Genomic DNA, 55,525 nt, shown 5'->3' with positions numbered 1-55,525 from the left:
TCGACGTCTTCGTCACTGACGAATGCCGGCACGAGGAGATCCGTGTGCTCTGCGCCGAGAACGGCGTCGAACTGGTCGAGGCGGGGAGCGCCCGCGCCCCGGCTCCATCCCTCGAAAGCTGACCGCGAGCGCATCCCTTTCTGAAAAGTGATCCGATTTCTGCTTTCGCGCCGCTTGCGTTATGCGCGCGGTTGAAGATAGAAATGAAGCCGAAGCGAAAGAGGTGGATCAACCGCCCGTCGCGCCGCAGGGGAGACGCAGGGATGCCCAGGTGAGGAGGGACTACGACATTCTCGTGGTCGGCGGCGGTATCAACGGCTGCGGCATCGCGCGTGACGCGGCGGGGCGCGGCTGGTCCGTCCTCCTGTGCGAGATGAACGACCTCGCGAGCGGCACGTCCTCCTGGTCCACCAAGCTCATTCACGGCGGTCTGCGCTACCTGGAATATTACGAGTTCCGGCTGGTGCGCGAGGCGCTGATGGAGCGCGAGCTCCTCTGGTCGCTGGCGCCGCACATCATCCGCCCGCTGCGCTTTGTCTTGCCGCATCACAAGGGCCTCAGGCCCGCCTGGCTGCTGCGCCTCGGCCTCTTCCTTTACGATCATCTGGGCGGCCGCAAGCGCCTGCCGCCGACGAAGACGCTGGACCTGCGCACCGATCCGGCGGGCAGGCCGCTCGCCGGCGACGACCGCCGCGGCTTCGAATATTCCGACTGCTGGGTCGACGATGCGCGCCTCGTCGTCCTCAACGCCCGCGATGCCCAGGCACGCGGCGCCGATATCCGCACGCGCACCAAGGTCGTCGGGCTGCAGCGGCAGGACAAGGGCTGGGTCGCGACCCTGCTCTCTGCCGACGGCACCCGAGAGGAGGTGCATGCCCGCCTCGTCGTCAACGCCGCCGGCCCCTGGGTCGACAAGGTGCTGGACGTCGCGCCCCATGCCGAGGACCAGCCGATCCGCCTCGTCCAGGGCAGCCATATCGTCGTGCCGAAGCTCTACGACCACGAGCGCTGCTACATTTTCCAGAATGCCGACGGGCGCATCGTCTTCGCCATTCCCTACGAGAAGGACTTCACCCTGATCGGCACCACCGACCGGGACTATGAGGGCGATCCGGCGGATGTGCGCATCACCCAGGGCGAGATCGACTATCTGTGCGAGGCGATCAGCGCCTATTTTGTTCGCCCGGTCACGCCTGCCGACATCGTCTGGACCTTTTCCGGCGTGCGACCGCTCTTCGACGACGGGGCCGGCTCGGCGCAGGAGGCGACCCGCGACTATGTGCTGAAGGTCGACGGGGACGCCAGGACGGCGCCCATCGTCAATGTCCTCGGCGGCAAGATCACCACCTATCGCCGCCTTGCCGAGGCCGTGATGGAGAAGATCGAAGACGCCCTCGGCGAGACCCACGGCCATCCCTGGACGGCGGAGGAGGCGCTGCCCGGCGGCGCCTTCCCGGTCGATGGCTTCGACACGCTTCTGGGCGAGATCGCCGGCGCCTTTCCCGGCCTGCCGCGCGAACTCCTCGAGCGGCTCGTCCATGCCTACGGCACGGAGACGCGCGCCCTTCTCGGCGATGCCGAGACCCCCGCCGCTCTCGGGCGCCATTTCGGCGCGGGCCTCTACCAGAGGGAGGTCGACTGGCTGAGAACCAACGAATGGGCCGAGAGCGCCGAGGACATCGTCTGGCGGCGCTCCAAGCTCGGCCTTCGCCTCGGCGAGGCGGAGGTGGGCGCACTCGAAGCGTATTTGAAGGGCTGCCGCGCCGGGCACGGCGTGGCTTCCGCGGCGGCCGAATAGGATTTTCCGCCGGGCACCGCCCGGCGGCACAAAGATGCGGCCGCAAAGAGCCGCGCAACGGGAAACGGGCGCCAGGCGCGTCCGAGGGAGGAACGGCAGTCGATGCTCGAACTGCGCGACGTCATCAAGGAAGTCGGTCAGGAGACGCATATCCGCGGCGTCTCGCTCGCTCTGGAGCGCGGCGGCCTCAACGTGCTGCTCGGGCCGACGCGTTCCGGCAAGACCTCGCTCATGCGCCTGATGGCCGGCCTCGACAGGCCCACCAGCGGCGACGTCCTCATGGACGGCAAGAGCATCGTCGGCGTGCCGGTCCAGAAGCGCAACGTCGCCATGGTCTATCAGCAGTTCATCAACTACCCGACGCTGACGGTCTTCGAGAACATCGCCTCGCCGCTGCGCGTCGCCGGGCATGACAGGAAGACGATCAGGAGCGAGGTCGAAAAGGCTGCCGCGCTCCTCCAGCTGGAGCCCTATCTGGACCGCACGCCGCTGGAGCTTTCCGGCGGCCAGCAGCAGCGCACCGCGCTCGCCCGCGCGCTCGTCAAGAACGCCGAGCTCGTCCTCCTCGACGAGCCGCTCGCCAATCTCGACTACAAGCTCCGCGAGGAGCTGCGGGCCGAGCTGCCGAAAGTCTTCGCCGAAAGCGGCACCATCTTCGTCTACGCCACGACGGAGCCGACCGAGGCGCTGCTTCTGGGCGGCAACACGGCGACGCTGGCCGAGGGCAAGGTCACCCAGTTCGGTCCGACCATCGAGGTCTTCAACCGGCCGGACGATCTCGTCACCGCCAGGACCTTTTCCGACCCGCCCCTCAATACGCTCCCGGTCAGCAAGAAGCCGGAAGGTTTCGTCACCACCGACGGCACGGTGATCGCGCCGGACCGGGAGGCGGCGGGCCTGCCGCAGGGCGAATACGTCCTCGCCTTCAGGCCGCACCACCTCTTTCTGGAGGCGCCGGGCCCCGCGGCGGTGGCGCTGAGGGCAAGCGTCGCCATCAGCGAGATCACCGGCTCGGAGAGCTTCATCCATGTCGACCATGCCGGCGAGCGCTGGGTGGCTCTTGCCCACGGCGTGCGCGGCATAGAGGTCGACAGCGAGATCACCGTCTTTCTCGATCCGGAGCGCCTCTTCGTCTTCGACCGGAACGGCGACATCGCCGCTTCTCCGGCGCTCAGGCACGCGGCGTAGGGGAGGGGAACATGGCCCGCATCGTCCTCGACGGCATCGCCCATTCCTACCTCTCCGAGCCGCGCCGGCCGGCCGACTGGGCGCTGAAGGAGATCAACCACACCTGGGAGGACGGCCACGCCTATGCGCTGCTCGGCCCATCGGGCTGTGGCAAGACCACGCTTCTCAATCTCATTTCGGGGCTTCTGACGCCGACGAAGGGGCGCATCCTCTTCGGCGAGGAGGACATGACCGGCCTGCCGCCGGAGGCGCGCAACATCGCCCAGGTCTTTCAGTTCCCGGTCGTCTACGACACCATGTCGGTCTTCGACAATCTGGCCTTCCCGTTGCGCAACCGGCGCGTTCCGGAAGCGGAGGTGAAGACGCGCGTCGCCGAGATGCTGGACATCATCGGCCTCAAGGACAAGGCGCGGCGCAAGGCCGCCGGACTTTCGGCCGACGAGAAGCAGAAGATCTCGCTCGGCCGCGGGCTCGTGCGCTCCGACGTCGCCGCCATCCTCTTCGACGAGCCGCTCACCGTCATCGACCCGCATCTCAAATGGGTGCTGCGCTCGCAGCTGAAGCATCTGCACCGGCGCTTCGGTTTCACCATGATCTACGTGACCCACGACCAGACGGAGGCGCTCACCTTCGCCGACAAGGTCGTGGTCATGTACGAGGGCGAGGTCGTGCAGTTCGGCACGCCGGCCGAGCTCTTCGAGCGCCCGCGCCATACCTTCGTCGGCTATTTCATCGGCTCGCCCGGCATGAACGTCCTTCCGGCGAAGGTGGACGGCGCCGAGGCGATGGTCGGCAGCCACCGCATCGCGCTTGAGGGCAGCTACGGCCGGCCCGGCAACGGCGCCGAGATCGGCGTCAGGCCCGAATTCGTCAGGATCGCGCCGGCGGGCGAGGGCGTGCCCGTCCAGATCCGCGGCGTGGAGGATGTCGGGCGCTACCGCATCGTACGCACGCTCCTCGCCGGCCATGAGCTCAACGCCATCGCCGGCGAGGACGAGGCGCTGCCGGCGGAGGCTTCCGCGCTCTTCGATCCCGGCCACGTCAACGTCTACGTCAATTCCCATCTCGTCGAGCCGGAGGCCCGCTGATGGACAAGCCATGGAACAACAAGGCCTGGTTCCTGGTCCTGCCGGTGGTGGTGCTCGTCGCCTTCTCCGCCGTCATCCCGTTGATGACGGTGGTCAACTACTCCGTCCAGGACACTTTCGGGCAGAACGTCTTCTTCTGGGCCGGCACCGACTGGTACGAGCAGACGCTGGCCTCCGAGCGCTTCCGCGACGCGCTCGTCCGCAATCTCGTCTTCTCCTTCCTGATCCTCGCCATCGAGGTGCCGCTGGGCATCGCCGTGGCGCTGGCGATGCCGCGCAAGGGCTGGGGCGTCTCCGTCTGCCTCGTCCTGATGGCGCTGCCGCTCCTCATTCCCTGGAACGTCGTCGGCACCATCTGGCAGGTCTTCGGGCGCATCGATATCGGCCTTCTCGGTCGCGTGCTGGCCGATATCGGCATCGACTACAACTACACGCAGGAGCCGATCGCCGCCTGGGCCACCGTCATCGTCATGGACGTCTGGCACTGGACGAGCCTCGTCGTCCTTCTCTGCTATGCCGGCCTCGTCTCCATCCCCGACGCCTACTACCAGGCCGCGCGCATCGACGGCGCCTCGCGCTGGGCGGTCTTCCGCTACATCCAGCTGCCGAAGCTGAAGCACGTCCTTTTGATCGCCATCCTGCTCCGCTTCATGGATTCCTTCATGATCTACACCGAGCCCTTCGTGGTCACGGGCGGTGGCCCGGGCAATTCCACCACGTTCCTGTCGATCGATCTCGTGAAGATGGCGATCGGCCAGTTCGATCTCGGCCCCGCCGCGGCGATGTCGATCGTCTACTTCCTGATCGTCCTGGCGCTCTCCTACGTCTTCTACACGGTGATGACGAAGACCGGCGCCGACCGGCCGGGAGGGCGCTGATGGCTGCGACCGACGTCAATCCGGCAACGGCGACACGGACCGAGGGCAGGGTGCGGGCGAGAAGCGCCGGCGGGCGCGGCTCCGGCCTCACCTGGCTGGTGCCGACCCTCTACATCTTCTTCCTGCTCCTGCCGATCTACTGGCTAGCCAATATGAGCTTCAAGACCAACCAGGAGATCCTCTCCACCTTCTCGCTCTGGCCGGTGCGCCCGACGCTGGACAATTACCGGGTCATCTTCACCGACCCGTCCTGGTACTGGGGCTATATCAACTCCATCATCTATGTCGTTATGAACACGGTGATTTCCGTGGCGGCAGCCTTGCCCGCGGCCTATGCCTTCTCGCGCTTCACCTTCCTCGGCGACAAGCACCTCTTCTTCTGGCTCCTGACCAACCGCATGGCCCCGCCGGCGGTCTTCGTCCTGCCCTTCTTCCAGCTCTATTCGTCCTTCGGCCTCATCGACACACATATCGCCGTCGCCATCGCGCACTGCCTCTTCAACGTGCCGCTGGCGGTGTGGATTCTGGAAGGCTTCATGTCGGGCGTGCCGAAGGAGATCGACGAGACCGCCTATATCGACGGCTATTCCTTCCCGCGCTTCTTCGTGAAGATCTTCATGCCGCTGATCGCCTCCGGCATCGGCGTCGCCTGCTTCTTCTGCTTCATGTTCTCCTGGGTGGAGCTTTTGATCGCGCGCACGCTGACGACGACGGACGCCAAGCCCATCGCCGCCACCATGACGCGCACGGTCTCCGCCTCCGGCCTCGACTGGGGCGTGCTGGCCGCCGCCGGGGTGCTGACCATCATCCCGGGCGCGCTCGTCATCTATTTCGTGCGCAACTACATCGCCAAGGGCTTCGCCCTGGGGAGGGTGTGATGGACCTTTCCTGGATGGCCTGGACCTGGCCGACGGCGATCTTCTTCCTGTCGATCCTGGCCCTGCTCGTCGCCATGGCGGTGTGGGAATATTTCAGCCCGGGCGGGGGCCCGCGCATCGGCATTTTCGGTTTCGAGACGACACGCGGCGACCGGCTGTTCATCGCGCTTCTCGGCGCCGCCTTCATCTCTCTCGGCTGGCTTGGCTTAACGGAGCTGAGCCTTTGGTGGGCTCTGGCCCTTTCGCTCGTCTACGCCGTCGGCGTCTTCCGGCTTGTGTAGGGGCTTTTGAGAAGCCGGTCCGCCAGGCGGGCCGGCAGGACGACAACAATCGGAGGAAAACCAATGAGACGAACATTGATGGGAGCGGTGGCGCTTGGCGCCATGATGCTCTCTTCCAGTGCCTTCGCCGACATGGATGCGGCGAAGAAGTTCCTCGACGATGAGATCGGCGATCTCTCCGCCCTGTCCCGCGCGGATCAGGAAAAGGAGATGCAGTGGTTCATCGACGCGGCCAAGCCTTTCCAGGGCATGGAGATCAAGGTCGTCTCCGAGACGATCACCACGCATGAATACGAATCCAAGGTCCTCGCCCCGGCCTTCACCGCCATCACCGGCATCAAGATCACGCATGACCTCATCGGCGAGGGCGACGTGGTGGAGAAGCTGCAGACGCAGATGCAGTCCGGCGAGAACATCTACGACGCCTACATCAACGACAGCGATCTGATCGGCACGCACTGGCGCTACCAGCAGGCGCGCAGCCTCACCGACTGGATGGCGGGCGAGGGCGCCGACGTCACCAATCCGATGCTCGACGTCGACGATTTCATCGGCAAGTCCTTCACCACCGCGCCGGACGGCGATCTCTACCAGCTGCCCGACCAGCAGTTCGCCAACCTCTACTGGTTCCGCTACGACTGGTTCAACGATGAGAAGAACCAGGCCGACTTCAAGGAAAAGTACGGTTACGACCTCGGCGTGCCGGTCAACTGGTCGGCCTACGAGGATATCGCCGAGTTCTTCACCGGCCGCGAGATCGACGGCCAGAAGGTCTACGGCCACATGGATTACGGCAAGAAGGATCCGTCCCTCGGCTGGCGCTTCACCGATGCCTGGCTCTCCATGGCCGGCAACGGAGACAAGGGCATTCCGAACGGCGTGCCGGTCGACGAATGGGGCATCCGCGTCGACGAGAACTCCCGTCCGACCGGCTCCTGCGTCGCGCGCGGTGGCGATACCAACGGCCCGGCCGCGGTCTATTCGATCCAGAAGTATCTCGACTGGATGAAGGCCTACGCTCCGCCGGAAGCCCAGGGCATGACCTTCTCCGAATCCGGGCCTGTCCCGGCGCAGGGCCAGGTCGCCCAGCAGATCTTCTGGTACACCGCCTTCACCGCCGACATGGTCAAGGACGGCCTGCCGGTGGTCGACGAGGAGGGCAATCCGAAGTGGCGCATGGCTCCCTCGCCGCACGGCGTCTACTGGGTCGACGGCATGAAGCTCGGCTATCAGGACGCCGGTTCCTGGACGCTGATGAAGTCGACGCCGGACGATCGCGCCAAGGCGGCCTGGCTCTATGCCCAGTTCGTTACCTCGAAGACGGTCGATGTGAAAAAGAGCCATGTCGGGCTCACCTTCATCCGTGAATCGACCATCCAGCACGACAGCTTCACTGAGCGTGCGCCCAAGCTCGGCGGCCTCGTGGAGTTCTACCGCTCGCCGGCCCGCGTCCAGTGGACCCCGACGGGGACCAACGTGCCGGATTATCCCAAGCTCGCACAGCTCTGGTGGCAGGCGATCGGCGATGCGTCGTCGGGTGCCAAGAGCGCCCAGGAGGCGATGGACTCCCTCTGCGCGGCGCAGGAACAGGTGCTTTCGCGCCTGGAGCGTGCCGGCGTGCAGGGCGATATCGGCCCCAAGCTGAACGAGGAGCACGACATGCAGTACTGGGTCGACCTCGCCAAAAAGGAGGGCAACCTGGCGCCGCAGCCGAAGAAGGATCCCGAGAAGGAGAAGCCCCAGACGGTCTCCTACGACGAGCTCGTGAAGAGCTGGCAGGAGGCGAAGCCGATGTCGGGCGACAAGGCAAGCTCCAACTAGGCAAGGGACTTCCCCCGAAGATGCCAAGTCGGGCGGCCAGGGCGAAAGCGCCCCGGCCGCCCTTTTCTGCGCCCTGTGCCGCCTTGCCTGTCGCCGCCCGGGCGACAAGCATGGGCTCCAGCTAAGAATCGTCCGGGAGGATCGGAAAATGTCGGGTTTCGTTCTCGCCATCGACCAGGGCACGACATCGACCCGCGCCATCGTCTTTGATGCCGGCCAGCGCGTGGTTGGCGTCGGCCAGCTGGAGTTTCCGCAGCATTTCCCCCATTCCGGCTGGGTGGAGCACGATCCGGACGATCTCTGGCGCACCACTGTTGCCGTCGTCCGCCGGGCTCTGGCCGAGGCGAAGATCTCCGCCCGCGACCTTGCCGGCCTCGGCATCACCAACCAGCGCGAGACGGCCCTCGTCTGGGACAGGAACACCGGCGAGGCGATCCACAACGCCATCGTCTGGCAGGACCGGCGCACGGCGCGCCTCTGCGAGCGGCTGATCGCGGAGGGCAACGCCCCGATGGTGGCCGAGAAGACGGGCCTGCTCATCGACAGCTATTTTTCCGGCACCAAGGTCGCCTGGATGCTTGAGAACGTTGACGGCGCGAAGGCCCGGGCCGAGGCGGGCGATCTCGTCTTCGGCACGGTCGACACCTGGCTGATCTGGAAGCTCACCGGCGGCCGGCGCCACGTCACCGACGCCACCAACGCCTCGCGCACCCTGATGTTCGACATCCGCGCCCATGACTGGGACGATGAGCTGCTGAAGATGCTCGGCGTGCCGCGCTCCATGCTGCCGGAGGTGCTCGACAGCGCCGCCGATTTCGGCACCACCGACGCGGAGATCTTCGGCTCGCCGGTGCCGATCCTCGGCGTTGCGGGCGACCAGCAGGCCGCCACCGTCGGACAGGCCTGCTTTACGCCGGGCATGGTGAAGTCGACCTACGGCACCGGCTGTTTCGCCGTCCTCAACACGGGCGAGGAATTCGTCGCCTCGGGCAACCGGCTCCTCACCACTATCGCCTACCGCCTCGACGGCAAGACCACCTATGCGCTGGAAGGCTCCATCTTCGTCGCCGGCGCGGCCGTGCAATGGCTGCGCGACGAGCTGAAGCTGATCGAGCGGGCCGAGGAATCCGGCCAGCTCGCCTCCCATGCCGATGAGGAGCAGGAGGTCTATCTCGTGCCGGCCTTCACCGGCCTCGGCGCGCCCTGGTGGGATGCCGATGCGCGCGGCGCGATCTTCGGCCTGTCGCGCGCCACAGGTCGCGAGGAAATCGCCATGGCGGCGTTGGAATCGGTCTGCTTGCAGACGCTCGATCTCGTGGAGGCGATGCAGCGCGACTGGACCTCCTCGGAGGAGACGGTGCTGCGCGTCGACGGCGGCATGGTGGCGAGCGACTGGACGATGCAGCGCCTGGCCGATCTCCTCGACGCGCCGGTCGACCGGCCGGTGGTGCTGGAGACGACGGCGCTCGGTGCCGCCTGGCTCGCCGGTAGGCAGGCGGGCGTCTGGCCGGGCGAGGCGGAATTTGCCGAAAGCTGGCGCCGCGACCGCCGTTTCGAGCCCTCCTTCGACGAGAAGCGCCGCGAGAGGAAGATCGCCGGCTGGCGCGACGCCGTGGGCCGCACGCTGAGCCGGCAAGCCTGAGTCTTCAGGCGTCGGCGCGGCCGATCCAGCCGGCGATCGCCGCGGCCGTCTCCTCCGGGAACTCCTCGTAGAAGGAGAGCTTGCCGCGCGGCAGTTCCACCGCGCTGACATTGGCAAGCTCGCCGAGCGCCAGAATGTCGGCCTTCGTCTTGGGTGGGCAGCGGCCGCCGTAAACGACGAGGATTTCGCCGCCCGCCTGCCTCGCCGCATCCAGAAACGCCGCGCGGTCGCGAAACAGGTCGAGTTCGCCGGAAACGAAGCGGAAGGCGGCGTGCCGTGCCCCCGGCGCCTCGGTGACGGCGCGCTTTTCGGCCAGCTTCTCCCCCCGCAGGAAATCGCCGTCCTCGTAGACATGGCCTTTCGCCATCATGCCGATCACCGGCTCGTTGACGTTGAGCCGGTAGAGGAGGGCGCCGGCGACCGGCAGGTCGACAGCCCGGGCGAGGGCGGGAAAAAGGGCCATGCGCTTTCCCGTCATCGTCGGCAGAGGCCCTCGCCAGGTCGGCGACAGGAGGCAGAGACGCCCGGCCGACGCCGGATCGCCGGCGGCATGCGCCAGCAGATAGCCGGCGCCATGCCCGGCGGCCACCGTCGCCGCCGGGCGCCCGGTCTCGGCGAGGAGATGGCGCAGGAAATCCACGAAATGCTCCGGACGCCACGCGATCTTCGGCCGTGCCGTCTCCCCGAAGCCCGGCCAGTCGGCCGCGATGGTGGTGAAGTCTCCGCCGAGCCGCTCCTGCAGGCCGCGCATCTCCCTGCGCGTGGAGATGGAGCTCGGCGCCGGCAGGAGCAGAAGGGTGGGCCCCGCGCCGTGGCGCGTCACCCCGGCACGGACGAGCCGCCCCTCGCTCTCCCATTCGATCTCGCTCTCGACCCAGTTCATGGCTTCACCTTCAGCATGGAATATACTATACCCCCCTATACTATTTTTCGAGAACAGGGCAGCGATCGCATGAGCCACACCATCCGCCAGAAGGACAAGCTGATTGCCCGGGTGCGCCGCATCAAGGGGCAGCTGGAAGGCGTGGAGCGTGCGCTCACCTCGCAGTCGGCCTGCGCGGAGGTGCTGCGCCAGCTCGCCGCCGCGCGGGGCGCCATGAACGGCCTCACCGCTGAGCTGATGGAAGATCACCTGCGCGAGCACGTGCTGGAGGCGGCCAACGACGACGACCGCCGCCGCGGCAGCGAGGAGCTGATCGAAGTGCTGAGGACCTACGTGAAATGAACGCCGCATCCGGTGCAGGAAAGGAATCGCAGATGGCCAAGGACATTGGCGCGCTCACGCACGAGCACGTCTTTCTCGGCGAGAGGCATGAGCGCAACGAGCGCCGGGTGTGGCTGGTGATCGCCATCACCGCCACGATGATGGTGATCGAAATCGCCGCCGGATCGATCTACGGCTCCATGGCGCTGATCGCCGATGGCTGGCACATGTCGACCCATGCCGCCGCGCTGATGATCACCGCGCTGGCCTATCTTTATGCCCGCCGCCACGCGCGCGATCCGCGCTTCACGTTCGGCACGGGCAAGCTCGGCGATCTCGCCGGCTTCGGTTCCGCGGTCGTCCTGGCGCTGGTCGCCCTGCTCATCGGCTGGGAGAGCTTCGGGCGCTTGCTCAGCCCGGTGCAGATCAGCTTCGACCAGGCGATCGCCGTTGCCGTCATCGGCCTCATCGTCAACATCGTCTGCGCCTGGCTTCTGAAGGACGACCACACGCACCATCACGGGCATGGCCACGGCCACGGATCCCATGGCCACGGCTCTCATGGCCACGGCGCTCATGGTCACGCGCACGCCGCGCATGCCGACCACGCGCATGCGGAGCACGGCCACGATCATCCCCATCCTCATCCGCATGACCACGACCACCCCCATCCGCATGGCGATGAAGGCCATGCGCATGGTGCCCACAGCGACGCGCCTGCCGCCAAGACGGGTGCGCGCGACAACAACCTTCGCGGCGCCTATCTGCATGTGATGGCCGACGCGCTCACCTCCGTGCTGGCGATCGCGGCCCTCCTGCTCGGCCGCATGAATGGCTGGATCTGGGCCGATGCGGCGATGGGCATCGTCGGCGCGCTGGTGATTGCGCGCTGGTCCTGGGGTCTCATCCGCGACGCAGGCGCCGTCCTGCTCGATGTCGTGCCGGAAGAGAGCGACCTGACCGGTGAGATTCGCAAGGAGCTCGAGGTCGCCGGCGACCGCATCACCGACCTGCATGTCTGGCAGGTGGGGCCCGGCCATTACGCCGCGATCGTCTCGCTCTTCTCCGCCAGGCCGAGGCTGCCGGCCGAGTACAAGGCCAAGCTCGCGCATATCCGCGAACTCTCGCACCTCACCGTCGAGGTGCAGGAGGCGAGGGCGGCGGCCTAGCCGGCCTCCGCCGGGCCGGGATCGTTGGCCAGCGCGCTCTCCATCGCCGAGAGGGCGACGCCGCTGGCCTTCGCCTTCAACATCAGGGCGGCAAGGCGAAAGATCGCCTCCGCCGCCCGCTCTGCGGCAAGCCCGCCGGCGCGGATGTTGGAGATGCAGTTGCGCCTTGAATCCGGCGTTCCCGGTCTCGGATCGAAGGTGAGATAGGCTCCCAGACTGTCGGCCGCCGAAAGGCCGGGCCGCTCGCCGATGAGAACGAGGCTCACCTTCGCCTTCAGCCTTTCGCCGATCGGATCGCCGATCGCGACCCGTCCGTTCTCGGCAAGCACCACGGGGCCGAGCGATAATCCCTCGGCCTTGAGCTTCTTTGCCAGTTCCAGCGCGACGGGCAGGGCGTTGATCTCCACCGCGGAGGCCGAAAGCCCGTCGGCGATGACGAGTGCGACGTCCGATCCTGCGGCGGGCAGGGCCTCTTGCGAAGCCCTCGACAGGCGGCGGCCGAGGTCGGGCCGGCGGACATATTCGGCCCGGTCCTTCGCCTCGCTCGTCACCCGGACACTTTCGAAGCCGGCCTCCTTCAGCTTCTCTGCCAGCGCGTCGAAGTCGACCTCTGTCCATACGGCGGCGCGCGCCCGGGCATGGTCCATCAGGAAGCGCTGCTCGGCCTTCGTCGGCACGGAGGCACCGGGCCGCCCGAGCGCGATCCGCGCCTGCGTCAGATGCTTCAGGTCGCCGAGCTGCAGCGCGCGCCTGGGCAGGATCTCGGAGGTCATGGCGCGATGTGCTCCAGAAGGCGCGAGCCCTTGAGCCTTGCCGTCAGGAGGTCCGGGCCCTGCGCCATCATCCCGGCCGCGTCGATGAGGCCGATCTCCCGGAGCCAGGTTTCGAACTCCGGTGCAGGGGGCTTTCGCAGCGTCTCGCGCGCATAGACCGCGTCCTGATGCGAAAGCGACTGGTAGTTCAGCATCACGTCGTCGGCGCCCGGCACGGTGATGACGAAATTGACGCCGGCCGCGCATAGCAGCGTCAGGAGCACGTCCATGTCCTCCTGATCGGCGTCGGCGTGGTTCGTGTAGCAGACGTCGACGCCCATCGGCAGGCCGAGGAGCTTGCCGCAGAAATGGTCCTCCAGTCCGGCGCGGATGATCTGCTTGCCGTCGAAGAGGTATTCCGGGCCGATGAAGCCGACCACGGTGTTGACGAGCAGCGGCGAGAATTCCCGCGCCAGCGCATAGGCGCGCGCTTCCATCGTCTGCTGGTCGACGCCGAAATGCGCATCGGCGGAAAGCGCCGCGCCCTGTCCCGTCTCGAAATACATGAGGTTCGCCCCCTCCGGCGCGCGGCCGAGCGAGCGAACCGCATCCGCGGCTTCCCTGAGCACCGCGATGTCGACGCCGAAGCCTTCATTCGCCTTCTGCGAGCCCGCGATCGACTGGAAGACGAGGTCGACCGGCGCGCCCCTTTCCATCGCCTTCAGCGCCACCGTGACATGGCCGAGGCAGCAGCTCTGCGTCGGCACGGCGAGCCGCTCGCGCAGCTCCTCCAGGAGATGGACGATGCGGATGTAGTCGCTGGCCGTATCGGTCGCCGGATTGACGCCGATCACCGCATCGCCCGAGCCGAGCAGCAGGCCGTCGATGGCGGAAAGGGCGATGCCGAGGCTGTCGTCGGTCGGATGGTTGGGCTGGTTGCGCGTCGACAGCCGGCCGGAAAGGCCGATCGTGGTGCGAAAGCGGGTCACCACCTCGCGCTTCGCCGCCACCGCGATGAGGTCTTTGATGCGCATGATCTTGGAAACGGCGGCGACCATTTCCGGCGTCAGCCCGAATGTCACGGCCTCCAGCATCGCCGGGCCCATCGCCGGATCGAGCAGCCATTCGCGGAGTTCGCCGACGGTGAGCGAGGCGAGCGGCGCGAAGGCCGCCGTATCGTGCTGCGCGGCGATGAGGCGCGAGACCTCGTCGGTCTCCGAAGGGATCAGCTCCTGCGAGAGGAAGTCTCTCAACGGAACCTCGGCGAGCGTCATCTGCGCCGCGAGGCGCTCCACCGGCCCTTCCGCTGCGATGCCGGCAAGCTGGTCGCCCGAACGCTCCGGCGATGCCTTCGCGAGCAGCGACTTCAGGCCGTCAAAGCGGAAGAGGGTGCCCTCAATGGTCGTGCGGTAGCTCATCAGGCCGAAAGACTACCGGCGGGTTGCGCGCGCTCCAAGGTGGAGTACGCCCGCCGATGCAAAATCCCGATCTGAAGCCGATGGTCTGCGAAAGGGGCGCGTCCTTGCGGGCATCAGGCGATGGCGCGCGAGGCCTCCTTCACCTTGCGCGTGGCGGCGTCGATCTGCTGCGTGCTGGCAGCGATCTGGCTCATGTTCTCGCTGATCGAGGCGACGCCCTGCGCGGCGACATGCATGTTGGAGGAAATCTCCTGCGTCACCGCGCTCTGCTCCTCGACGGCCGCCGAAATGCCCGCGGAAATCTCGCTCAGCTGGCCGATGACGCGGGAGATCATCTCGATCGCGCCGACCGCGCTGCCCGTCGAATTCTGCACCTCGGCGATCTGGGCGCTGATCTCGCCGGTGGCCTTGGCCGTCTGCCCGGCAAGCTCCTTCACCTCCGCGGCGACGACCGCGAAGCCCTTGCCGGCTTCGCCCGCGCGTGCCGCCTCGATGGTGGCGTTGAGCGCAAGCAGGTTGGTCTGGGCGGCGATGTCGTTGATGAGGTCGACGATCTTGCCGATCTGCTGTGCCGAGGAGGCGAGACCGGAGATGATCTGGTTCGTCTCCTCCGTCTGCCTGACGGCGCCGACGGAAATGTCGAGGGCCTCGCTGACCCGCCGGCTGATCTCGGAGACCGAGGCAGCCATCTCCTCGGCGCCGGAGGCGACGGACTGGACGTTGGTGGAGGTCTGCGTGGAGGCGCTCGCGGCGCTGGCGGCCTGCTGGTTCGCCAGATCGACGGTCTGCATGATCTCGCCGAGATCGGCGTCGATCATCTTCTGCGCCTGCGCGCGGCGCATCCTGTCCTCGACCTGGGCCGTGATGTCGGAGGCGAATTTGACGACCTTGAGCGGCCGGCCCTCGCTGTCGAGGATCGGGTTGTAGGACGCCTGGATCCAGACCTCCCGGCCACCCTTGCCGATGCGCTTGTATTCGGCGGCCTGGAATTCGCCGCGGCGCAGCGCCTCCCAGAAATGCCGGTATTCGGCCGAGTTCGCATATGCCGTCTCGACGAACATCGAGTGATGCCGGCCCTTGATTTCCTCCATCGTGTAGCCGAGCGCCTTGAGGAAGTTCTGGTTGGCAGTGGTGATCGTCCCGTCGAGCTGAAACTCGATCACGGCCTGCGACTTGCCGATGGCCGCGATCTGGCATTCGAAGTCGAAGCTCTTCAGCTTCGCGGTGGTGACGTCGGTGGCGAGCTTCATCACGCGGTAGGGCTTGCCGTCCGAGCCGAGGACCGGATTGTAGGAAGCTTGGATCCAGACCTCGCGTCCGCCCTTGCCGATGCGCCGGAATTCGGCGCTCATGTACTCGCCGCGGCGGAGCGTTTCCCAGAACTTGGCGTATGCGGGAGACTTGGCCTCGGCGGCGTCCACGAAGAGGCTGTGGTGCTTGCCCTTGATTTCCTCGAGGGTGTAGCCGAGGGCTTCGAGGAAGTTCTGATTGGCGGTGATGATCGTTCCGTCGAGCTCGAATTCGATGATCGCCTGCGAGCGATCGAGCGACCGGAACTTGTCGCGCAGCGTCTGCGCATTCCAGGGAAAATGCATCGGTGTTGTCCGTCCTGCGGTGTCGCGGACAGGTCTCACCTCGAGCTTGCTCGAGGCTGTTTACTTTAGATTTCGTCTGATTTCGCCCCGCGCAACGGCCGGATGTGGAGGTCTGGCGCCGCAATCAGAAGTAAAATAGAGATGTCGCGGCAATCTATATTTGTGAAGGGGCTGCGATTTCCTCGGGGGCGAGCGCCGCCGGCTGAAAGACGCCTACATGCCCGGACTGACGGCGTTCGCGGCCCAGACGAACGGCGTGGAGACGGTCGTGCCGACGGTGTTCAAGACGAAGGCACCGGCCCGGCCGAAGTCGCCCGCGAGGGGCTCGCCGCCTGGATCGCCCATGGAGCGCGCGTAGCCCGCCAGCGTGATGAACTGGTCGTGCCCCATGGAATCGGCCGATTTCAGCGAGGATATGTCGATGATGACGATGCCGAGGCGTCTCGCCAGCGCCTGTACCTCAGGATCGTCGACACGGACCTCGCCGACCCGCGTGTGGTTGCCGGCGATGCGGCCCGAAATGCGCAGCGCCCTGTCGTTCGGGGAGGTCAGGACGGTCAGCGGCGGCCTGAGCGGGCCGATGACTTCCATCTGCTTGGTGAACACGTCGACGTCGATGTCGGCCGAGGCGAGCACCACCTTGTCGAGCCCGCCGAAGACACGCTCCTTGCCGGCAAGGCGCAGCGTCCTGAGCGCCTCGGCGGTCAGCCATGCCCCCATGCTGTGGCCGATCACCGTGACCTCGTCGAGGCCGCGCCGCTGGCTCACCTGCGTCAGGAACTTGGCGAGGGCGTCGCGCGAGAAGGCGGCGGAATCGCGGTCGGCCAGATAGCCCGGCGCGCTGCCCTGCGACGGCCATGAGAAGAGGATCGGCACGCCCCCGGTCGTGGCGTCCGCGGCGAGCTGGGCGACCCGGAAAAGCGCTTCCGCCTGGGTGTTGTTGTAGCCGTGGACGAAGATGCCGGCATCGGGCCTTCCGACCCAGTCCCCGCTCTTGGAATAATCGTCGAGCGAGCGGAAGAACTCCTTTTCCGAAAGCTGCGTCGCGCTGACGACGACGAAATTCTTGCGCGGATCGGGGCGGCCCTGTGGCCACTCGATGTCGGGGGGCTTGTGGCCCGGCGGCACGGAGATGACGTAGCGCGCGTAGCGCAGCTCATCGGAGCGGCCCGCTCCGAAATAATGCGGCTCGCCCTCGACCGGGGAGCGGGTGGTCGCGACGTGGATGGTGACCCGCTCGGCGCCCGGCACGGTGGCAGCGACCGGCACCAGCGCCTCGTTGCCATGCGTCACGCAGCCTGCGAGGAGGCCGGTGAGCACGAGAAGCAGGAAAGCGGGAAGAAAGGAGGGCACGCGCCGTGCCCGCCGCTCGGCTACTGTTGCGCAGCTTGCGGCTGTCCCGGCCTGCCATGTTCCCATGGTAAGCTCGTATTGCATCCCCGGCCCCTGAACCTTCCCCGACGGCGGCAAAAATCAAACTTGGTCGTACCCGTACGCCGGAAGCGAACAGGCCGAAAGACCGCACCGCGCAGCTCCGCTCAGGAGTTTTGCGGCGTGGCCTCGATGCAACCATGGAGAAAAAGCCTAACGGAATCGCGAAGTTCGCTGCGCATTTTGTCGGTAACTTCGACCGGGCTGAGGCCCAGCGCCACGCGCCGGAAGCAGCGTTCCAGCACCAGCGCGACGAACTGCTCGGCAAGCGTCGGGATGTCGCCAGAGAGCGCGATCCCGCGACCTTCCGCCTCGCGGAGGAGGCCTTCCAGATACGCGAAGAGAGGCGCGGTAGCCGTCTCCTCGAAGATGCCGGCAAGCTCCGGGAACTTCTCGCTCTCGCAGACGAGGAGGCGGTAGAGCTTGATGACGTCCGCGGTCAGGGTGAGTTCGAGGATGCGCTCTCCCGTCACGTAGAGGATCTCGCTGAAATCGTCGCTCTGCGGCTTGGCCGAGACGACGATGCGCAACCGTTCCTGCATGAAATTCAGGATGACGGTCTTGAACAGCGCGTCCTTGGAGGGAAAGCGCGCATAGAGCGTGCGCTTTGAGCTGCGGGCCGTGGCCGCCACCGCGTCCATGTTGGTCGCCGCGAAGCCCTGGTCGAGGAAGAGGGTGGTCGCGACCGATACGATCTTCTCGGTCACGAGGTCGGCGGTGCCTTTTCTCGGTCGTCCGAGCCGCGGGACGATGCGGCACGATGCCGGCGCTTCTTCGGCGCAGCTTTCTGCTTTGCTTTCCATCACGCGAGTGTGACGAGCGCGGCCCGTCAAAGCAAGTCCATCATTGTCAAAGAGAAATCGGCGTCTTGCCGCGGAGGCTCGGGGCGAAGGGACCGAACCGGGCGTGGCCGGAAACGGTACCGAATGGTTTTGCCTGCCGCCGCTCTTGCGGGCGTCAGCTGGGGAAGGTGAGGGGAAGACGGTGCCGCTTGCGCCCGATTGCGCTAACACCCGGACGGCACAGGAAACGGGGACGACATGTCGGTCACGATCTACGGCATCAGGAACTGCGACACGATGAAGAAGGCGCGCGCCTGGCTTGAGGAGAACGGCGTCGATTATGCCTTCCACGACTACAAGAGCGCCGGCATCGAACGGGACAAGCTGCGAGGCTGGGCCGGAAAGGTGGGCTGGGAGAAGCTTATCAACCGCGCCGGCACGACCTTCCGCAAGCTGCCGGAAGCCGACAAGGAAGGGCTCGACGAGGCAAAGGCCATCGGCCTGATGCTGGAAAATCCTTCGATGATCAGGCGCCCGGTGCTGGAGAAGGGCGGCGAATTGCTCGTCGGCTTCAAGCCGGCCGAATACGAGGCAGCGCTGAAATAGGCCACGAAACGCAAGGGCGGGCGCAAGCCCGCTCCGGCATGAGCTTCGCCTCGCTCGGCCCGGCGGCGTCTCTGGCTGGATCGGGGCAGCGGGCTTTCGTTCTTGCCGATCCCGACGGCAATCGGATCGACGTCGGCGAGCGCCTCTGAGCCGTTGCGCCTTTCTCAGGCGCGCTCCAGAACGACCTTCACGTCGGCTGGCCGGCCGAAATACGGGGCGGAGGTGACGAGCACCCCGCATCCCGTCGCGGCGTAGGCGGTGGCGTTCTCTTCGTTGACGCCGCCGGCGACCGCGACGACGGGCCGCGGCGAGAGACCGGCGAGGCGGGCGACGATCTCCGCCACCGCGTCCGGGGTGAGCTTTTCCAGTTGCACGACGTCGGCGCCGGCACGAGCGAGCGCCTCTGCCTCGTCGGGATCGGCCGTCTCCACGACGATCTTCTTCTCCGGCGCCCGCCGCTTCATTTCCGCCAGCCATTCTTCGGGCGGAGCGGCGAGAAAGGCGCGATGCTCGGGAAAGACGAGGATCGTTTCCGACAGGCCGAGCCGGTGCACGGCGGCCCCGCCGGCCATGGCCGCCTTGATCGAAATCTCCTTGGTGCCGGGAAAATTCTTGCGCGTCGTGGCGACGACGATGCCGGGCGAGGCGCTTCGCGCCGCCTCCACGATCCGACGGGCGCGCGTTGCGATGCCCGAAGCGTATTCGGCAAGCGTCTGCGCCACCTTCCAGCTCCTGTGGAGCGCTGCCGCCGGTCCCTCGGCGGCAAGGAAGACTTCGCCGGCCTGAAGACTTGCCCCGCTCGCGGTCAGAGCGAGAATCCTTCCGCCCGCTCTTTCGATCAGCCGTCCGGCCTCTTCGCTGGCCGCGACGACCATCCCGGCGCGCGCCGCGAAGGTCATCCTGCCTGGCGCGCCGCCGATGCCGAGAAGCTCCGTGGTGAGGTCCCCATAGGGCGCATCCTGCTCCAGAAGCTGTTCGATCCGGGCATCGGAAATGCTGGACATCGCGTCTTCCTGTCGTCGCCGATAGCGGGGCGAGCGCAATGTAGCGGGAATATATAGCGCCGGGCCAAGCCCCGCCTTCGTCGCACCCTCTTAAGCGAAATGGATGGCGAGCCAGACGGTCGGCAGGTCCGTGCGGGTCACGCGGTGGCGTCGATGCGCCGGGATGAGCAGATGGTCGCCGGGCTTCAGCTCCATTTCGCCTTCGCCCTCTATCCAGAGCCCTGCGGCGCCGCGGAGGAGCAGCACCCATTCGTCGTGCGGCTGGTCGTAGGGCGTATCGGCCGGCGTCGCCTGGCCGGTGGAGACGATGCGCTCGATCCGCACGCCCGGCCGGGAGAGGAGGGTCGTGAAGATCTCCTCCGCCAGAGCTTCCTGCGGCAGGTCGTCGAAGAGGCTGGCCATGCGGTTTCCCATTGCGGCGGTGCGGTTTCGCCGCCGATGACTAGCATCCCCGGCGGCAATTCCTTAGACGCCTCGCAAGCACCCTCCTTCGCCGGCGAGCCTCCATGCCACCCCTCACCGAAAAGCCTGCCCCCGGTTCCCGCATCCTGGCGGTCGATCTCGGTGGCTCGGGGCTGAAGGCCTCGCTCTTCACGCTGGAAGGCGAAGAGCTCGCCACCGCTGCGCGCCCTCTCGCATTTGCGGAGGACGAGGCGGGCGGAAGCTCCGAGCAGGATCCGGAGCTCTGGTGGCGGGCTTTTGCCGAGGCCGCGGAAGAGATCGCCGGGCGCGCGGCACTGGACAAGGTCGCCGCCGTGGCGGTCTGCGGCTTCACCCGCACGCAGGTTCTTCTGGGCGAAGGCGGCGAAGTCCTGCGGCCGGCCATCGGCTTTCGCGATTCGCGCGCCGCCTCCACGTTGAAGGCTCTGAAGGCGCGGCCCGAACTTGCCTCCCATCCTCGTGCCGGCGACCTCAACCCCTATCACCCGCTGGCGCGTCTTCTCTGGCTGAAGGAGGCCGAGCCCGAGATCTGGGCGCGCACGCGCCTCGTCCTTGAACCCAAGGATTTCCTGAATTTTCGGCTGACCGGCCGGCCGGCCTCCGACCCGATCTCGCTCCACTGGCTGATCAAGGCGATGGGGGAGGGCAACCCCAGCCTCGCGGAGGTCGCGGGGATCGATCGCGCGCCGCTTCCCGAGATCCTCGGTCCCTCCACCCGCCTCGGCGCGGTGCGGGAGGGCCTTCCCGGCGCGCTCGGCAAGCTTGCGGGCGCCGCCGTCTTCTGCGGCTCCAACGATACCTGGACGGCAGTCGCCGGCCTTGGGGGGCTCGCGCCCGGCCGCGCCTATTGCATCTCCGGTTCTTCCGAGGTGTTCGGCGTCCTGACCGACCGGCCGGGCGAGGCGGAAGGCCTGATCACCATTCCCTGGCAGGAGCTCTGGCATCTCGGCGGTCCCGGCCAGAACGGCAGCAGCGTGCTTTCCTGGATCGTCGACCGTCTCGATCTCTCGCCGCGTCCCTTCTCGGAACGCCTCGATGCGCTGCTGGCCGAACCGGAGCACCCGCAGCCGCTCCTCTTCCACCCCTTTCTCTATGGCGAGCGGGTGCCTTTCTGGGATCCGGATCTGCGTGCCTCCTTCCTCGGCCTCGGTCCGGGCCACGGTGGCGGCGATCTCGTCCGAGCCGTCATGGAGGGGGTGGCGCTTCTCAACAGGCTGGTGCTGGAGCGCGCCGAGGCGGCGGCGGGAAGGACGGCCGAGGAAATCCGTCTTGCCGGCGGTGGTGCGAAGAGCCCCGTCTGGAACCGCATCCGCGCCGACATCATCGGCCGGAGGATCCTCGTGCCGGGGGCGCGCGAGATGGGGCTGTCCGGCTGTCTGGCGCTCGCCCGCCTCGGCCTTGGTCTCGCCGAGGATATCGGCAGCGCCGCCATTCTCGGCGCGGCGAGAACCTACGAACCGGACCCGGCGCGGCGCGAGCGGGCAGACGCGCTCTTCCGCCTCTTCGGCGACACGCAGCCGGCCCTCGCCGCGGCCTCGCGCCGCCTCGCCGAGATCGCTCGCGCGCAATCGTGAGATTGCATACAAAGCGGACTTGCGCGATGCCGGCAGCCATGCGCACTTGGCGCCGGAACGGACCCGCCCCATCACGCGTCACGCGAACTTCCGACTCTAATCGACTGAAACGACTCATCATGCTCCGTAAGACTCGCCACGCGAACCGCGCGCAAGGCCGGCCATGAGCGAAGCCCCCGCCGCATCCCCGGTCGCCATCATCACCGGCGCCTCCGGCGGCATCGGCCGCGCCACCGCGGCCTGCCTGAAGCGCGACGGCTGGCGCATTCTCGCCACCGGTCTCGACGATGGCGCCGCGCTGCGCCCGATCCTGGGGCCCGACGACGCCTATCTCGCCGCCGACCTCTCCGACCGCGCCGCGCCCGAGCGCATCGTCGAAGAGGCGCTCGCCCGCTTTTCCCGCCTCGACGGCCTCGTGCACGCGGCCGGCACCTCGCATGTCGCTGCCTTTCCGGACCAGGAGGACGAGGGCTGGGAGAAGGTGATCGACATCAACCTTTCCTCCGCCCATCGCATGGCCCGCGCCGTCGGGCGTGAGATGCGCCGTGCCAAAAGGGGAGGGGCGATGGTCTTCATCTCCTCCATCGCCTGGCTGTCGGGCGGGGCGAACCCCGCCTACGGAGCGGCCAAGGGCGGCATCAACACCATGGTCTTCAACATCTGCCAGGCGCTCGGCCCCGACGGCGTGCGCGCCAACGCCATCGCCCCGGGCATCATCGCCACCGAGATGGTGCGCGGCGCCTTTCCCGGCGAGAATTTCGACCGCCTGCAGCGCGCCGCCGCGAAGCGGACCCCGCTCCGCCGTCTCGGCGAGCCGGAGGATGTCGCCGAGGTCGCCGCCTTCCTGATGTCGCCGCGCGCCGCCTTCGTCACCGGCGCCGTCATTCCGGTCACGGGCGGGCTGGAGCTGATCCCGCCCATCGGCCAGATGATGAGTGAAGGCTGATGCGCGGCTTCGTCGCGAAATACGGCACGGCGCTCGCCGGCCTTGCCGTGCTCGTCTTCTTCCTCTTCTTCGCGCGCAATTTCGCCAGCAGCGCCAACATCCTCAACATCCTGAAGCACGCCACCTTCCTCACCATCCTGGCGACGGGCTTCACCTTCGCGCTCCTGACCTCCGAGCTTGACCTTTCCTTCGCCAATCTCGCCAGTCTTGCCGCCGTCGTCACCGGCGGGCTGATCGCCGGCGGCACCGCCTGGCCGCTCGCCGCCCTGGCGGGGCTTGGCATCGCCTCGGCCGGCGGGCTTGCCAACGGCATCCTTGTGACGGCGATCAAGGTGCCCTCGCTCATCACCACGCTCGGCACGGCGGCGATCGCCAACGGCATCGCCTTCATGATCACCGGCGGCGTCGCCTTCGTCGGCCGCTGGGATCCGCTCTTCCTGTCGCTCGCCCGCGGCAAGTTCTTCGGCGTCCCGGTCCTCATCTTCTTCATGCTCGGCGTCGTCTTCATCGCCTGGTTCGTCACCAAGCAGACGAAGCTCGGCGTCCATATGCTGGCGACGGGGGAGGCCCAGGAGGCGGCCCATCGCGCCGGCATCGCCACCAGCCGCATGAAGCTGATCGGGCTGACGCTCTCCGGCGTCACGGCCGGCATCGCGGCGGTGCTGCTCGTCGCCAACCTTTCCTCCGCCGCGCCGCAGATGGCGGGCGACTATCTCCTCAACGGCATCGCCGCCGTTCTCCTCGGCATGACCATGTTCGAGCCCGGCCGGCCGAACGTCGCCGGCACCTTCGTCGGCGCCCTCATCATCTCCGTCCTCGGCAACGGCCTCGTCCTCTTCGGCGCGCCCTATTACCTGCAGGACATCATGCTCGGCGTCATCGTCATCGCCTCCGTTTCCGTCTCTGCCAGCGTGCTGAAAAAGGCCGCGTTCTCTGTATGATAGGCCGCCACAACAAAGACCTCGCAAGAAGGGGGATACCCATGAAGTCGAAACTGCTCACGCTCCTCGCCGCCGCCGCGATCACCGCGACGACGGCCTTCTCCGCCCAGGCCTTCGAGCTTGGCGTCGTCGCCTTCCAGATGTCGTCGGAAACGCATGCCCGCGTCGCCAACGCGGTCGAGGCGGCGGCGAAGGAGAAGGGCTGGGACGTCACCGTCCTCAATTCCAACGGCACCCTGCCGACCCATGCCGAGCAGATCGAGAACCTCGTCCAGCGTGGCGTCGACGGCATCGTTCTCGCCATGTCGAAGCCGGTCGAGTTCGACGCCCAGATGGCGGCCGTCAAGGAAGCCGGCATCCCGCTGATCACCGTGATGAGCGGCGCGAGCCCCCACGCCCTTTTCGACGTTCAGGTCAATGAATACGCCGTCGGTGCCGAGGCCGCCCTCTATCTCCTCGGCCAGATCGGCTATGAGGGTCCGATCCTCACCCAGCGCTTCGAATCCAACGTCGGCACCCGCATTCGCGGCAAGGTGCTCGACGTCGTTCTTTCCGAGAACCAGGCGGTGAAGGAAGTCGGCAGCCATTCCATGGCCCGCACCAAGAGCTGGCAGGAAGACGTGCGCAACGGCATGAGCGCGCTCCTCCTGCAGAACGCCGGCAACTTCAAGGGCATCTGGGCGTCCTTCGACGGCCAGGCCTTCATCATCGACGACCTCCTCAAGGAGCAGGGCATGTCGAAGGGCGACGTCGTCCTCGTCTCGGTCGATGGCGGCCAGGAGACTTTTCGGCGCATCAAGTCGCCCGATTCCATGCTGATGGCGAGTGTCGCGATCCCCTTCGAGGCGATGGGCAAGGCGGCCGTCGACGCCATGGACCGCATCGCCAATGGTGGCGAGAAGAAAGAGGCGATCACCTCCGGCCCCTATCTCTACATGAACGCCGACCTCGTCGATCAGTCGAACGTCGACGCGTTCATCAAGGAGTAGGCGCAAGGCCGATGGCACGGACGCTTGAGCGATCTCCCTCCCTCTCCTCGAGGGGGAGGGCCCGGCCGCAGGCCGAGGGTGAGGTGAGCGGCCCGGCTCCAGCCATGAAAGAGAGAAGATGACCGAGATCCTGTCGGTCCACGGCGCGAAGAAATCCTACGGCGCGGTGAAGGCGCTGCGCGGCGCCGACCTCGTCGTGGAGGAGGGCGAGGTGCACGCCCTCTGCGGCGATAACGGCGCGGGAAAGTCGACCCTCATCAAGCTCGTTTCGGGCGTGGAAAATCCCGATGGCGGGGAAATCGCCGTGCGCGGCGAGAAGGTGCGGCTTTCCAATCCGCATGCAGCGCTCGCCGCCGGCATCGCCACGATCCACCAGGATCTCGGCCTCGCGCCCGGTATGATGATCTACCAGAACATCTTCATGGGCTCGGAGCTGCAAAAGCACCTCCTCGGCATCCCGGTCCTCGACCGTTCCGCGATGATCGCAAAGTCGCAGGAGTTCCTCGTCTCGCTCAATTCCGTCATGCGCGACATGAAGGCCCGCGTGGAGAACCTCTCCGGTGGCCAGCGCCAGGCGGTCGCGATCTGCCGCGCGCTCCGCTGGAAGGCGGAGATCATCATCATGGACGAGCCGACCGCCGCGCTCGGCGTGCGTGAGACCGAGGAGGTCATCAAGCTCATCCGCCGGCTGAAGGAGAACGGCGTCACCGTCATCTTGATCAGCCACTCCATGCACGACGTCACCGCCGTCGCCGACCGCGTCACCATCCTCAGGAACGGCCGCACGCAGATCTCCCGCTCCACCGCGGGTCTGACGCCGGAAAAGCTGTCCGAGCTCATCGTCGAGGGCGGCACGGACGAGGACGATCCCGACTGAGCCGCCGGCTCCGTCACCGCCATTCATCCGGAGAGAACATGTTCGATCTCATCCTCACGAGCGCCAACCTTCCGGACGGGCGGCGCGGTGTCGACATCGCGGTGAAGGACGGCAGGATCGCCGCCATCGAGCCGGGCATCACCGCCGAGGCGCGCGAGCGCATCGACGCGGCGAACCGGCTGGTTTCCACGCCCTTCGTCGATCCGCATTTCCATATGGATGCGACGCTCTCCCTCGGCCTGCCGCGCATGAACCGCTCCGGCACGCTCCTGGAAGGCATCGCGCTCTGGGGCGAACTGAAGCCGATGCTCACCCGCGAGGCGTTGGTGGAGCGGGCGCTCCGCTACTGCGACCTCGCCATCGCGCAGGGCCTTCTTGCCATCCGCAGCCATGTCGATGTCAGCGAGCCGCGCCTCGTCACCGTCGAGGCGCTTCTGGAGGTGCGCGAGAAGATCGCGCCCTTCATCGACCTGCAACTCGTCGCCTTCCCGCAGGATGGCTATTTCCGTGCCCCGGGCGCGGCCGCCGCGCTGGAGCGGGCGCTCGACATGGGCGTCGATATCGTCGGCGGCATTCCCCATTTCGAGCGGACGATGGAAGAGGGGGCGGCCTCGGTGAAGGCCCTCTGCCGTATCGCCGCCGAGCGCGGCCTCAGGGTCGACATGCATTGCGACGAGACGGACGATCCGATGTCGCGGCATGTGGAGACGCTCGCCGCCGAGACGGTTCGCCACGGCCTTCAGGGAAGGGTCGCCGGCTCGCATCTCACTTCCATGCACTCCATGGACAATTACTACGTCTCCAAGCTCATCCCGCTGATGGCGGAGGCGGAGCTCCATGTGATCCCGAACCCGCTCATCAACATCACGCTGCAGGGTCGCCACGACACCTATCCCAGGCGCCGCGGCATGACCCGGGTGCCGGAGCTGATGGCCGCCGGCATCAATGTCGCCTACGGGCACGACTGCGTCATGGATCCCTGGTACTCGCTCGGCTCCGGCGACATGCTGGAAGTCGCCCATATGGCGATCCATGCCGCCCAGATGACCTCCAGGCAGGCGATGCGCGCCTCATTCGACGCCATCACCGTCAATTCCGCCCGCGCCATGGGCCTGGAAGGCTACGGGCTCGCCGTCGGCAGCAACGCCGATCTCGTTCTTTTGCAGGCGGAAGATCCGATCGAGGCGATCCGCCTCAAGGCGACGCGCCTCGCCGTCATCCGGCGTGGCAGGGTGATAGCCCGCGCCGAGCCGCGCCTGAGCCGGCTCGACCTGGACGGGCGCACGGCAACGGTCGATCCCGCGGCCTATGCGCCCCATGCCGGGGAAGGCGGGGATTGATCACAAGTTAAGCATCGGCCGCGGTTGACAAGGATTTGGGCACCTCGTCAAATCGCGGGTCGTTTTGAGCCCGTTGGGCGGGATAATGGGGAAGCGTATGACGAGATTTCCATCGATCGGGCGCCGCGGGTTCCTGATGGGCAGCGCCGGGCTCGGCCTCGGCCTGATGCTGCCGAAGGTCGCCTTCGGACAGGAGAAGCTGAAGGTCGCCGGCATCCACGCCTCGCCGGTCGAGAACGCCTGGAATTCGCGTCTGCATCAGGCGATGCAGGAGGCGGCGGCAGACGGGGCGATCGAATACGTCTTCTCCGAGGGCGTCAGCGGCACCGATTACGGCCGCGCCATGCGCGAATACGCCGAGCAGGGCAACAAGCTGATCGTCGGCGAATCCTATGCGGTGGAGAGCGAGGCGCGCCAGGTCGCCGCCGACTATCCCGACACGGCTTTCCTGATGGGCTCGTCCGGCGGTCCGGCCGGCGACAATTTCGGCACCTTCGGCACCTGGAACCACGAGGCGGCCTATCTTGCCGGCATGCTCGCCGGCAAGATGAGCGAAAGCGGCATCTTTGGCTCGGTCGGCGCCATTCCGATCCCGGAAGTCAACATGCTGATCAACGGCTTCCGCGCCGGCGTCGACGCCGTGCGCCCGGACGCCAAGCACCTCATCGGCTTCATCGGGACCTTCTTCGATCCGCCGAAGGCGCGCGAGGCAGGCCTTGCCCAGATCGATGCCGGCGCCGACATCCTCTTCGGCGAGCGCATCGGCACGGCCGACGCCGCCAAGGAACGGGGCATCAAGGCCGTCGGCTCGCTGATCGACTACACGCCGCGCTATCCCGACACCGTCTTCGCCAACGCCATGTGGTACTTCCGCCCGATCCTCGACGCGGCCATCGCCGACACCGTCGCGGGCAACCCGACCGGCAAGGACTACACGCCCTATTCGCTGATGAAGGAGGGCGGCAACGACATCGTCTACGAGAAGTCGATGGTGCCGGAAGATGCCATCCCGGCGATGGAAGAGCGCCGCGCCGCGATCAAGGCCGGCGAGTTCGAAGTGCCGGTGGATACTTCCGAGCCGACGTGATCGCCCGCTTCGCACCGTAAGCCGTCGCGGCCGGGTCACCCCCCCGCGGCGAGCTTCTTACCTCAATTCTGGCCGCGCCGGCGGGGCCCGGGGCGGTGGTGACGCGAAGGCCGCGATGGCGAGAGACGACATTCCGCACGATGCGACCGCGCTCGCCGCCGAGATCCGCACTGGCCGTCTTTCGGCCGTGGAAGCGCTGGAGGAGGCGCTTGCAGCGGCCGATCGCGAGGCCGATCTCGGCGCCATCAGTCTTCTCGCGCCGGAGCTCGGACGCCACCGCGCGGCCCTTCTCGACGCGATGCGCGCGGAGGATCCCGAAAGCCTTGCCGGTGCGCCTTTCGCGGGCGTGCCCTTCCTCGTCAAGGATCTCGGCGGTCCCTTTGCCGGCATTCCGGTCGATGCGGGCTCGGCCGCACTCGAGGTCCGCCGCAAGGACGCCGACAGCTACCATGCCGCCCGTACCCGAGAGGCGGGCTTCGTGCCGTTCGGGCGGACGACGGTGCCGGAATTCGGGCTTTCGCTCGCCTGCGAGCCGGCCATCGGCCCGCGCGCCCGCAATCCCCTGGACCCGGAGCGCACGACAGGCGGCTCTTCCGGTGGTGCCGCGGCCGCGGTGGCGGCCGGCATCGTGCCGGTCGCGCACGCAACCGATGGCGGAGGCTCGATCCGTGTTCCGGCCGCCTGCTGCGGTCTCGTCGGCCTCAAGCCCTCGCGCGGCGCCGTGCCCGGCGGCCCGGCCTTCGCCAACCACCTTTTCGGCATCGCCGCCGGCCTCGTCGTCGCCCGGTCCGTCCGGGACGTCGCAGCCGTCCTGAGCGCCGTCAGCGGCCGGGCGAGGGGGCCTTTCCCCGATCCCGATCTCGACCGCGATCGCCTGGCCTCCTCGCTCAAGGTCGGTGTGCTCACGGGCGCCGAAGGCTTTTCCATCGCGCCGGAGCGCGCCGCCGCCGTCGCGGACGCCGCCCGCCATTTCGAGGCGGCCGGCCATCTCGTCGAGGAGCTTTCGCCGGATCGGCTCTCGGCGGAGATTGCGGCGAGCGGGCGCGTCTTCGACCGGGTCATCTCGGCAAACCTTGCCTGCCTCTTTCGCGATCTCGGCATCCGCAACGAGGAAGTCGAGCCGCTCTCTGCCGCCGTGGCGGCGCGCGGCAGGGCGATGTCGGCGACGGACCTCTACGATGCCGGGCAGGAATCCGTCATGGTTTCCCATGCCCTCTGGCGCCTCTTCGACGAGGTCGACGTCCTTCTGACGCCGATGCTTTCCGAGGCGCCGCCGAAACTCGGCTTCCTGCCGACCGACCACGACGACGTCGACGGCCATTGGCGCGGCATGGCCGCCTTCGCTCCCTATGCAAGCCTCGCCAACGCAGCCGGCACGCCGGCGCTGACCGTGCCTTTCGGCGAGGACGAGGCGGGCCTGCCGCTCCCCGTCCAGCTCGTCGGGCCGATCGGCTCCGACCGGCTTCTCCTGAGGCTCGGCGAGGCGCTTGCCGCCGAGCGGCCCTTCATTCCTGTCCGGAGGCGCCGCGCGTGAGCCCGGTGCTGCGCCTTGAGAACATCACCAAGCGCTTCGGCGGCTTTGCCGCCAACGACGACATCACGCTGGAGCTGGCGCGCGGCGAGGTCGTGGCGCTCCTCGGCGAGAACGGTGCCGGCAAGACGACGCTGATGAACATCCTCTTCGGCCATTACGTGCCGGACGAGGGCCGGGTCTTCGTCGAAGGGGCGGAAATCGCCCATGGCCGGCCGCGTGCGGCCATCGCGGCGGGCGTCGGCATGGTGCACCAGCATTTCACCCTCGCGCCGAACCTTACGGTGCTGGAAAACGTCATGACCGGCACGCAGAGCCTTCTGGCCCTGCGCTCCGGCACGGGCGCCGCGCGTGCCAGGCTGAAGGACCTGTCGGAGCGCTTCGGTCTCGTCGTCGATCCGGATGTGCGCGTCAGCGAGCTTTCCGTCGGCGAGCAGCAGCGCGTGGAGATCCTGAAGGCGCTCTACAACGACGCGCGCATCCTCATCCTCGACGAGCCGACGGGGGTGCTGACCCAGCCGGAGGCCGAGCGCCTCTTCAACACGCTGCGCATCATGGCGTCCGAGGGGCTTTCGCTCATCTTCATCTCCCACAAGCTGCAGGAGGTGCTCGCCGCCGCCGACCGCGTCGTCGTGCTTCGGGCCGGCAAGGTGGTCGCCGAGCGGAAGGCCGCCGAGACCTCCAAGGAAGAGCTGGCCGAGCTGATGGTCGGCCGCCGCGTCGCCCGTCCGGTGCGCGAGGAAGCGGCGCCCGGCCGGGTGATCCTCGCCGCCGAGGCGATCTCCGTCACGGTGGAGGGGGCGCGGCGCCTTGCCGATATCGCCTTCGAACTGCGCGAGAGCGAGACGCTCGGCATCATCGGCGTCTCCGGCAACGGCCAGACGGCGCTCGCCCATCTCGTTTCGGGCCTGCTGGAGCCCGATTCCGGCACGCTCGAAATCTTCGGCGAGCGGCGCGAGCGTGCGACGCCGCGCCAGCTCGTGGAAGCCGGCGTCGGGCGGATCCCGGAGGACCGCCATTCGGAGGGCGCCATCGGCGAGTTCGCGCTGTGGGAAAACGCCGTTCTGGAGCGCGTGCGCGAGAAGCGCTTCTCCCGCTCCGGCTTCGTACGCCGAGGCGAGGCGCGCCGGTTTGCCAATGGTGTCATCGATCGCTTTGACGTCCGCGGAGGGACGGCCGATAGCCGCACGCGCCTTCTCTCCGGCGGCAACATGCAGAAACTGATCTTCGGGCGGAACCTCGCTGCGACCCCCAAGATCCTCATCGCCGCGCAGCCAACCCGCGGCCTCGACGAGGGCGCCGTCGCCGCCGTCCACGGCGAGATACTGGAAGCGCGGCGGCAGGGCGCGGGCGTCCTCCTCATCTCGGAGGATCTCGACGAAGTGCTGGCGCTGGCCGACCGGGTGCAGGCGATCGTCAAGGGGCGGCTCTCCGACCCGGTCTCCGCGTCAAAGCTCGATGCGCGCCGCCTCGGCCTGATGATGGCCGGCGAATGGGGCGAGCCGGCAGAGGCGGCGGCCTGATGCGTCTGGAACGCCGCGAGCAGCGCGCGCCCGTTCTCGTCTTCGCCGCGCCGGTGGTGGCCGTGCTCGCCGCGCTGGCCCTGGCTGGCATCCTCATCGCGCTTGCCGGCGCGCCGGTCTTCGAGGCCTACCAGCGCATCGTCGCCGGCGCCTTCGGCTCGCGCCTTTCCTTCACCGAGACGCTGACGCGCACGACCCCGCTCATCCTGACCGGCCTTGCGGCCGCCGTCGCCTTTCGCGCCCGTGTCTGGAATATCGGCGCGGAGGGGCAATTCTATGTGGGCGCGCTTGCCGCCGCCGCGCTCGGCTCCGGCAATGTCTTCGCGCTGCCGGGCTTTGTGCTGATCCCCCTCCTGATGACCGCCGGCGCGCTTGCAGGCATGATCCTCCTCGTCGTGCCGCTGTCGCTGCGCCTGCGCTTCGGCGTGGACGAGGTGGTGACGACGCTCCTGCTCAATTTCGTCGTCCTCCTCTTCGTCTCCATGATGATCGAGGGGCCGATGAAGGATCCGCTCGCTTTCGGCTGGCCGCAATCCGTGCCGGTCGTCGCCGAGGCGCATCTGCCCAAGCTGATCGCCCGCTCGCGGCTTCATATCGGGCTGCTCGTCGCGGTCTGCTGCGCGCTCGTCGTCTACGTCATCCAGACCCGCACCGTCTTCGGCATGGAGGCGCGCGCGGCCGGTCTCAACGCGCCGGCCGCCCGCTTTGCCGGGGTGCCGCTGGCGCGCACGTTCCTCAAGGTCGCCTGCCTTTCGGGAGGCCTCGCGGGGCTTGCCGGCGCCATCGAGGTGATGGGGGTGAAGGGCTACGTCACCACCGATCTGTCGCCCGGTTTCGGCTATTCCGGCATCATCGTCGCCATGCTGGCGAACCTCAATCCGCTCGGCGTCGTCGCCGCCGCGCTTTTCGCCGCGATGATGTTCGTCGGCTCCGACGGGATGAGCCGTGCGCTCGGCGTTCCGAGCTTCATCGCCGACGTGACCGTCGCTCTCTCCCTTTTGACGATGCTCGTCGCCCTCCTGCTCACCCAATACCGGATCCGCAAATGAGCGACGCCCTTGAGATCTTCGCCTCGCTCGGCCTGTGGGCCGCGGTCCTGCGGATCGCCACGCCGCTGATCTTCGGTACGCTCGGCGCGCTTTTGTGCGAGCGGGCCGGCGTCCTCAATCTCGGCATCGAGGGCATCATGACCTTCGGCGCCATGCTCGGATGGCTGACGGTCTTCGAAGGTGGCAACCTCTGGATGGGGCTGGTGGCGGCGGCGGCGGGCGGCGCGCTCTTCGGCCTCCTGCATGCGGCCATGACCGTGCCGCTCGGCCTTTCCCAGCATGTCACCGGCCTCGGCATCACGCTCTTTGCCTCCAGCCTTTCCTATTTCATCTTCCGGCTCGTCGTGCCGCTGCAGGGCACGCCCCCGACCATCGTCGCCTTCCAGCCGATCGATTTTCCGGTCCTTTCCGACCTGCCGGTGCTCGGGCCGACGATCTTCAGCCAGACGGCCCCGACCTATCTCGCCATCCTCGCCGCGATCGTGCTCGCCTGGGTGCTGGCCAAGACGCCTCTCGGGCTTGCCATCCGCATGACCGGCGAAAATCCGCATGCGGCCGAGGCGCAGGGCGTCGATCCGATCAAGGTGCGCATCGGCGCCGTCGTTGCCGGCAGCGCGCTGATGGGCCTCGGCGGCTCCTTCCTGACGCTCTCGGCGTTCAACTCCTTCTTCCCGACCATGGTGCAGGGGCGCGGCTGGGTGTGCATCGCGCTTGTCGTCTTCTCCACCTGGAAGCCGGGCAGGGCGCTACTCGGGGCCATCCTCTTCGCCCTCTTCGACGCCTACCAGCTGCGCCTGCAGACCGTCTTCGGCAAGGCGGTGCCCTATCAGGTCTTCCTGATGATGCCCTACCTCCTGTCGATCGTCGCGCTCGTCGTCATGTCGCGCCGGGCCCGCGTGCCGCAGGCGCTGATGCAGCCCTACCGGCGGGGAGAGCGGTAGAGGCGAGCACTTGCCGCAGGATCGAATTGATCCAACTCAAGCGCATGCCGAGGCTCTCTGCTAATCTTGACGCATGACGCTGCCGCGCCTCCGACCGCTGGTTCTTGTCGTCGTCGCCCTCGCTCTCCTGGCGGCGGGCATTTCGCCATGGCTGAACGACCATGCGGCCATGGCAGGCCCGGCGATGACTGGCGTGGCGGAGCTTGCAATGACCGCGAGCGATGACGGGGATCATCCCTGCTGTGCGGATGCGGGCAAGACGATGTCCTCCGACTGCGCCGTCTGCCTCGTCGGAACCGCCTTCATGGCAGCGCCTCTCGTGGCGGCCTTCCCGCAGGGCGAGTCTCTCGCCCGGCCACGCGTCGCTAGCGGCAATCCTCTGGCCGGCATCGACCTGGAGGCCAGCCGTCCACCACCGAGAATGAGCGCCTTTTACTGATCGCTCCGGGGCCTTCCGGCCCTGCCTGAAAGCCATCTCAAAAGGTGCTACCGAAATGAATATCCGTTCCTTCCGCCTCGGCCTCGCGGCTGCGGGCCTCTTCCTCGCCGCCGGCACCGTCGCGGCCGGCGAACTTCCCAAGATGACCGTCTACAAGGATCCCTATTGCGGCTGCTGCACGGCCTGGGCCGAGCGCATGCGCGAGGCCGGCTTCGACGTGAATGTCGTCATTCGCGGCGACATGCTCTCCGTCAAATCCGAGCTGGGCGTGTCGGACGATCTCGCCTCCTGCCACACCGCGACGGTCGGCAAATACGTGCTGGAAGGCCATGTGCCGCCGGCCGAGGTCGTCCGGCTTCTGGAAGAAAAGCCCGCCGCCATCGGCCTTGCAGTGCCGGGCATGCCGATGGGCTCGCCCGGCATGGGCGTTCCGGGCATGGGCGCCGACGATTACGAGGTCGTGCTCTTCTCCGCCTCGAACAACTCGCCCTATGCGAGCTACAGCGGCGAGAAGCGCACGGACTGACCTGCGGGGGATGCGCCGCCCGCCTGGCGGGCGGCGCCTCTCACAGATGGATCTCGTAGGCCGCGAGCGCGGCAAGGTCCGGCGTGACCCCGAGCCCGGGCTCGCTCGGCACGATGATCCTGCCGTCTGAAAGGGCGGGGAAGGGTGCCGCCATCATCTCGCGCAGAGGATTCGGATTGGAATCGATTTCCAAGAGCCCGTCTCCGCCCGCCGCCGCCAGAAGGTGCAGCGAGGCGATCAGGCCGATGCCGCCGCCGAGGAAATGCGGGCAATAGCGCCGCCCGGCCGCGATCGCCGAGCGTGCCACCGGAAGGCAGCCGGTGAAGCCGCCCCATTTGGCGAGATCCGGCTGAATGACGGAAATCGCGCCGGCCGAGATCACCGTTGAAAAGGCATTGCCGCCGCGAATGTTCTCGCCGGCCGCGAGCTTGATGGGCGAGCGGGCCGCGAGGGCGCGCCAGTCTTCCGGCGGCGTGTCGGCCCGCATCGGCTCCTCCAGCCAGTCGATCCGGTGCTCGGCGAGCCTGTCGGCCATGCGGGCGGCGGTTTCGAGGTTCCAGGCCTGGTTGGCGTCGACCATCAGCCGCACGCCCGCGCCGAGCACGGCCCGCAGGCGCTTGACGTTGGTGAGGTCGGTTTCCTCGCCGAAACCCACCTTGAGCTTGAAGGCGGTGTGGCCGTCGCGGGCCCGCTGCAGTGCCAGCTTCTCCGGCATGTCCGGATTGAGGCCGCTCGCATAGGCGCCGACTTCCTCCACGGCCTCGCCGCCGAGGAAGAGGTTGAGCGGCATGCCCGCCTGCCGCGCGGCGAGATCCCAGAGCGCAATGTCGATGCCGGCGATCGCCTGGGCGAGCGGACCGTCCTCGCCGGTCTGCAGTGCCAGCACGGCGAGCGAGGCCGTCAGATGCTCGAAGGCTTCCGCCGGTCGCGAGAAGCTCCGCGCGGTCAGAAGCGGCGCGCAGATTTTGTTGACCAGCCTTGCCCGGTGCTCCGCCCCGACGGAGGGAAAGTTGCACCAGACCTCGCCAAGCCCGCGCGCCCCGTCCTTTGCGCGCGCTTCGACGAGCACCGCCGGCCGGTCCCGCATCGTCCCGAAGGAGGTGCGCACCGGCACCTCCAGCGGAAAGCGGAAGACGCGGGCCGTGACGCTCTCCAGCTCGATCCCATCGCTCATCGGTTCACCCCCGGGCCTGCCTCGGCGCGTCTTCTTCTTCGCTCTTTTCCGGCGGGGCACCGTAAGTGAAGCGCAGCTCCTTGACGAGCAGGGAGACGAGATGCGCCTTGGCGCAATCGGCCCGCATGACCACGCCGAGCCGGCGCAGGATCGGCGGCGAGCCGAAGGGAACGCTGCGGATTTCGTCGGGGAAGGTCTGCCCGCCGGCATGGAGCGGCACGACCGAGACGCCGAGCGCCGAGCCGACCAGCGCCACGACGGCATCGAGCGTGTCGATCTCCATGCGCGAACTGACGGAGATGCCGAGGCTGGCGAGTTCGCGCTCCACCTGTCGTGCGACGCGGGCGCGCCGGTTGAAGCGCACATAGGGCTCCGACTGCAGGATCTCCCGGTCTGTCCGTCCCTTCACCGAGCGGTGGGCGATGACGACGAGCGGCTCCTCGGCGACGGGAAAGAAGGTGAGGTCGGGCTCCTCGAGCTCGGGCGAGGTGACGATGGCGCAGTCGAGCAGCCGGTGGCGCACCTGGCCTTCCAGATCGTGGGTGAGGCCGGTGGCGAGCCGCATATGCATTTCCGGATGCGTCGCCTGCAGCCTTCTCAGCGCTCCCGGCACGGCGCCCGCGACGGTCGTGTGCACCGCCCCGATCTTGAGGACACCGCGTGCCGGGTCGCGCGTCAGCCCCTCGCTCAGCGCCTCCCAATGCGCCAGCACCTCACGGGCCCGCTGAACGAAATCGCGGCCTTCCTCCGTCAGCCGGGGAGGGCGCGTGTGCCGGTCGAAGAGGAGGAGTCCCGTCTCTTCCTCCAGCGCCCGCACATGCAGGCTGACGCTGGAGACGGACAGGCCAAGCCTTTGTCCCGCCTCGGCAAAGCTGCCGCAATCGGCGACGGCCACCAGCGTGTAGAGCGATTTCACATCCATGGCGCCTGTCGCGTGCCTCCGTGTCGGGTCTGCATTTACCCGCAAAAAGATTAAACAGAAAAATCCTTGATTGAGAAAAACTCGATGATAATCTGCGGGCAGTCCGGCGCCAAGACCGGACGTGTCAGCGGGAGGTTTGGAGAGTGCGCGGAGCGGACAGCCTCGCTTCAATGATGGCCGATTGCGGCGTGCGGACGGTGTTTTCGCTGTCCGGCAATCAGATCATGCCGCTCTATGACGCGATGATCGAGCCCGGCATCCGCATCGTGCACACGCGCCACGAGGCGGCCGCCGTCTCCATGGCGGATGGCTTCGCACAGGTTTCCGGCGGCATCGGCGTGGCGCTGGTAACTGCCGCGCCCGGCTTCGCCAATGCGCTCGGCGCGCTCTATTCGGCAAGAATGTCGGAGAGCCCGGTCGTCTTCCTGTCGGGGGACTCGCCCGTTGAACGCGACGGTTCCGGCGCCTTTCAGGAATTTGCGCAGGTCGAGGCGGCGCGGCCCTTCGTCAAGGCGAGCCGGCGCGTCATGGCGGCCGGCGATCTCGCCGCTGCCTTCGCCGAGGCGGCGGCGCTTGCTCGCGCCGGCAGGCCCGGCCCGGTCCATCTGGCGCTGCCCTTCGATGTGCTGAATGCCGAGGTCGGGACGGGCGCCGGCGCTCCGGCCCGCGCGTCGATCGCACCGGCCGAGATTCCGGCGGACGCCGTCTCGCAGGCGCTCGATATTCTGCGCGGCGCCGATCGACCCATCATCCTCACCGGTCCCGCGCTCAGCCCGAGCCGCCAGCCCGAGCTCGCCGGCCGGCTTGAAGCCGCGCTCGGCGCGCCGGTCATCTCGATGGAAAGTCCGCGCGGCCTGCGCGATCCGGCGCTCGGCGCCGCCGCCGACGTGCTGGGCGAGGCGGATGCGGTCCTCTATCTCGGCAAGACGGTCGATTTCACCTCCGGCTTCGGCGCGCCCTTCAAGGCGGCGAAGGTCGTGGTTGCCGATCCGGAGCCGCAGATGCTCGAAAGGGCGAGGGCCAATCTGGGCGAGGCGCTTGCGCTCGCCGTCCTTGCCGGACCGCTCGCCTTCGCCGAGGCGCTGATCGGAGCGGCGGGCGAGCCCGCGGATCGCAGCGACTGGGGCGGCAAGATGACGGAGGCGCTCGCCTTTCGTTCCTTTCCCGCGCCGAACGGCGCAATCCTGCCGCACGAGATCGCCCTCGCCGTGGGCGCGGAGCTGGCGGAGGCCGGCGATCCGATCCTCGTTTGCGACGGCGGCGAGTTCGGTCAGTGGGCGCAGGGCTTCGCCTCCGCGCCGGCCCGGATCATCAACGGCGCTTCGGGCGCAATCGGTGCCAGCATCGCCTATGCGATCGGCGCCAAGATCGCCCGCCCGGAAGCGACCGTCATCGCCATGATGGGCGACGGCACTTCGGGCTTTCATTTCGCCGAGTTCGAGACGGCGGCCCGCGAGAGCGCCGCCATCCTCGCGGTTATCGGCAACGATCAGCGCTGGAACGCGGAATACCAGATCCAGCTGCGCGAATACGGGCCGAACCGCACCATCGGCTGCGAGCTCTCCGCGGATGCCCGCTACGATATCGCCGCCGCCGCCCTCGGCTGCCATGGCGAGCATGTGGAAAGCCGCGAAGGGCTCGCCCCGGCGCTCGCCCGGGCCCGTGGCACCGGCCTGCCGGCCTGCATCAACGTCGCCATGCAACCGATTCCCGCGCCTGTCTTTTCGGCCGGGGCGAAGGGGGCACATTGATGGACGCGGTATCCCCCAAATCGCTTTCCGTGCGCATCTGGCGCGGCAAGGACGATGGCCGCTTCGAGACCTACGAGGTGCCGGCGCGCGACAACCAGACGGTGCTCGACGTGGTCACCGAAGTGCAGCGCCGTCACGAGCCGGCGCTCGCCTACCGCTTTGCCTGCCGCGTCGGCGTCTGCGGCTCCTGCGCCATGACGGTGAACGGCGTGCCGCGCTGGACCTGCCGCACCCATGTCGCCAAGGTCGCCGAGGCCGGCGAGATCACCATCGAGCCCTTGCGCAACATGCCGCGCATCAAAGATCTCGCCTGCGACATGGCCGGCTTCTTCGACAAGTGGCAAAAGGCCGGAGGCCGCTTCACCGGCACCCGCAACCGCGCCGAGCCGCCCGCCGCCGTCGATCCGGCGAGCCGCAAGCGCGTCGCGGTCGACGCGGCGATCGAGTGCATCAACTGCGCGGTCTGCTACAGCGCCTGCGATGTCGTCTCCTGGAACGAGGAGTATCTCGGCCCGGCCGCGCTCAACCGCGCCTGGACGCTGGTCAACGACGAGCGCCACGCGCTGCGCCGCACGACGCTCGACCTTGCGATGGAACAGGGCGGCTGCGGCAACTGCCACACCCAGGGAAGCTGCATGCGCCATTGCCCGGTCGGCATTTCGCCGACCGAGAGCATCGCCGGGCTGAAGCGCATGTCGCTCCTCTCCTTCCTCGTGCGCGACCACGCGGCGGCCGATGCGCTGGCGAAGACGGAGGAGCCGGCATGAGCGAGCGCGGCCTTTTCCTCGCACAACGGCTTTCGGCCCTCCTTCTGGGGCCGCTCGTCCTCGTCCATCTGGCGGTGATCCTCTACGCCGTGCGCAACGGGCTGACGGCCGGCGAGATCCTCGCGCGCACGCATGGCAGCGCCGGCTGGGGCCTCTTCTACGGCCTGTTCGTCCTCGCCGCCTCGGTGCACGCGCCGATCGGCGTGCGCAACGTGCTCGCCGAATGGACGCCGCTTTCCAAAGGAACGGTCGATGCGCTCGCCGCGCTTTTCGGCGCCTTCCTCCTCGTTCTCGGCGCACGCGCCGTCTTCGCCGTGGTCATGGCATGAGGAGGGGCATGGCATGAGGGCGCATCGTTCCCACCAGGCCTACTGGGCCTTTGTCGGCCACCGCGTGTCCGGCATCGCGCTCGCGGCCTTCCTGCCTTTGCACTTCCTGACGCTCGCCCTTGTCCTCAAGGGCACGGCGGCGCTCGACAGCTTTCTCGTGCTGGCCGAGATGCCGCTCTTCAAAATCGCCGAATGGGGCCTCGTCGTGCTTCTCGCCGTGCATTTCTTCTTCGGCCTCAGGCTTCTCTTCCTGGAGCTGCACCCCTGGAAGCGGGCGGGCGACAGCCGGCTTTACTGGATCGTGCCGAGCCTCTTCGCCGCCTTCCTGGTGGGCGCCGTCTTCGTGGCGGGGGTGGTCTGATGCAGGTGGAGCGCGTCAAGACCGACATTCTCATCCTCGGCTCGGGCGGGGCAGGGCTCTTTGCGGCCCTTCACGCCAAGAAGGCGAACCCGGATCTTTCCGTCACCATCGCTACCAAGGGACTGCTCGGCAAATGCGGCTGCACCCGCATGGTGCAGGGCGGCTACAACGTTGCGCTCGCCGCCGGCGACAGCGTCGAGCGGCATTTCATGGACACCATCGTCGGCGGCAAATGGCTGCCGCGGCAGGATCTTGCCTGGCAGCTCTGCGTCACCGCCATCGAGCGCATCCGCGAACTGGAGAACGAGCTCGGCTGCTTCTTCGACCGCAATCCGGACGGCACGCTTCACCAGAAGGCCTTCGCCGGCCAGAGCTTCGACCGTACGGTGCACAAGGGCGACCTCACCGGCATCGAGATCATCAACCGGCTGATGGAGCAGGTCTGGGCGCTCGATGTCGGCAGGCTGGAAGAGCACCGCGCCGTCGAGCTTGTGCCGGCGGCCGACGGATCCGGCATCGCCGGCGTGCTCCTCATCGACATGCGCACCGGCGGCTACCGGTTCGTCCAGGCGAAGGCCGTGCTTCTCGGCACCGGCGCCGGGCCGACCATGTACCTCTATCACACGCCCTCGGGCGACAAGTCCTGCGACGGGCTGGCTCTCGCCCTCCGCTACGGGCTGGCGCTTCGCGACATGGAGATGGTGCAGTTCCACCCGACCGGTCTTCTCGGCGGCGCCGATACGCGCATGACCGGCACGGTGCTGGAGGAGGGGCTGAGAGGCGCCGGCGGCTATCTCCTCAACGGCGACGGCGAGCGCTTCATGGGCGGCTACGATCCGGCAGGCGAGCGCGCCACGCGCGACGTCGTCTCAAGGGCGATCTATTCCGAAATGCGCGCCGGCCGCACCAGCCCGATGGGCGGCGTCTACATCCAGATGGCCCATCTGGGCCCGGAGATGGTCGCAAAGCGCTTCCCCGGCATGGTCAAGCGCTGCGCCGATTGCGGCTTCGACCTTGCCGGCGGCATGGTCGAGGTGGTGCCGACAGCCCATTACATGATGGGGGGCGTGGAATTCGAGATCGACGGCTCGACCGCGTCGCCCGGCCTTTATGCGGCCGGCGAGGATTGCGGCGGCGTCCACGGCGCCAACCGTCTCGGCGGCAACGGCGTCGGCAATTCCACCGTCTATGGCGGCATCGCGGGCGATGCGATGGCCGCCTTCGTTGCGCGCGAGGGCGCTTTCCGCGATCCGGACGAGCATGTGCTGGAGGCAGGCGTCGCGCGTGCCGAAAAGCCCTTCGCCTTGCCGACCGGCGACCTGATGGGGCTGCGCGAGATTCTCTGGCAGGACATGTGGGACGATGTCGGCATCCTGCGCACGAAGGACGGCCTGAAGCGCGGGCGCGAGAAGATCGTCGGCCATCAGGCAAGCCTTGCCGCGACCGGCCTTGCCGACGGCGACCGCGCCTTCAACCTCACCTGGCACGACTGGCTCAATCTGGAGAGCCTTCTTGCCATCTCCGACGTCATCGCGCTCGCGGCCGAGGCGCGCGAGGATTCAAGGGGAGCGCATTTCCGCGAGGATTTCCCGCTGACGGGCGACCTCGACAAGAGCGCTTACACGCAGATCCGCGCCGCCGGAGACGACCTTCGCCTGGAGATGGTCCCGGTCGATTTCTCCATCGTCCGGCCGGGGCAGTCCCTGATCGACGAAGAGGCGGGGGCGCCGCCCGTGGCCGCGGAATGAGAGGACCGGCATGATTGAGAACGCCACGATCGAGAAGGCCGCCTACGATGTCATGACGAAGGCCGCGATCGACATCCCGAACGACTATCTGGAAGGCATCCGCGGCATGGTCGACCTGGAGACGGGCGACCTTTCCGCCTTCGTCCTGAAGGCGATGCTCGACAATTACGAGGCCGCGACGGAAGACCGGCGGCCGATGTGCGCCGACACCGGCCTGCCGCGCTACTGGGTGAAGGTCGGCGACAATGCCCGCTTTTCCGGCGGCTTCACCGGCTTCGAGCGCGCCCTGCGCTCGGCGACGGCCCGCGCCACGCAGGACGTGCCGCTGCGCCCCAATCGGGTGCATCCGCTCTGGCGCACGGAGCACAACAACAATATCGGCATCAACGCGCCCGAGGTGGAATGGAGCTTCGAGCCGGATGCCGACTGGATCGACGTCACCACGGTCCACAAGGGCGGGCTCTTCGGCACCGACTACCGCATGCTGTTTCCGGGCGACGGGCTCGACGGCATCAAGCGCTTCTTCCTCGACACGCTGATCGCCTTCGGCAAGCGGGGCCTTGCCTGCCAGCCGGCGATCGTCGGCGTCGGCATCGGCGGCTCCAAGGACACCTGCATGCAGCTCGGCAAGCAGGCGGCCTGCCTCAGGGCCGTCGGCGACCGCAATCCGGACCCGAAGATCGCCGAGCTGGAGATGGAACTGAAGGAACTCGGCAATTCCATCGGCATGGGCGCCATGGGCTTTATCGGCTCTTCCATGGTGGTCGACTGCCACATCGAGGTCGGCTTCACCCATACCGGCGGCATGCCGGTCAGCGTGCACACCTTCTGCCTTTCCTCGCGCCGCGCCACGGCGCGCATCCATGCCGACGGATCGATCGCCTATCGCAGCGATCCGCAATGGTTCACCCCTTACATGCGCCGGGAGACGATCGAATGGCCGAGCCAACAGGCCCTAGACAAGTCCGCCTGAAGCTTCCGGCCTCGCCGGAGGATATCGCCAGGCTTGAGCTTGGCTGCGTCGTCTATCTGGACGGCGTCGTCTACACGGCCCGCGAGGGCGTCTACGAGAAGGTGCTGGTCAAGGGCGAGAAGCTGCCGGACGGCCTCTCGGAGATCAGCAATGTCAATTTTCACTGCTCCCCGGCGGCCTCGCGCCAGGCGGACGGGAGCTATGCCATCGGCGGCGTGACGGCCACGGCGAGCTTCCGTTTTTCCAAGTACATGGCCGACTGGCTCGACCGTACCGGCACCAAGATCATCATCGGCAAGGCCGGCATGCCGCGCGAGGACTACCAGAAGGTTCTGGCGCCGCGCGGTGCCGTCTACCTGACGACGGTCGGCTACGGCACCGGGGCTCTCCTCGGGCGGGGCGTGAAGAGCGTGCGCGACGTCCACTGGCTGGACGAACTCGGCATCGCCCAGGCGATGTGGATGTTTGAGGTAGAGAACTTCGGCCCCTTCATCGTCGACAGCGACCTTGTGGGCAATTCGCTCTTTGCCCAGCAGGGGGACCTGGTGAACGAGAAGATCGCCTTGCTCTACGAGGGTCTCAAACCGCCCGCGCTGCACCGCTACGGCGAGACGGACGACCGCAAGAAGGAAGTGATGTGACGAGGTCCCGCAAAGAGGGCCGGAAAGCACGGCAGGGCAGGGCTCGCCCGCTGCCGGACTGAAAGCGGAGCGCGCCAGCGCTCAGCCGCAAAGGCGCCCGGCGAAAGGCGCTGCAACAAACGGGAGGAAGAACATGAAAGCTCTGAAATATCTCGCTGCGATCGGTGCGCTCGGCGCCCTGCTCGCCGGCCCGGCCCTGGCCGAATACCCCGAAAGGCCGGTCACGCTGGTGATCCCCTATGGCCCCGGCGGCGCGACCGACATCGGCGTGCGTGCGCTCTCCGGCCCGCTCGGCAAGATCATGCCCCAGCCGCTTCTGGTCGTGAACCGGACGGGCGCGGGCGGTGCGACCGGCTCGGTCTCCGTCGCCAACGCCGATCCCGACGGCTACACCATGCTGGCCGCGCGCGTCGGCTCGCACACCGTCAATCCGGCGATGAAGGCGACGCTGCCCTACACGCTCGACGACTTCGTCTTCGTCGGCGTCTTCGAGATCAATCCGGTCGTTTGCGCCGTTTCCGAGAGCTCGGACATCAAGTCGATAGAGGATCTCGTCAACAAGGCCAAGGAGAACCCGGGCACGGTGAGCTTCTCCTCCTCCGGCGTCGGCTCGATGCTACAGCTGGCGGGCGCCATGGTCTTGAACGCTTTCGGCCTGGAAGATCCGCTCGACAACGCCACGCATATCCCGCTGAAGGGCGGCGGCGAGGCGGCGACCGCGGTGCTCGCCGGCACGGCGACCTTCATCTGCACCAACTCCTCGGCGCTGTCGAGCTTCGTCGCCAACGGCCAGCTGCGCCCGATTCTGGTCACGACGCCGGAGCGGCTCGACGGCTTCGACGCGCCGACGGCGGCCGAACTCGGCCATCCGGAACTGGAGCAGCTCGTCGGCTGGACCGGCATCGCCGGCCCGAAGGGCCTTCCGGAAGAGGTCTCCGCCAAATGGCGCGACTGGCTGAAGCAGGCGACCGCCGACAAGACCTTCGTCGAGCAGATGACCAAGCGCGGCTCGGTCATCCGCCTGATGGACCCGGAGGAATCGCAGGAGTTCATCAACAACCAGTACGAGACCTTCAAGAAGCTCGTCGACGAACTCGACATGCGCATCGAAGGCTGAGGAAAGGGGCGCGCGGCATCACTGCGCGCCCTCTCTCCCGCTCCCGCCCGGAAAGCTGAATGCCCCGACTTCACCGCAATATCTGGCTCGGCCTGATCGTCATGCTGTTCGCGCTGGCGCTGGCCTTCGTGCTCATTCCCGTCGGCGTTTCCTCGCCGAGGAGCGTGCGCAGCATCGTGCTCTCGCCGATCCTGTGGCCGACCATCATCGCCTGGATGATTTTCATCGGCGGCGGCCTGCTCGTCGGCCAGCAGCTTCTCGGTCGGCGAGAGCCGGACCATCTCGACGAATGGGCCAATCCGCGCCACGGCGCCTGGTTTCGGCTCGCTGCGCTCGCCGTCCTCATGGCCGGCTACTACCTCGCCATCGCCTATATCGGCATGGTCTGGGCGTCGGCGCTGGCCTTTCTCGTCCTCACCCTGATCATCCGCTCGCGCTACCGCATCACCGCGCTCATCGTCGCTTTCGCGCTGCCGCTCTTTACCTACGCGTTCTTCTATCACGTGGCGGGCGTGCCGATCCCGCAGGGCGAGTTCATCCGCCTGCCTTAAGGATCCCGATATGAGCTTCTTGGACAGCCTCAGCCTCGGTTTCGGCCTCGTGGCCCACTGGCAGAGCCTCGCGGCTCTCTTCTGCGGCATCGTCGTCGGCGTCTTCGCCGGCGCCATTCCGGGCATCTCCGCCACCATGGCGGTCGCGCTGACGCTGCCCTTCACCTTCGCCCTGCCGCCGATCTACGGCATCCTCCTGCTCCTCGGCGTTTACAAGGGCGGCATCTTCGGCGGCTCGATCCCGGCGATCCTCATCAAGACGCCCGGCACGCCGGCCTCCAGCGCCACCGTCCTGGACGGCTATCCGATGGCCGAGCAGGGCAAGGCCGGCAAGGCGCTCGGCATGGCGCTTTACGCCTCCTGCACCGCCGACCTCATCTCCAATCTCGCCCTCATCCTCTTCGCCGGCTGGCTCGCCTCCTTCGCGCTTTCCTTCGGTCCCCCGGAATTCTTCACGCTGATCCTGTTCTCGCTGACCATCATTGCCGGCGTTTCGGGCGCGAGCCTCCTGAAGGGCCTCATCTCGGCCTGTCTCGGCCTTCTCTTGGCGACGGTCGGCCTCGATCTGGTCTACGGCACGGAGCGCTTTGTCTTCGGCGATCCGAACCTCATGGGCGGGCTCAACTTCATCGCCGTCCTCATCGGCCTCTTCGCCATACCCGAGATCATTTCTTTCATCTGGAATCCGGACGATTCGCACGACAAGGTGCGCTCGCTCGGCCAGCACCACGTCACGTTCGCGGAGTACAAGCGGTCCTTCAAGACGATCGTCCGCGGTTCGCTGATCGGCGTCTTCCTCGGCTCAATCCCGGGCATCGGCGCCGCCCCCTCCGCCTTCCTCTCCTACAGCGAGGCGAGGCGAAACTCGCCGCGCAAGGCCAATTTCGGCAAGGGCGAGATCGAGGGCGTCGCAGCCGCGGAGGCCGGCAATAACGGCGTCGCCGGGGCGACGCTCATCCCGCTTCTCGCGCTCGGCGTGCCGGGCGATGTCATCACCGCCATCATCATCGGCGCCTTCATGATCCACGGCCTGCAGCCGGGGCCGATGATGTTCATGACCAATGCCGACATCATCTACGCCCTCTTCATCGGCCTGATGGTGAGCTCGGTGCTTCTTCTGCTCGTCGGCTCGGTGGCGATCCGGCTCTTCCGCTTCATCGCCGACATTCCGCGCTCGCTCCTGTTTCCCAGCGTCCTGGTGCTGTGCGTCTTCGGCGTTTACGCGGTGAACAATTCCGTCTTCGACGTCGTCGTCATGTTCCTGATGGGCTGGCTCGGCTACTTCATGCTGCGCGTGCGCATGCCCGCCGCGCCGTTCCTCATCGCCTTCATCCTCGGGCCCCTGCTGGAGGACAATTTCCGCCAGGCGATGCTGATGTCCGGCGGCAATTTCGAGATTCTCTTCCGCGGCCCGATCACCTGGTTCTTCTGGACGGTCAGCGTCATCTCGATCGTGGCGCTGGTGCGCAACGAGCTCCGCGAGCGTCGCTCGCGCTTCGCCGAAGAGCCTGCGTGAGCGAGTGGCTGGGGCTCGGCATTCTGGAGATCGCCGGGCTTCTTCTCATCTACTTTCTCGGAGGGCTGGTGAAGGGCGGCTCGGGTTTCGGCCTGCCGCTTATCACCATCTCGGTCCTGCCGTTGATCGTGCCGATCGATGTGGCGCTCGCCGTCAACGCCGTCGTCATGCCGATCGTCAACATCTTCCAGTACAGCGCCTCCGGCATGGCCAGGGAGACCTTCCGGCGATTCTGGCCGGTGGTCGCCGGCCTCGTGCTCGGCGTGCCGGTCGGCGCGCTCTTCGTCCACGCCATCGCGCCGGAGACGCTGACGATCTCGCTCGGCGCCTTCGTCATGGCCTTCGCGCTCCTGACGGCGCTGAGCCCGCGCATCCAGGTTCCGCCGCGCTTCGAGCGACAGGCGGGCGGCGTCACCGGCGTGCTTGCCGGTATCGTCGGCGCGCTGACGACGGCGAACGGACCCGTCTTTGTCATCTATCTCGTCGGGGTCGGGGTGGAGCGGCGGGCGATGGTCGCCACGCTCGGCCTGTTCTTCCTCGTCGCCGGCATCCTCGTCGCCGGGTCGTTCTGGACGATCGGCATCCTAGACGCGCGCCGCGTCCTCATCGCGGCAATCTGCATCGGGCCGATTCTCGCCGGAATGTGGGTCGGCAACGCGATCGGCGAGCGCCTGCCGCAGGCGGTGTTCCGCAGGATCGTGCTGTTGCTGCTCTTCCTGCTCGGCGCCAACATGCTGGTGCGCACGGCGCTCACCTGAGCCGCGCCCTCAGGCCGGCGTCACCGTCGCCGCGCGACGGCGCCGGAGCGCTTGCGCGATGATGCCGTAGCGCGGTCCGAAGAGGAAGGCGAGGAGGAGGAAAAGCCCGGTCATCACGGCCATCATCCCGCCGATGGAAACGTCGAACAGGACGGCGACGACATAGCCGGCGATGCTGGAAAGCGTCGCGATCGCCGCCGACAGGAGGAGCATCAGCGAGAGCCGGTCGGTGAGGAGATAGGCCGCCGAAGGCGGCACGATGACGAAGGCGATGAAGAGGACGGCGCCCACCGCGTCGAAGGCGGCGACGGCCGTCGCGCTGGTCAGCGCGAGCAGCGCGTAGAAGAGAAGGCCGGGCATGAAGCCGAGCGCGGCGGCGAGCGCCCGGTCGAAGGTGGCGAGCTTCAGCTCCTTGAAGAGGAGGACGACGAAGACAAGGTTGATCGCGCACATCGCGCCCATCGAAAGGAGCGATCGCGGCACTTCGTAGGCGCCGAGCGCCACCGTATCCAGCCAGACGAAACCGATCTCGCCGAGTAGCACCGTGTGCTGGTCGATATGGACGTCGCGCGCATAGACGTTGAGGAGGAGGACGCCGATCGAGAAGAGGGCCGGAAAGACGAGCCCGATGGCCGCGTCGTTCTTCACTCGTCCGGTGCCGGCGACGAGTTCGGTGAGGAAGACGGTGGCAAGCCCCGTGACCGCCGCGCCGATGAGCTGGAGCGGCCCGCTCTGCGCCCCGCTCATCATCCAGACGAGGACGATTCCGAGCACGATGGAATGGCTGATGGCGTCGGAAAGCAGCGAAGAGCCCCTGAGGACGAGGAAGGTGCCCGGCAGCGCGGCGGCGATGCCGACGAGCGCGCCCGTCGCGACGATCATCAGCGGAATGTTTTCCAGGGCGGCGGCGAGCATCAGGCGCTCTCCGGCGGCGTCTCGCCGAGACTCTCGCGGGCTTGTGCGCGACCTTCCTCGGTAAGCTCCCAATGCGGCCCCTCCTGCGGCATGTGGGTGGTGCGCCGCACGAGCCCGCGGCCTTCGAGCCGGGAGAGGACCGCGCCGGTGCCGAGGCCGTGATAGGCGTCGAGCATCGACTGCTCCGCCGGATAGGACGTGTCGTGATGCGCGCTCGCCAGATCATGGATCGTGGCGAGGACCTGCCTGCCGCGAAGGTGATGCGCGGCTCTGCGCCGCCGAATTACCGACCACAGGATGCCGCGCTGCGGGGCGAAGAGAAGAGAGACGATGACGAGGAGCGTGGCGGCGAGGACGATGAGCGGCCCGGTAGCAAGGCCGGAGGCGAGCGAGGAGAGGAGGGCGCCCGAGGCGCCGGCGACGATGCCGGCAAGCGCCGAGAGCGTCACCATGGCGCCCAGCGAGCGCGCCCATTGCCTTGCGGCCACGGCCGGCGCGATGACCATCGCCGCCATCAGCACGACGCCGACCATCTGCAGGCCGACGACGACGGCGAGGGCGATGAGGAGCGTCAGTGCCGTCTCGATGCGCCTGACCGGCATGCCCAGCGATCCGGCGAAATCCGGATCGAAGGTGACGAGCTTGAACTCCTTCCAGAAGGCCGCGACGATGCCGAGGCCGACGAGCGCGATCGCGCCCATCACGTAGAGGTCGGATCTCAGGATTGCCGCCGCCTGGCCGAAGAGGAAGGTGTCGAGGCCGCCCTGCGAGGCATTTCCCGTGCCCTGGATATAGGTGAGGAGCACCACGCCGGCGGCGAAGAAGACCGACAGCGAGATGCCGATCGCCGCATCCGTCTTCAGGCGCGTGCGGCTGGTGAGGACCAGGATGACGAGGGCGGCGAGAATGCCTGTGAGGAGTGCGCCGGCGAGGATCGCCGGAAGCGAGCGGCTGCCGGCGAGGAGGAAGCCGAGGCAGATGCCGGGCAGGGCCGCATGCGAGAGCGCATCGCCGAGCAGGCTCTGCTGGCGCAGCACGGCGAAGACGCCGAGCACGCCGGAGATCGTGCCGAGGATGGCGGCGCCGAAAGCGACGTTCTGGATCGTGTAGTCGGAAAGGAAAGCGAGGGCGCCGTTCATTCGGCCGGCGCGCCGCGATCGAGGAGCGCGATCTGGCCGCCATAGGCCGCGCGCAGGTTCTCCGCCGTATAGGTCTCTTGCACCGGCCCCTGCGCGATGACGCGCACATTGAGGAGAACGAGCCAGTCGAAATAGGTCGTTACCGTCTGCAGGTCGTGATGGACGACGATGACGGTCTTGCCGGCGTCGCGCAGCCGGCCGAGGATTTTCACGATCGCCCTTTCGGTGGTCGCGTCGACACCCGCCATCGGCTCGTCGAGGAAATAGACGTCAGCCTCCTGCACCAGGGCGCGGGCGAGGAAGACGCGCTGCTGCTGGCCGCCGGAAAGCTGGCTGATCTGGCGCCGCGCGAAGTCTTCCATGCCGACCAGCCGCAGCGCTTCCTCGGCCTTGCGGCGTTCGTGCCGGCCCGGCCGTTTGAACCATCCGAGGCGGCCGTAAAGGCCCATGGTGACGACGTCGAGGACCGTGGTCGGAAAGTCCCAGTCGACGGTGGAGCGCTGCGGCACGTAGCCGACCCTCGATCGCACCTCGCGGTAGGAAAGGCCGTGCAGGGTGATGTGCCCGGAAGTCGGCTTCACCAGCCCGAGGATCGACTTGATCAGCGTCGATTTTCCCGCCCCGTTCGGCCCGACGACGGCGCACATCACGCCCGGCGGCACGTTGAGGTCGATGTCGAAGAGGACGGGCTTTTCGTGGTAGCTGACCGTCAGGTCCTCCACATGCACGGCAAGCCCGGGCTCGTGCAGGGGTTCGGCGCCGTTCTGAAGGTCGAGAGCGCGGTCAGCGCTGGGCGACATCAACATTCCACTTGTCCGCCCAGGGTTTGAGCGCGCCGGGCAGGGGCGCCGGCTCGCCGCCGAGCGCCTCCACGATGGTGCGCGTGTTTTCGAAGATCATTCCGAGATAGGTGCCGCCGGCCGTGCCGGGCTCGCCCATCGCATCGGAATAGAGCTGGCCGCCGATCTGGACCTCCTGACCCTTCTGGCGCGCCGCATCGACGATCGCCTGGACGGTCCGCGGATTGATGGTCGATTCCACGAAGATCGCCGGCACCTTCCGGTCGACGACGAGCTGCGCCACGTTGCGGATATCGGCGACGCTCGCCTCCGCCTCGGTGCTGATGCCCTGGATGCCGGTGACCTCGATGCCGTAGGCGCGGCCGTAATAGGCGAAGGCGTCGTGCGCGGTCACGAGGATGCGCTGCCGCTCCGGGATCGTCGCGATGCTCGTCTTTACCCAGTCGTGGAGGGCCGCAAGCTGCGCCTGATAGGCAGCCGCGTTCGCCTGCATTGCGGCCGAACAATCCGGCGCGACCTCAAGGAACGCTTCGGCGATGGTCGGCGCAAGGCGCGCCCAGAGGCTGGCATCCATCCACAGATGCGGATCGATGCCGTGCCCGCCCGGCGCGCCGATCAGTTCGGAGGGATCGATCGCCTGCTCGGAGACCGCGACGGTCGGCTTGCGGCGCGCAAAGCGCTCCAGGACGTCGCCGAGCTGGCCCTCCAGCGCATAGCCGGAATAGAGGATGATGTCGGCGCGGTCGAAGGCATGCACGTCGCCGGCGCTCGCCTGATAGAGATGCGGATCGACGCCGGGGCCCATCAGCGCTTCGCTGGCGACGCATTCGGCCGCGACGTTCTGGGCGACATCGGCGATCATGCCGACCGTGGTAATGGCCCGAGGCTTCTCGTCGGCCTGCGCCGCAGCTCCGGAAAGGAGTCCGCCGAGCGCTGCCCCCGCAAGGGCCGCTGCCAGGCGCCGGAGATTTGACGGCATCGCCAATATGAACCTCGTAATGAGTTTTTTAGCTCCGGGTGAAATTATAGTTTCTCCAAGCTTCGTCAAGGGCACCGTACCTCGGGCAGGGGGGAGGATCGTCTGCGACGTAGCTTCGGCTAAGCATTGTGCGCCCGCGAAAATTTGTTACTGTCGCAGTTCGCCGGCAGGGGACAGGTGCAAATGGCCGAGACGAGCCTTCTCAATCCCGCGCGTCAGCGCGCCGCCTTCGAGCGCGTGCGCAAGGCGCATCAGTTCGAAGTCGCGGAGGATTATGTCGAGCTGATCGACGATCTCATCGCCGCCCATGGCGAGGCGCGCGCCACCGACCTCGCCGAGCGCTTCGGCGTCACCCATGCGACGGTGAACCGGACGATCCAGCGCCTCATTCGCGACGGACTGGTGAAGTCGGAGCCCTACCGCGCCATTTTCCTCACTGACGAGGGCAGGGCGATGGCGGCCAGATCGCGCAAGCGCCATGCGATTGTGCGCGACTTCCTGCTTGCCATCGGTACGACGCGCGAGACGGCCGAACAGGACGCCGAGGGCATCGAGCACCATGTCAGCGAGGAGACGCTGGCCGCCTTCCGCGCCTTCGTGGAAAAGAGCGCACGGGAAGCGGCGAAAGGCTAGGCGGCGAAGATCGCCTCGGCGTGCGCCGCAAGTCTTTCGGCAACCTCCGGCCGGCGCGCGGCGAGATCGCTGAAGACCGCCGGCTCCGTCAGGACAGCGCGCGCAAAGCTTACGAACCCGTCGGCGCTGCTCCAATGCGCCTTGAGCCGCTCCGCCAGCGGATCGTCGACCGGCTCGCCGTCGCGGAAATCGCGACCGAGGAAGGCGATCCAAGAGGCGATCGCCCGCTCCAGCCCCGGCGATTCCAGGCCTTTGCCAACGCGCTCGTTGAGCGGCGCGACGAGGCGCGCCGGCAGCTTCTGGCTGCCGTCCATGGCGATCTGCCTCAGGCGATGATTGAGCGCGCCATTGGAGAATCTCTTTATCAACGCCTCGGCGTATTCCCCTGAAGCGACTCGCACTTCCTCCGGCAGCGTCTCGCCGCTCTCGGTCATGACGGCTCTCGCCAGCCCGGCGAGATCCTCGTCCGCGATCGCCTCGTGCACGAATGTCTTGCCGGCGAGCGTGCCGGCATAGGCGAGCGCCGAATGCGCGCCGTTGAGCATGCGGAGCTTGCGCATCTCGTAGGGGCGGACATCGGGGACGAGGCGCGCGCCGGCCATCTCCCAGAGGGGGCGCGGGCCGGCGAAACGATCCTCGATCACCCATTCGGAAAAGTCTTCGGTGGCGACCGGCCAGGCGTCGTTCTGTCCAGTCGCCTGCCGTACACGCGCCTTCAGTTCTTCGCTGGTCGCCGGCACGATCCGGTCCACCATGGAGGAGGGGAAGGCGGCGTGTGTCGCAATCCATTGGCCGAGGCCGGCCCGCCTTTCGCCGGCGAAGGCGAGGATCGCGGCTTCCAGGACGGCGCCGTTCTCCGGAAGGTTGTCGCAGGAAAGCACCGTCAAGGGCCCTGCGCCCTCCGCCATGCGGCGCGCCAGCCCCTCCGCGAGGATGCCGATGGTCGTCGTCGGGACCTCGGCTGTCATGTCGGCGGCGATCTTCGGGTCGTCGAGGTCGAGCCTCCGGTCGGAGGGGCGAAGGTGATAGCCCTTTTCCGTCACCGTCAGCGTGACGAGCGCCGTCCTCGGATCGGCGATCGCCGCGACGACGGAAGAGGGGTCCTCGCTGGCGACGAGGATGTCGTCGAGGACCGAGATCGTCTCGTAGCGCGTCTCGTCCGGCGCGTTGATCTCGACGGTGTAGCGAAAGCCCTGCGGCGCCAGCGCGTCGCGCGTGTCGGGGCGGCGCAGCGAGACGCCGGTGATGCGCCATGCCTCGCCGGCGGCCGCGTTGGCCTTCTGGGTGTAAAAGGCCTGATGGGCGCGGTGGAAATTGCCGACGCCCAGATGGACGATGCGAAACGGGGAGGCGGTCACAGCCGGTAGGCGCGCTTGGCGAGCCCGTGAGAGAGTTCGCGGGCGAGCATCCTGGCTTCCGCCATCGTCAGCCGATGCTCGGCCACCAGCTCGGCCAGGAACCGGCAGTCCATCCGCCGCGAAAGGTCGTGGCGCGCCGGTATCGACAGGAAGGCGCGCGTATCGTCGTTGAAGCCGGCCGTGTTGAAGAAGCCGGCCGTCTCGGTCACCGTATGCCGATAGCGCAGGATGCCCTCCGGGCTGTCATGGAACCACCAGGGCGGCCCGAGGAGGAGGCTGGGATAATGGCCGGCGAGCGGGGCGAGCTCGCGCGCATAGGTCGTCTCGTCGAGGGTGAAGAGAATGAGGGTGAAGCGCGGCTCGTTGCCGAAGGCGTCCAGCAGCGGCTTCAGCCCGTGGACGAAGCTGACGGCCTGCGGGATGTCGGCCCCGGCATTCGGCCCGTAGGCCTCGAAGAGGGGTCGGTTGCGATCGCGCAGCGAGCCGGCATGCAGCTGCATGACGAGCCCGTCCTCGACGCTCATCCGCGCCATTTCGAAGAGCATGTGGGCGGAGAAGGCGGCCGCCTCCTGAGGCGTGATTCTCTTTCTCAGCGCCTTGTCGTAAAGCGCTGCCGCCTCTTGATGTCCGAGGTCGAGCACGGTCGGGCTCTCGGCCCCGTGGTCGGTCGCCGTGGCGCCCATGGAGCGGAAGAACTGCCGCCGGTGATGCAGCGCCCTCAGATAGCCGTCGAACGTGTCGACGGATTCGCCTGAAACCGCGCCGAGCTTCTCGACCTCTTCGGCAAAGCCGGGCTTGGCGGCGTCCGTCACCGCATCGGGCCGGAAGGTCGGCAGGATGCGCCCCTTCCAGCCTGAATCGGCGATGGCGCGATGGTGCTCCAGGCTGTCGCTCGCCGAATCCGTGGTCGCGAGGGCCTCCAGGCCGAAGCGCTCGTAGAGCGCCCGTGGCCGGAAGCCGGGTTCGGCGAGCCGAGACTCGATCGCGTCGTAGATGGCGGGCGCGCTCTCCGGCGTCAGCTCTTCGCAAATGCCGAGCACCTCGACGAGGACATAGTCCATCCACAGCCGGGTAGGTGTGCCCAGGAAGAGGTACCAGTGGTCGGCGAAAATCTGCCAGACGCGCCGCGGGTCGATGCTTTCGCGCGTGCCGTCGCGGCGGGGAATGCCGAGCGCGTCGAGCGAAACGCCCTTCGAATAGAGCATGCGGAAGACGTAGTGGTCCGGCACGATGAGGAGTTCGGCCGGGTCCGGGAAGCGCTCGTTCTCGGCGAACCAGCGCGGATCGCAATGCCCGTGGGGCGAGATGATGGGAAGCTCCGCGACCTCCTCGTAGAGTGCGCGCGCGATCCTTCGCTGCTCCGGCTCGCTGGCAAAGAGCCGGTCGGGGTGTAGCCGGTCGGCAGCTTTCATCTCACCAATCCCAGACCGTTCCGTCCTCGAGCCGGTTCACCGGCAGATAGGCCGGCTGGTAAGGGTAGAGCGCGGCCTTGGCCTCGTCGATCTCCACGCCGTGCCCCGGCGCCTCGCTGACGATGAGGTAGCCGTCCTCGAAGCGGTGGCCGTGCGAGAAGACCTGCATCGTCTCCTCCGCATGGGCCATGTATTCCTGAATGCCGAAATTCGGCAGCCAGGTGTCGAAATGGATCGCCGCGCCGAGCGTCACCGGCGAGAGGTCGGTGGCCCCGTGAAAGCCCGTGCGCACGCCGTAGAGCCCGGCGAGGCTGGCGATCGTGCGCATGTGGCTGATGCCGCCGGCATGCACGATCGTGGCGCGCACATAGTCGATGAGCTGCTCGGTGATCAGCGCCTTGGCGTCCCATACGGAGTTGAACACTTCCCCCGTGGCGAGGGGGGTGGTCGTGGCGCGCCGGATGAGGCGGAAACCCTCCTGGTTCTCCGCCGGCGTCGCGTCTTCCATGAAGAAGAGCCGGTAGGGCTCCAGATCCTTGCCGACCCGGGCCGCCTCGTTGGGCGTTAGCCGGTGGTGCACGTCGTGGAGGAGGGCGACCTCCTCGCCGAAATTTTCCCGCACGGCGGCAAAGAGCGTCGGCACGAAGCGCATATAGGCCGGCGTCGACCAGCGCTCCTCCTCGGGGAGGCCGCGCTGCGCCGGCTCGTAGGGTCCTTCGCCGACATGCACGCCGTAGACCTTCTCGATGTCGGGCAGGCCGCATTGCACGCGGATCGCCCGGTAGCCGGCCTTGCGGTACTTCTCCACCGAGGCGAGGGCCTCTTCGAGGTTGCGCCCGTCGGCATGGCCGTAGGCGAGGGCGCCTTCGCGGCTGCGCCCGCCGAGAAGCTGGTAGAGCGGCATGCCGGCCGCCTTCGCCTTGATGTCCCAGAGCGCGACGTCGACGGCGGCGATCGCCGTCATCGTCACCGGGCCGCGCCGCCAGTAGGCGCCCCGGTAGAGATACTGCCAGATATCCTCGATGCGCCGCGCGTCCCGGCCGATGAGGCAGGGGACGACGTGGTCTTGCAGATAGGCGACGACGGCGAGCTCGCGCCCGTTCAGCGTCGCGTCGCCGATGCCGGAAATCCCGTCCTCCGTCTCGATCTTCAAGGTAACGAGGTTGCGCCCCGGAGAGGAGACGATGACCCGGGCGTCGATGATCTTCACGTTCTGACCCTGTCTTCCTGGCGGCCGGCCGGCTCGGCCTCTTCGTCGGTGAACATCTCGGCGTGCCGGGCGGCGAGCTTGGGCAGGGAGGAGAGGATTTCGGCAAGATGCGTCTGCATGCCGTTGGCCGCGGCCTCCGGGTCCCGCGCGCCGATGGCGGCGGCGATCCCCCGGTGCTGGGCGATCAGTTTGGCGATGGGCGTGGCTTCCGGCAGCGACAGGAAGCGCACCCGGTCCATCTGGGCCTTGAGGTCCTCCACGATCCGCCAGCCGTAGAGGCAGTCGGCACTCGCCGCGATCTGCTGGTGGAAGGCATCGTCGAGCTCCAGAAACCATTCCTGGTCGTTCTCCTTTGCCGCCCGCTCCTGGTCCTCCACGAGCCGCTCGATCGCCGAGAGGTCACGCGCCGTCGCGCTCTCGCAGGCCTTGCGCGCGATCGCCGTCTCGATCGCCTCGCGCATGAAGCGCGCATTGGCGACGTCGCGGGCCGAGATTTCGGCGACGAAGGAGCCGCGCTGCGGGACGATCCTGAGGAGTCCGATCTCGGCAAGCTTGATGAAGGCCTCGCGCGCCGGCTGCCGGGAGATGCCCATCTGCCGCGCCACTTCCGCCTCCGACAGGAGATTGCCGGGCAGAAGCCGCATCGTGACGATCGCCTCGCGCAGCGCCCGATAGACCCGATGGGTCATGGTGCCGCGCTCGCCGGGCCTGGTCACGATGGGCGGGAAAGGG

55 protein-coding genes (1 of these 55 cut by a window edge) are annotated in these 55,525 nt (G+C 67.5%); 37 read left to right on the top strand and 18 right to left on the bottom strand.

The genetic code is table 11. The features are described from left to right. The 9 genes from CLD20_RS13730 to glpK all read left to right on the top strand — a co-directional run. Positions 1 to 122, top strand: the end of a protein-coding gene (locus CLD20_RS13730; RefSeq protein ID WP_224407430.1) for a DeoR/GlpR family DNA-binding transcription regulator. Its footprint begins 670 nt before the window's first position; the window shows 122 of its 792 coding nt (coding positions 671-792); its start codon lies off the left edge, out of view; its stop codon occupies positions 120 to 122. A gap of 149 nt (positions 123 to 271) precedes the next feature. Beyond that, on the top strand, positions 272 to 1,798 hold the full coding sequence (gene glpD / locus CLD20_RS13725; RefSeq protein ID WP_224407429.1) for a glycerol-3-phosphate dehydrogenase: 1,527 nt from the start codon (positions 272 to 274) through the stop codon (positions 1,796 to 1,798). Between the two features lie 102 nt (positions 1,799 to 1,900). After that, the gene (locus tag CLD20_RS13720) at positions 1,901 to 2,986 is read left to right on the top strand and encodes an ABC transporter ATP-binding protein (RefSeq protein WP_224407223.1); all 1,086 of its coding nucleotides are present in this window, start codon (positions 1,901 to 1,903) and stop codon (positions 2,984 to 2,986) included. A gap of 11 nt (positions 2,987 to 2,997) precedes the next feature. Then, entirely contained in the window at positions 2,998 to 4,074 is a 1,077-nt protein-coding gene (locus tag CLD20_RS13715; RefSeq protein WP_224407222.1) for an ABC transporter ATP-binding protein, read from the top strand. Further along, a complete protein-coding gene (locus CLD20_RS13710; RefSeq protein ID WP_224407221.1) occupies positions 4,074 to 4,952 on the top strand; it encodes a carbohydrate ABC transporter permease in 879 nt (292 codons plus the stop codon). The genes CLD20_RS13715 and CLD20_RS13710 overlap by 1 nt, the downstream gene beginning before the upstream one ends. Then, on the top strand, positions 4,952 to 5,830 hold the full coding sequence (locus CLD20_RS13705) for a carbohydrate ABC transporter permease (RefSeq protein ID WP_224407220.1): 879 nt from the start codon (positions 4,952 to 4,954) through the stop codon (positions 5,828 to 5,830). The genes CLD20_RS13710 and CLD20_RS13705 overlap by 1 nt, the downstream gene beginning before the upstream one ends. Beyond that, positions 5,830 to 6,111 carry a DUF2160 domain-containing protein gene (locus CLD20_RS13700; protein WP_224407219.1) on the top strand — a complete coding sequence of 94 codons (282 nt, stop codon included), beginning with the start codon at positions 5,830 to 5,832 and terminating at the stop codon, positions 6,109 to 6,111. The genes CLD20_RS13705 and CLD20_RS13700 overlap by 1 nt, the downstream gene beginning before the upstream one ends. Positions 6,112 to 6,174: 63 nt before the next feature. After that, positions 6,175 to 7,932 (top strand): ABC transporter substrate-binding protein, encoded by a 1,758-nt coding sequence (locus tag CLD20_RS13695; protein ID WP_224407218.1) that lies wholly within the window; start codon positions 6,175 to 6,177, stop codon positions 7,930 to 7,932. A 148-nt stretch (positions 7,933 to 8,080) separates the two neighbouring features. Then, positions 8,081 to 9,574 carry a glycerol kinase GlpK gene (glpK, locus tag CLD20_RS13690; protein WP_224407217.1) on the top strand — a complete coding sequence of 498 codons (1,494 nt, stop codon included), beginning with the start codon at positions 8,081 to 8,083 and terminating at the stop codon, positions 9,572 to 9,574. 4 nt (positions 9,575 to 9,578) lie between these two features. Here glpK and CLD20_RS13685 read toward each other — a convergent pair whose 3' ends face one another. Beyond that, the gene (locus tag CLD20_RS13685; protein ID WP_224407216.1) at positions 9,579 to 10,457 is read right to left on the bottom strand and encodes an alpha/beta fold hydrolase; all 879 of its coding nucleotides are present in this window, start codon (positions 10,455 to 10,457) and stop codon (positions 9,579 to 9,581) included. Between the two features lie 69 nt (positions 10,458 to 10,526). On the opposite strand from CLD20_RS13685, the gene CLD20_RS13680 reads away from it, so the two are divergent. Further along, on the top strand, positions 10,527 to 10,799 hold the full coding sequence (locus CLD20_RS13680; protein WP_224407215.1) for a metal/formaldehyde-sensitive transcriptional repressor: 273 nt from the start codon (positions 10,527 to 10,529) through the stop codon (positions 10,797 to 10,799). A 32-nt stretch (positions 10,800 to 10,831) separates the two neighbouring features. After that, entirely contained in the window at positions 10,832 to 11,947 is a 1,116-nt protein-coding gene (gene dmeF, locus CLD20_RS13675) for a CDF family Co(II)/Ni(II) efflux transporter DmeF (protein WP_224407214.1), read from the top strand. Here dmeF and eutC read toward each other — a convergent pair. The 5 genes from eutC to CLD20_RS13650 form a co-directional block, all read right to left on the bottom strand. Continuing rightward, positions 11,944 to 12,720 carry an ethanolamine ammonia-lyase subunit EutC gene (gene eutC / locus CLD20_RS13670; protein WP_224407213.1) on the bottom strand — a complete coding sequence of 259 codons (777 nt, stop codon included), beginning with the start codon at positions 12,718 to 12,720 and terminating at the stop codon, positions 11,944 to 11,946. The genes dmeF and eutC overlap by 4 nt on opposite strands. Beyond that, a complete protein-coding gene (locus CLD20_RS13665; RefSeq protein WP_224407212.1) occupies positions 12,717 to 14,117 on the bottom strand; it encodes an ethanolamine ammonia-lyase subunit EutB in 1,401 nt (466 codons plus the stop codon). The genes eutC and CLD20_RS13665 overlap by 4 nt, the downstream gene beginning before the upstream one ends. 113 nt (positions 14,118 to 14,230) lie before the next feature. Continuing rightward, positions 14,231 to 15,712: a PAS domain-containing methyl-accepting chemotaxis protein gene (locus CLD20_RS13660; RefSeq protein ID WP_224407211.1), complete on the bottom strand. Its 1,482-nt coding sequence runs from the start codon at positions 15,710 to 15,712 to the stop codon at positions 14,231 to 14,233. 213 nt (positions 15,713 to 15,925) lie between these two features. Continuing rightward, a complete protein-coding gene (locus CLD20_RS13655; protein WP_224407210.1) occupies positions 15,926 to 17,065 on the bottom strand; it encodes an alpha/beta fold hydrolase in 1,140 nt (379 codons plus the stop codon). 185 nt (positions 17,066 to 17,250) lie between these two features. After that, positions 17,251 to 17,850 (bottom strand): TetR/AcrR family transcriptional regulator, encoded by a 600-nt coding sequence (locus tag CLD20_RS13650; RefSeq protein WP_224407209.1) that lies wholly within the window; start codon positions 17,848 to 17,850, stop codon positions 17,251 to 17,253. A 333-nt stretch (positions 17,851 to 18,183) separates the two neighbouring features. Here CLD20_RS13650 and CLD20_RS13645 point away from each other — a divergent pair, with 333 nt between their 5' ends. After that, complete coding sequence (locus CLD20_RS13645) at positions 18,184 to 18,531, top strand: ArsC family reductase (RefSeq protein WP_224407208.1); 348 nt, start codon at positions 18,184 to 18,186, stop codon at positions 18,529 to 18,531. Between the two features lie 164 nt (positions 18,532 to 18,695). Here the strand turns inward: CLD20_RS13645 and modD are convergent, their stop codons facing one another. Both modD and CLD20_RS13635 read right to left on the bottom strand, forming a co-directional pair. Further along, positions 18,696 to 19,535 carry a ModD protein gene (gene modD / locus CLD20_RS13640; RefSeq protein WP_224407207.1) on the bottom strand — a complete coding sequence of 280 codons (840 nt, stop codon included), beginning with the start codon at positions 19,533 to 19,535 and terminating at the stop codon, positions 18,696 to 18,698. A gap of 90 nt (positions 19,536 to 19,625) precedes the next feature. Beyond that, positions 19,626 to 19,937 (bottom strand): cupin domain-containing protein, encoded by a 312-nt coding sequence (locus tag CLD20_RS13635; RefSeq protein WP_224407206.1) that lies wholly within the window; start codon positions 19,935 to 19,937, stop codon positions 19,626 to 19,628. Positions 19,938 to 20,041: 104 nt separating this feature from the next. Between CLD20_RS13635 and CLD20_RS13630 the strand changes: the two genes are divergently transcribed. From CLD20_RS13630 to CLD20_RS13570, 13 genes are all read left to right on the top strand, one after another. Further along, complete coding sequence (locus tag CLD20_RS13630; RefSeq protein ID WP_224407205.1) at positions 20,042 to 21,550, top strand: FGGY-family carbohydrate kinase; 1,509 nt, start codon at positions 20,042 to 20,044, stop codon at positions 21,548 to 21,550. 163 nt (positions 21,551 to 21,713) lie between these two features. Beyond that, entirely contained in the window at positions 21,714 to 22,496 is a 783-nt protein-coding gene (locus CLD20_RS13625) for an SDR family NAD(P)-dependent oxidoreductase (RefSeq protein ID WP_224407204.1), read from the top strand. After that, positions 22,496 to 23,437, top strand: a complete 942-nt coding sequence (locus CLD20_RS13620) for an ABC transporter permease (protein ID WP_224407203.1) — start codon at positions 22,496 to 22,498, stop codon at positions 23,435 to 23,437. The genes CLD20_RS13625 and CLD20_RS13620 overlap by 1 nt, the downstream gene beginning before the upstream one ends. Positions 23,438 to 23,478: 41 nt before the next feature. Then, positions 23,479 to 24,426, top strand: coding sequence for a sugar ABC transporter substrate-binding protein (locus CLD20_RS13615; protein ID WP_224407202.1), 948 nt, complete (start codon positions 23,479 to 23,481; stop codon positions 24,424 to 24,426). A 118-nt stretch (positions 24,427 to 24,544) separates the two neighbouring features. Next, complete coding sequence (locus tag CLD20_RS13610) at positions 24,545 to 25,303, top strand: ATP-binding cassette domain-containing protein (protein WP_224407201.1); 759 nt, start codon at positions 24,545 to 24,547, stop codon at positions 25,301 to 25,303. 38 nt (positions 25,304 to 25,341) lie between these two features. Continuing rightward, the gene (locus CLD20_RS13605) at positions 25,342 to 26,643 is read left to right on the top strand and encodes an amidohydrolase family protein (protein ID WP_224407200.1); all 1,302 of its coding nucleotides are present in this window, start codon (positions 25,342 to 25,344) and stop codon (positions 26,641 to 26,643) included. Between the two features lie 97 nt (positions 26,644 to 26,740). Next, positions 26,741 to 27,730, top strand: coding sequence for a BMP family protein (locus CLD20_RS13600; protein ID WP_224407199.1), 990 nt, complete (start codon positions 26,741 to 26,743; stop codon positions 27,728 to 27,730). Positions 27,731 to 27,860: 130 nt separating this feature from the next. Continuing rightward, entirely contained in the window at positions 27,861 to 29,264 is a 1,404-nt protein-coding gene (locus tag CLD20_RS13595; RefSeq protein ID WP_370636909.1) for an amidase, read from the top strand. Continuing rightward, entirely contained in the window at positions 29,261 to 30,784 is a 1,524-nt protein-coding gene (locus tag CLD20_RS13590) for an ABC transporter ATP-binding protein (protein ID WP_224407197.1), read from the top strand. The genes CLD20_RS13595 and CLD20_RS13590 overlap by 4 nt, the downstream gene beginning before the upstream one ends. Further along, positions 30,784 to 31,833, top strand: a complete 1,050-nt coding sequence (locus CLD20_RS13585) for an ABC transporter permease (RefSeq protein ID WP_224407196.1) — start codon at positions 30,784 to 30,786, stop codon at positions 31,831 to 31,833. The genes CLD20_RS13590 and CLD20_RS13585 overlap by 1 nt, the downstream gene beginning before the upstream one ends. Further along, positions 31,830 to 32,774: an ABC transporter permease gene (locus CLD20_RS13580; protein WP_224407195.1), complete on the top strand. Its 945-nt coding sequence runs from the start codon at positions 31,830 to 31,832 to the stop codon at positions 32,772 to 32,774. Before CLD20_RS13585 ends, CLD20_RS13580 begins: the two co-directional genes overlap by 4 nt. A gap of 73 nt (positions 32,775 to 32,847) precedes the next feature. After that, entirely contained in the window at positions 32,848 to 33,213 is a 366-nt protein-coding gene (locus CLD20_RS13575; protein ID WP_224407194.1) for a hypothetical protein, read from the top strand. Between the two features lie 55 nt (positions 33,214 to 33,268). Next, the gene (locus CLD20_RS13570; protein WP_224407193.1) at positions 33,269 to 33,739 is read left to right on the top strand and encodes a DUF411 domain-containing protein; all 471 of its coding nucleotides are present in this window, start codon (positions 33,269 to 33,271) and stop codon (positions 33,737 to 33,739) included. Between the two features lie 40 nt (positions 33,740 to 33,779). Here CLD20_RS13570 and CLD20_RS13565 read toward each other — a convergent pair whose 3' ends face one another. Together CLD20_RS13565 and CLD20_RS13560 are read right to left on the bottom strand one after the other, a co-directional pair. Continuing rightward, a complete protein-coding gene (locus CLD20_RS13565; RefSeq protein WP_224407192.1) occupies positions 33,780 to 34,913 on the bottom strand; it encodes a mandelate racemase/muconate lactonizing enzyme family protein in 1,134 nt (377 codons plus the stop codon). Between the two features lie 4 nt (positions 34,914 to 34,917). Then, entirely contained in the window at positions 34,918 to 35,835 is a 918-nt protein-coding gene (locus CLD20_RS13560; protein ID WP_224407191.1) for a LysR family transcriptional regulator, read from the bottom strand. Between the two features lie 143 nt (positions 35,836 to 35,978). On the opposite strand from CLD20_RS13560, the gene CLD20_RS13555 reads away from it, so the two are divergent. From CLD20_RS13555 to CLD20_RS13505, 11 genes are all read left to right on the top strand, one after another. Further along, positions 35,979 to 37,586, top strand: a complete 1,608-nt coding sequence (locus CLD20_RS13555) for a thiamine pyrophosphate-binding protein (protein ID WP_224407190.1) — start codon at positions 35,979 to 35,981, stop codon at positions 37,584 to 37,586. Next, positions 37,586 to 38,353 (top strand): succinate dehydrogenase/fumarate reductase iron-sulfur subunit, encoded by a 768-nt coding sequence (locus CLD20_RS13550; RefSeq protein ID WP_224407189.1) that lies wholly within the window; start codon positions 37,586 to 37,588, stop codon positions 38,351 to 38,353. Before CLD20_RS13555 ends, CLD20_RS13550 begins: the two co-directional genes overlap by 1 nt. Then, positions 38,350 to 38,682, top strand: a complete 333-nt coding sequence (locus CLD20_RS13545; protein WP_224407188.1) for a succinate dehydrogenase — start codon at positions 38,350 to 38,352, stop codon at positions 38,680 to 38,682. Before CLD20_RS13550 ends, CLD20_RS13545 begins: the two co-directional genes overlap by 4 nt. 13 nt (positions 38,683 to 38,695) lie before the next feature. Next, a complete protein-coding gene (gene sdhC, locus CLD20_RS13540) occupies positions 38,696 to 39,043 on the top strand; it encodes a succinate dehydrogenase, cytochrome b556 subunit (RefSeq protein WP_224407187.1) in 348 nt (115 codons plus the stop codon). After that, positions 39,043 to 40,791, top strand: a complete 1,749-nt coding sequence (locus CLD20_RS13535; protein WP_224407186.1) for an L-aspartate oxidase — start codon at positions 39,043 to 39,045, stop codon at positions 40,789 to 40,791. Before sdhC ends, CLD20_RS13535 begins: the two co-directional genes overlap by 1 nt. A 10-nt stretch (positions 40,792 to 40,801) precedes the next feature. Then, complete coding sequence (locus CLD20_RS13530) at positions 40,802 to 41,764, top strand: fumarate hydratase (protein ID WP_224407185.1); 963 nt, start codon at positions 40,802 to 40,804, stop codon at positions 41,762 to 41,764. Then, a complete protein-coding gene (locus CLD20_RS13525) occupies positions 41,728 to 42,405 on the top strand; it encodes a fumarate hydratase C-terminal domain-containing protein (RefSeq protein ID WP_224407184.1) in 678 nt (225 codons plus the stop codon). Before CLD20_RS13530 ends, CLD20_RS13525 begins: the two co-directional genes overlap by 37 nt. Before the next feature lie 133 nt (positions 42,406 to 42,538). Continuing rightward, positions 42,539 to 43,522: a tripartite tricarboxylate transporter substrate binding protein gene (locus CLD20_RS13520; protein WP_224407183.1), complete on the top strand. Its 984-nt coding sequence runs from the start codon at positions 42,539 to 42,541 to the stop codon at positions 43,520 to 43,522. A 59-nt stretch (positions 43,523 to 43,581) separates the two neighbouring features. After that, positions 43,582 to 44,073, top strand: coding sequence for a tripartite tricarboxylate transporter TctB family protein (locus tag CLD20_RS13515; protein ID WP_224407182.1), 492 nt, complete (start codon positions 43,582 to 43,584; stop codon positions 44,071 to 44,073). 10 nt (positions 44,074 to 44,083) lie between these two features. Then, positions 44,084 to 45,589: a tripartite tricarboxylate transporter permease gene (locus tag CLD20_RS13510; protein WP_224407181.1), complete on the top strand. Its 1,506-nt coding sequence runs from the start codon at positions 44,084 to 44,086 to the stop codon at positions 45,587 to 45,589. Beyond that, positions 45,586 to 46,347 carry a sulfite exporter TauE/SafE family protein gene (locus CLD20_RS13505; RefSeq protein ID WP_224407180.1) on the top strand — a complete coding sequence of 254 codons (762 nt, stop codon included), beginning with the start codon at positions 45,586 to 45,588 and terminating at the stop codon, positions 46,345 to 46,347. Before CLD20_RS13510 ends, CLD20_RS13505 begins: the two co-directional genes overlap by 4 nt. 9 nt (positions 46,348 to 46,356) lie before the next feature. Here the strand turns inward: CLD20_RS13505 and CLD20_RS13500 are convergent, their stop codons facing one another. Genes CLD20_RS13500 through CLD20_RS13485 form a run of 4 tightly spaced genes read right to left on the bottom strand, consistent with a single transcriptional unit; the run spans position 46,357 to position 50,180 of the window. After that, complete coding sequence (locus CLD20_RS13500) at positions 46,357 to 47,262, bottom strand: metal ABC transporter permease (RefSeq protein WP_224407179.1); 906 nt, start codon at positions 47,260 to 47,262, stop codon at positions 46,357 to 46,359. Beyond that, the gene (locus CLD20_RS13495; RefSeq protein ID WP_224407178.1) at positions 47,262 to 48,401 is read right to left on the bottom strand and encodes a metal ABC transporter permease; all 1,140 of its coding nucleotides are present in this window, start codon (positions 48,399 to 48,401) and stop codon (positions 47,262 to 47,264) included. Before CLD20_RS13495 ends, CLD20_RS13500 begins: the two co-directional genes overlap by 1 nt. Further along, entirely contained in the window at positions 48,398 to 49,201 is an 804-nt protein-coding gene (locus tag CLD20_RS13490; protein WP_224407177.1) for a metal ABC transporter ATP-binding protein, read from the bottom strand. Before CLD20_RS13490 ends, CLD20_RS13495 begins: the two co-directional genes overlap by 4 nt. Then, on the bottom strand, positions 49,185 to 50,180 hold the full coding sequence (locus tag CLD20_RS13485; protein ID WP_224407176.1) for a metal ABC transporter solute-binding protein, Zn/Mn family: 996 nt from the start codon (positions 50,178 to 50,180) through the stop codon (positions 49,185 to 49,187). Before CLD20_RS13485 ends, CLD20_RS13490 begins: the two co-directional genes overlap by 17 nt. Before the next feature lie 183 nt (positions 50,181 to 50,363). Here CLD20_RS13485 and mntR point away from each other — a divergent pair, with 183 nt between their 5' ends. Further along, complete coding sequence (gene mntR / locus CLD20_RS13480) at positions 50,364 to 50,813, top strand: manganese-binding transcriptional regulator MntR (protein WP_224407175.1); 450 nt, start codon at positions 50,364 to 50,366, stop codon at positions 50,811 to 50,813. On the opposite strand, the gene CLD20_RS13475 is transcribed toward mntR, so the two are convergent. The 4 genes from CLD20_RS13475 to CLD20_RS13460 all read right to left on the bottom strand — a co-directional run. Beyond that, positions 50,810 to 52,171, bottom strand: a complete 1,362-nt coding sequence (locus CLD20_RS13475; protein WP_224407174.1) for a mannitol dehydrogenase family protein — start codon at positions 52,169 to 52,171, stop codon at positions 50,810 to 50,812. The two genes, mntR and CLD20_RS13475, sit on opposite strands and share 4 nt — an antisense overlap. Further along, on the bottom strand, positions 52,168 to 53,583 hold the full coding sequence (gene uxaC, locus CLD20_RS13470) for a glucuronate isomerase (RefSeq protein ID WP_224407173.1): 1,416 nt from the start codon (positions 53,581 to 53,583) through the stop codon (positions 52,168 to 52,170). Before uxaC ends, CLD20_RS13475 begins: the two co-directional genes overlap by 4 nt. 1 nt (position 53,584) lies before the next feature. After that, on the bottom strand, positions 53,585 to 54,793 hold the full coding sequence (manD, locus tag CLD20_RS13465; RefSeq protein ID WP_224407172.1) for a D-mannonate dehydratase ManD: 1,209 nt from the start codon (positions 54,791 to 54,793) through the stop codon (positions 53,585 to 53,587). Then, positions 54,790 to 55,525: GntR family transcriptional regulator (locus CLD20_RS13460; protein WP_255599895.1), on the bottom strand; the 736-nt coding region annotated here is incomplete at its 5' end. The genes manD and CLD20_RS13460, both read right to left, overlap by 4 nt.

It is taken from the genome of Afifella sp. IM 167, from assembly GCF_020144925.1.
GTDB lineage: Bacteria > Pseudomonadota > Alphaproteobacteria > Rhizobiales > Afifellaceae > Afifella.
Note: the sequence above shows the minus strand (reverse complement) of the source record. Positions and strands in the feature narration are given on the sequence as shown.

Bases quoted from the DNA above. Each gene is read 5' to 3' on its own strand.
- CLD20_RS13575 (WP_224407194.1), top strand. From the start codon at position 32,848: ATGACGCTGCCGCGCCTCCGACCGCTGGTTCTTGTCGTCGTCGCCCTC.
- CLD20_RS13525 (WP_224407184.1), top strand. From the start codon at position 41,728: ATGGCCGAGCCAACAGGCCCTAGACAAGTCCGCCTGAAGCTTCCGGCC.
- CLD20_RS13545 (WP_224407188.1), top strand. From the start codon at position 38,350: ATGAGCGAGCGCGGCCTTTTCCTCGCACAACGGCTTTCGGCCCTCCTT.
- CLD20_RS13565 (WP_224407192.1), bottom strand. From the start codon at position 34,913: ATGAGCGATGGGATCGAGCTGGAGAGCGTCACGGCCCGCGTCTTCCGC.
- CLD20_RS13610 (WP_224407201.1), top strand. From the start codon at position 24,545: ATGACCGAGATCCTGTCGGTCCACGGCGCGAAGAAATCCTACGGCGCG.
- modD (WP_224407207.1), bottom strand. From the start codon at position 19,535: ATGTCCAGCATTTCCGATGCCCGGATCGAACAGCTTCTGGAGCAGGAT.
- CLD20_RS13680 (WP_224407215.1), top strand. From the start codon at position 10,527: ATGAGCCACACCATCCGCCAGAAGGACAAGCTGATTGCCCGGGTGCGC.
- CLD20_RS13560 (WP_224407191.1), bottom strand. From the start codon at position 35,835: ATGGATGTGAAATCGCTCTACACGCTGGTGGCCGTCGCCGATTGCGGC.
- CLD20_RS13620 (WP_224407203.1), top strand. From the start codon at position 22,496: ATGCGCGGCTTCGTCGCGAAATACGGCACGGCGCTCGCCGGCCTTGCC.
- eutC (WP_224407213.1), bottom strand. From the start codon at position 12,720: ATGACCTCCGAGATCCTGCCCAGGCGCGCGCTGCAGCTCGGCGACCTG.
- CLD20_RS13660 (WP_224407211.1), bottom strand. From the start codon at position 15,712: ATGCATTTTCCCTGGAATGCGCAGACGCTGCGCGACAAGTTCCGGTCG.
- CLD20_RS13665 (WP_224407212.1), bottom strand. From the start codon at position 14,117: ATGAGCTACCGCACGACCATTGAGGGCACCCTCTTCCGCTTTGACGGC.
- CLD20_RS13585 (WP_224407196.1), top strand. From the start codon at position 30,784: ATGCGTCTGGAACGCCGCGAGCAGCGCGCGCCCGTTCTCGTCTTCGCC.
- CLD20_RS13535 (WP_224407186.1), top strand. From the start codon at position 39,043: ATGCAGGTGGAGCGCGTCAAGACCGACATTCTCATCCTCGGCTCGGGC.
- CLD20_RS13700 (WP_224407219.1), top strand. From the start codon at position 5,830: ATGGACCTTTCCTGGATGGCCTGGACCTGGCCGACGGCGATCTTCTTC.
- CLD20_RS13605 (WP_224407200.1), top strand. From the start codon at position 25,342: ATGTTCGATCTCATCCTCACGAGCGCCAACCTTCCGGACGGGCGGCGC.
- CLD20_RS13515 (WP_224407182.1), top strand. From the start codon at position 43,582: ATGCCCCGACTTCACCGCAATATCTGGCTCGGCCTGATCGTCATGCTG.
- CLD20_RS13710 (WP_224407221.1), top strand. From the start codon at position 4,074: ATGGACAAGCCATGGAACAACAAGGCCTGGTTCCTGGTCCTGCCGGTG.
- CLD20_RS13635 (WP_224407206.1), bottom strand. From the start codon at position 19,937: ATGGCCAGCCTCTTCGACGACCTGCCGCAGGAAGCTCTGGCGGAGGAG.
- dmeF (WP_224407214.1), top strand. From the start codon at position 10,832: ATGGCCAAGGACATTGGCGCGCTCACGCACGAGCACGTCTTTCTCGGC.
- CLD20_RS13695 (WP_224407218.1), top strand. From the start codon at position 6,175: ATGAGACGAACATTGATGGGAGCGGTGGCGCTTGGCGCCATGATGCTC.
- CLD20_RS13705 (WP_224407220.1), top strand. From the start codon at position 4,952: ATGGCTGCGACCGACGTCAATCCGGCAACGGCGACACGGACCGAGGGC.
- uxaC (WP_224407173.1), bottom strand. From the start codon at position 53,583: ATGAAAGCTGCCGACCGGCTACACCCCGACCGGCTCTTTGCCAGCGAG.
- CLD20_RS13630 (WP_224407205.1), top strand. From the start codon at position 20,042: ATGCCACCCCTCACCGAAAAGCCTGCCCCCGGTTCCCGCATCCTGGCG.
- CLD20_RS13510 (WP_224407181.1), top strand. From the start codon at position 44,084: ATGAGCTTCTTGGACAGCCTCAGCCTCGGTTTCGGCCTCGTGGCCCAC.
- CLD20_RS13720 (WP_224407223.1), top strand. From the start codon at position 1,901: ATGCTCGAACTGCGCGACGTCATCAAGGAAGTCGGTCAGGAGACGCAT.
- glpK (WP_224407217.1), top strand. From the start codon at position 8,081: ATGTCGGGTTTCGTTCTCGCCATCGACCAGGGCACGACATCGACCCGC.
- CLD20_RS13580 (WP_224407195.1), top strand. From the start codon at position 31,830: ATGAGCGACGCCCTTGAGATCTTCGCCTCGCTCGGCCTGTGGGCCGCG.
- mntR (WP_224407175.1), top strand. From the start codon at position 50,364: ATGGCCGAGACGAGCCTTCTCAATCCCGCGCGTCAGCGCGCCGCCTTC.
- CLD20_RS13600 (WP_224407199.1), top strand. From the start codon at position 26,741: ATGACGAGATTTCCATCGATCGGGCGCCGCGGGTTCCTGATGGGCAGC.
- CLD20_RS13490 (WP_224407177.1), bottom strand. From the start codon at position 49,201: ATGTCGCCCAGCGCTGACCGCGCTCTCGACCTTCAGAACGGCGCCGAA.
- CLD20_RS13500 (WP_224407179.1), bottom strand. From the start codon at position 47,262: ATGCTCGCCGCCGCCCTGGAAAACATTCCGCTGATGATCGTCGCGACG.
- CLD20_RS13495 (WP_224407178.1), bottom strand. From the start codon at position 48,401: ATGAACGGCGCCCTCGCTTTCCTTTCCGACTACACGATCCAGAACGTC.
- CLD20_RS13615 (WP_224407202.1), top strand. From the start codon at position 23,479: ATGAAGTCGAAACTGCTCACGCTCCTCGCCGCCGCCGCGATCACCGCG.
- CLD20_RS13570 (WP_224407193.1), top strand. From the start codon at position 33,269: ATGAATATCCGTTCCTTCCGCCTCGGCCTCGCGGCTGCGGGCCTCTTC.
- sdhC (WP_224407187.1), top strand. From the start codon at position 38,696: ATGAGGGCGCATCGTTCCCACCAGGCCTACTGGGCCTTTGTCGGCCAC.
- CLD20_RS13625 (WP_224407204.1), top strand. From the start codon at position 21,714: ATGAGCGAAGCCCCCGCCGCATCCCCGGTCGCCATCATCACCGGCGCC.
- CLD20_RS13550 (WP_224407189.1), top strand. From the start codon at position 37,586: ATGGACGCGGTATCCCCCAAATCGCTTTCCGTGCGCATCTGGCGCGGC.
- CLD20_RS13685 (WP_224407216.1), bottom strand. From the start codon at position 10,457: ATGAACTGGGTCGAGAGCGAGATCGAATGGGAGAGCGAGGGGCGGCTC.
- CLD20_RS13530 (WP_224407185.1), top strand. From the start codon at position 40,802: ATGATTGAGAACGCCACGATCGAGAAGGCCGCCTACGATGTCATGACG.
- CLD20_RS13485 (WP_224407176.1), bottom strand. From the start codon at position 50,180: ATGCCGTCAAATCTCCGGCGCCTGGCAGCGGCCCTTGCGGGGGCAGCG.
- CLD20_RS13520 (WP_224407183.1), top strand. From the start codon at position 42,539: ATGAAAGCTCTGAAATATCTCGCTGCGATCGGTGCGCTCGGCGCCCTG.
- CLD20_RS13715 (WP_224407222.1), top strand. From the start codon at position 2,998: ATGGCCCGCATCGTCCTCGACGGCATCGCCCATTCCTACCTCTCCGAG.
- CLD20_RS13645 (WP_224407208.1), top strand. From the start codon at position 18,184: ATGTCGGTCACGATCTACGGCATCAGGAACTGCGACACGATGAAGAAG.